Annotated in this window: 55 protein-coding genes, 3 pseudogenes, 1 riboswitch and 1 other annotated feature (2 of these 60 cut by a window edge); of the genes and pseudogenes, 10 read left to right on the top strand and 48 right to left on the bottom strand. The window is 35.7% G+C overall.

What is annotated here, in order from left to right:
* The 4 genes from tdh to JN09_RS03805 form a co-directional block, all read right to left on the bottom strand.
* Positions 1-843: the 5' portion of an L-threonine 3-dehydrogenase gene (gene tdh / locus JN09_RS03820; RefSeq protein WP_204432854.1), read on the bottom strand. 189 nt of this gene lie to the left of the window's left edge; the window shows 843 of its 1,032 coding nt (coding positions 1-843); its start codon is at positions 841-843; its stop codon lies beyond the left edge, outside the window.
* Between the two features lie 14 nt (positions 844-857).
* Positions 858-2,639: a phosphoenolpyruvate carboxykinase (GTP) gene (locus JN09_RS03815; protein ID WP_204432853.1), complete on the bottom strand. Its 1,782-nt coding sequence runs from the start codon at positions 2,637-2,639 to the stop codon at positions 858-860.
* 130 nt (positions 2,640-2,769) lie between these two features.
* Complete coding sequence (gene gap, locus JN09_RS03810; RefSeq protein ID WP_204432852.1) at positions 2,770-3,780, bottom strand: type I glyceraldehyde-3-phosphate dehydrogenase; 1,011 nt, start codon at positions 3,778-3,780, stop codon at positions 2,770-2,772.
* Positions 3,781-3,893: 113 nt separating this feature from the next.
* A complete protein-coding gene (locus JN09_RS03805) occupies positions 3,894-4,595 on the bottom strand; it encodes an NAD(+)/NADH kinase (protein ID WP_204432846.1) in 702 nt (233 codons plus the stop codon).
* A gap of 143 nt (positions 4,596-4,738) precedes the next feature.
* Here JN09_RS03805 and JN09_RS03800 point away from each other — a divergent pair, with 143 nt between their 5' ends.
* Positions 4,739-5,296, top strand: coding sequence for a CYTH domain-containing protein (locus JN09_RS03800; RefSeq protein WP_204432844.1), 558 nt, complete (start codon positions 4,739-4,741; stop codon positions 5,294-5,296).
* A 105-nt stretch (positions 5,297-5,401) separates the two neighbouring features.
* Positions 5,402-6,484 (top strand): GMP reductase, encoded by a 1,083-nt coding sequence (locus JN09_RS03795; RefSeq protein WP_204432842.1) that lies wholly within the window; start codon positions 5,402-5,404, stop codon positions 6,482-6,484.
* Between the two features lie 67 nt (positions 6,485-6,551).
* Here the strand turns inward: JN09_RS03795 and JN09_RS03790 are convergent, their stop codons facing one another.
* Entirely contained in the window at positions 6,552-6,902 is a 351-nt protein-coding gene (locus JN09_RS03790; protein WP_204432840.1) for a hypothetical protein, read from the bottom strand.
* 146 nt (positions 6,903-7,048) lie between these two features.
* Positions 7,049-7,510 carry a transcriptional regulator Spx gene (spx, locus tag JN09_RS03785; protein ID WP_204432838.1) on the bottom strand — a complete coding sequence of 154 codons (462 nt, stop codon included), beginning with the start codon at positions 7,508-7,510 and terminating at the stop codon, positions 7,049-7,051.
* Between the two features lie 219 nt (positions 7,511-7,729).
* Between spx and pepF the strand changes: the two genes are divergently transcribed.
* Positions 7,730-9,511, top strand: coding sequence for an oligoendopeptidase F (gene pepF / locus JN09_RS03780; RefSeq protein WP_204432836.1), 1,782 nt, complete (start codon positions 7,730-7,732; stop codon positions 9,509-9,511).
* Positions 9,512-9,558: 47 nt separating this feature from the next.
* On the opposite strand, the gene JN09_RS03775 is transcribed toward pepF, so the two are convergent.
* Complete coding sequence (locus JN09_RS03775) at positions 9,559-9,918, bottom strand: P-II family nitrogen regulator (RefSeq protein ID WP_204432830.1); 360 nt, start codon at positions 9,916-9,918, stop codon at positions 9,559-9,561.
* Between the two features lies 1 nt (position 9,919).
* A complete protein-coding gene (locus JN09_RS03770; protein ID WP_204432827.1) occupies positions 9,920-11,257 on the bottom strand; it encodes a cation:proton antiporter in 1,338 nt (445 codons plus the stop codon).
* 42 nt (positions 11,258-11,299) lie between these two features.
* Positions 11,300-11,421: riboswitch (cyclic di-AMP (ydaO/yuaA leader) on the bottom strand.
* A gap of 80 nt (positions 11,422-11,501) precedes the next feature.
* Positions 11,502-11,685, top strand: a binding site (T-box leader).
* 38 nt (positions 11,686-11,723) lie between these two features.
* Between JN09_RS03770 and trpS the strand changes: the two genes are divergently transcribed.
* On the top strand, positions 11,724-12,722 hold the full coding sequence (gene trpS / locus JN09_RS03765; RefSeq protein WP_204432822.1) for a tryptophan--tRNA ligase: 999 nt from the start codon (positions 11,724-11,726) through the stop codon (positions 12,720-12,722).
* 179 nt (positions 12,723-12,901) lie between these two features.
* Here trpS and JN09_RS03760 read toward each other — a convergent pair whose 3' ends face one another.
* The 10 genes from JN09_RS03760 to JN09_RS03715 all read right to left on the bottom strand — a co-directional run bounded on the left by JN09_RS03760 (position 12,902) and on the right by JN09_RS03715 (position 19,341).
* Positions 12,902-13,738, bottom strand: a complete 837-nt coding sequence (locus tag JN09_RS03760; RefSeq protein ID WP_204432820.1) for a diacylglycerol/lipid kinase family protein — start codon at positions 13,736-13,738, stop codon at positions 12,902-12,904.
* Positions 13,739-13,747: 9 nt separating this feature from the next.
* A complete protein-coding gene (gene tyrS, locus JN09_RS03755) occupies positions 13,748-14,983 on the bottom strand; it encodes a tyrosine--tRNA ligase (protein WP_204432819.1) in 1,236 nt (411 codons plus the stop codon).
* Between the two features lie 211 nt (positions 14,984-15,194).
* Entirely contained in the window at positions 15,195-16,190 is a 996-nt protein-coding gene (locus tag JN09_RS03750) for a LacI family DNA-binding transcriptional regulator (protein ID WP_204432817.1), read from the bottom strand.
* 147 nt (positions 16,191-16,337) lie between these two features.
* A complete protein-coding gene (gene rplS, locus JN09_RS03745) occupies positions 16,338-16,700 on the bottom strand; it encodes a 50S ribosomal protein L19 (protein ID WP_204432815.1) in 363 nt (120 codons plus the stop codon).
* A gap of 175 nt (positions 16,701-16,875) precedes the next feature.
* Positions 16,876-17,604, bottom strand: a complete 729-nt coding sequence (gene trmD, locus JN09_RS03740) for a tRNA (guanosine(37)-N1)-methyltransferase TrmD (protein WP_204432814.1) — start codon at positions 17,602-17,604, stop codon at positions 16,876-16,878.
* Positions 17,601-18,080 carry a ribosome maturation factor RimM gene (gene rimM, locus JN09_RS03735; protein WP_204432813.1) on the bottom strand — a complete coding sequence of 160 codons (480 nt, stop codon included), beginning with the start codon at positions 18,078-18,080 and terminating at the stop codon, positions 17,601-17,603. Before rimM ends, trmD begins: the two co-directional genes overlap by 4 nt.
* A 57-nt stretch (positions 18,081-18,137) precedes the next feature.
* The gene (locus JN09_RS03730; protein WP_204432812.1) at positions 18,138-18,386 is read right to left on the bottom strand and encodes a KH domain-containing protein; all 249 of its coding nucleotides are present in this window, start codon (positions 18,384-18,386) and stop codon (positions 18,138-18,140) included.
* Positions 18,387-18,408: 22 nt separating this feature from the next.
* On the bottom strand, positions 18,409-18,654 hold the full coding sequence (rpsP, locus tag JN09_RS03725) for a 30S ribosomal protein S16 (RefSeq protein ID WP_204432811.1): 246 nt from the start codon (positions 18,652-18,654) through the stop codon (positions 18,409-18,411).
* A gap of 68 nt (positions 18,655-18,722) precedes the next feature.
* The gene (locus tag JN09_RS03720; RefSeq protein ID WP_204432804.1) at positions 18,723-18,956 is read right to left on the bottom strand and encodes a DUF2129 domain-containing protein; all 234 of its coding nucleotides are present in this window, start codon (positions 18,954-18,956) and stop codon (positions 18,723-18,725) included.
* Positions 18,946-19,341, bottom strand: coding sequence for a YlbF/YmcA family competence regulator (locus JN09_RS03715; protein WP_204432799.1), 396 nt, complete (start codon positions 19,339-19,341; stop codon positions 18,946-18,948). Before JN09_RS03715 ends, JN09_RS03720 begins: the two co-directional genes overlap by 11 nt.
* 97 nt (positions 19,342-19,438) lie before the next feature.
* Between JN09_RS03715 and def the strand changes: the two genes are divergently transcribed.
* Positions 19,439-20,002 carry a peptide deformylase gene (gene def / locus JN09_RS03710; protein ID WP_204432793.1) on the top strand — a complete coding sequence of 188 codons (564 nt, stop codon included), beginning with the start codon at positions 19,439-19,441 and terminating at the stop codon, positions 20,000-20,002.
* A 78-nt stretch (positions 20,003-20,080) separates the two neighbouring features.
* Here def and JN09_RS03705 read toward each other — a convergent pair whose 3' ends face one another.
* The 3 genes from JN09_RS03705 to thiI are packed head-to-tail and all read right to left on the bottom strand — an operon-like array spanning position 20,081 to position 22,901.
* Entirely contained in the window at positions 20,081-20,953 is an 873-nt protein-coding gene (locus tag JN09_RS03705; protein ID WP_204432792.1) for an IolE/MocC family protein, read from the bottom strand.
* 3 nt (positions 20,954-20,956) lie between these two features.
* The gene (locus JN09_RS03700) at positions 20,957-21,661 is read right to left on the bottom strand and encodes a TrmH family RNA methyltransferase (RefSeq protein ID WP_204432791.1); all 705 of its coding nucleotides are present in this window, start codon (positions 21,659-21,661) and stop codon (positions 20,957-20,959) included.
* Positions 21,630-22,901 carry a tRNA uracil 4-sulfurtransferase ThiI gene (gene thiI, locus JN09_RS03695; protein ID WP_204432790.1) on the bottom strand — a complete coding sequence of 424 codons (1,272 nt, stop codon included), beginning with the start codon at positions 22,899-22,901 and terminating at the stop codon, positions 21,630-21,632. The genes JN09_RS03700 and thiI overlap by 32 nt, the downstream gene beginning before the upstream one ends.
* Positions 22,902-22,975: 74 nt before the next feature.
* On the opposite strand from thiI, the gene msrC reads away from it, so the two are divergent.
* A complete protein-coding gene (gene msrC / locus JN09_RS03690) occupies positions 22,976-23,419 on the top strand; it encodes a free L-methionine (R)-S-oxide reductase MsrC (RefSeq protein ID WP_204432789.1) in 444 nt (147 codons plus the stop codon).
* 188 nt (positions 23,420-23,607) lie between these two features.
* Complete coding sequence (gene rpsD, locus JN09_RS03685; RefSeq protein ID WP_204432788.1) at positions 23,608-24,207, top strand: 30S ribosomal protein S4; 600 nt, start codon at positions 23,608-23,610, stop codon at positions 24,205-24,207.
* Between the two features lie 73 nt (positions 24,208-24,280).
* On the opposite strand, the gene JN09_RS03680 is transcribed toward rpsD, so the two are convergent.
* The 9 genes from JN09_RS03680 to JN09_RS03640 form a co-directional block, all read right to left on the bottom strand.
* Complete coding sequence (locus JN09_RS03680; RefSeq protein ID WP_204432784.1) at positions 24,281-25,399, bottom strand: SLC13 family permease; 1,119 nt, start codon at positions 25,397-25,399, stop codon at positions 24,281-24,283.
* 119 nt (positions 25,400-25,518) lie between these two features.
* A complete protein-coding gene (gene tpiA / locus JN09_RS03675) occupies positions 25,519-26,283 on the bottom strand; it encodes a triose-phosphate isomerase (protein ID WP_204432783.1) in 765 nt (254 codons plus the stop codon).
* A gap of 9 nt (positions 26,284-26,292) precedes the next feature.
* On the bottom strand, positions 26,293-26,538 hold the full coding sequence (locus JN09_RS03670; protein WP_204432782.1) for an HPr family phosphocarrier protein: 246 nt from the start codon (positions 26,536-26,538) through the stop codon (positions 26,293-26,295).
* 15 nt (positions 26,539-26,553) lie between these two features.
* Positions 26,554-27,093, bottom strand: a complete 540-nt coding sequence (locus tag JN09_RS03665; protein ID WP_235985179.1) for a cupin domain-containing protein — start codon at positions 27,091-27,093, stop codon at positions 26,554-26,556.
* On the bottom strand, positions 27,093-28,286 hold the full coding sequence (locus JN09_RS03660; RefSeq protein WP_204432781.1) for a phosphoglycerate kinase: 1,194 nt from the start codon (positions 28,284-28,286) through the stop codon (positions 27,093-27,095). The genes JN09_RS03665 and JN09_RS03660 overlap by 1 nt, the downstream gene beginning before the upstream one ends.
* Positions 28,287-28,385: 99 nt before the next feature.
* Entirely contained in the window at positions 28,386-28,808 is a 423-nt protein-coding gene (locus JN09_RS07710) for a competence protein ComK (protein ID WP_204432780.1), read from the bottom strand.
* Between the two features lie 29 nt (positions 28,809-28,837).
* Complete coding sequence (locus JN09_RS03650; protein ID WP_204432779.1) at positions 28,838-29,950, bottom strand: ABC transporter ATP-binding protein; 1,113 nt, start codon at positions 29,948-29,950, stop codon at positions 28,838-28,840.
* Between the two features lie 99 nt (positions 29,951-30,049).
* Positions 30,050-30,445 carry a YcxB family protein gene (locus JN09_RS03645; protein WP_204432777.1) on the bottom strand — a complete coding sequence of 132 codons (396 nt, stop codon included), beginning with the start codon at positions 30,443-30,445 and terminating at the stop codon, positions 30,050-30,052.
* Positions 30,446-30,534: 89 nt separating this feature from the next.
* On the bottom strand, positions 30,535-31,116 hold the full coding sequence (locus tag JN09_RS03640) for a helix-turn-helix domain-containing protein (RefSeq protein WP_204432775.1): 582 nt from the start codon (positions 31,114-31,116) through the stop codon (positions 30,535-30,537).
* A 105-nt stretch (positions 31,117-31,221) separates the two neighbouring features.
* Between JN09_RS03640 and JN09_RS03635 the strand changes: the two genes are divergently transcribed.
* The gene (locus tag JN09_RS03635; protein ID WP_204432773.1) at positions 31,222-32,241 is read left to right on the top strand and encodes a S66 family peptidase; all 1,020 of its coding nucleotides are present in this window, start codon (positions 31,222-31,224) and stop codon (positions 32,239-32,241) included.
* A 228-nt stretch (positions 32,242-32,469) separates the two neighbouring features.
* On the opposite strand, the gene sufB is transcribed toward JN09_RS03635, so the two are convergent.
* Genes sufB through sufC form a run of 5 tightly spaced genes read right to left on the bottom strand, consistent with a single transcriptional unit; the run spans position 32,470 to position 37,186 of the window.
* The gene (gene sufB / locus JN09_RS03630; RefSeq protein WP_204432771.1) at positions 32,470-33,879 is read right to left on the bottom strand and encodes a Fe-S cluster assembly protein SufB; all 1,410 of its coding nucleotides are present in this window, start codon (positions 33,877-33,879) and stop codon (positions 32,470-32,472) included.
* Positions 33,879-34,319 carry a Fe-S cluster assembly sulfur transfer protein SufU gene (gene sufU / locus JN09_RS03625; protein ID WP_235985178.1) on the bottom strand — a complete coding sequence of 147 codons (441 nt, stop codon included), beginning with the start codon at positions 34,317-34,319 and terminating at the stop codon, positions 33,879-33,881. Before sufU ends, sufB begins: the two co-directional genes overlap by 1 nt.
* A gap of 11 nt (positions 34,320-34,330) precedes the next feature.
* Positions 34,331-35,536 carry an aminotransferase class V-fold PLP-dependent enzyme gene (locus JN09_RS03620; RefSeq protein ID WP_204432765.1) on the bottom strand — a complete coding sequence of 402 codons (1,206 nt, stop codon included), beginning with the start codon at positions 35,534-35,536 and terminating at the stop codon, positions 34,331-34,333.
* Position 35,537: 1 nt separating this feature from the next.
* The gene (locus JN09_RS03615) at positions 35,538-36,413 is read right to left on the bottom strand and encodes a SufD family Fe-S cluster assembly protein (protein WP_204432763.1); all 876 of its coding nucleotides are present in this window, start codon (positions 36,411-36,413) and stop codon (positions 35,538-35,540) included.
* Positions 36,413-37,186, bottom strand: coding sequence for a Fe-S cluster assembly ATPase SufC (gene sufC / locus JN09_RS03610; RefSeq protein WP_204432761.1), 774 nt, complete (start codon positions 37,184-37,186; stop codon positions 36,413-36,415). The genes JN09_RS03615 and sufC overlap by 1 nt, the downstream gene beginning before the upstream one ends.
* Positions 37,187-37,687: 501 nt before the next feature.
* Between sufC and JN09_RS03605 the strand changes: the two genes are divergently transcribed.
* Complete coding sequence (locus JN09_RS03605) at positions 37,688-39,961, top strand: S41 family peptidase (RefSeq protein WP_235985180.1); 2,274 nt, start codon at positions 37,688-37,690, stop codon at positions 39,959-39,961.
* 11 nt (positions 39,962-39,972) lie between these two features.
* On the top strand, positions 39,973-40,698 hold the full coding sequence (locus JN09_RS03600) for a hypothetical protein (RefSeq protein ID WP_204432753.1): 726 nt from the start codon (positions 39,973-39,975) through the stop codon (positions 40,696-40,698).
* A gap of 119 nt (positions 40,699-40,817) precedes the next feature.
* Here the strand turns inward: JN09_RS03600 and JN09_RS03595 are convergent, their stop codons facing one another.
* The 13 genes and pseudogenes from JN09_RS03595 to JN09_RS03545 form a co-directional block, all read right to left on the bottom strand.
* Entirely contained in the window at positions 40,818-41,201 is a 384-nt protein-coding gene (locus JN09_RS03595; RefSeq protein WP_204432751.1) for a DUF3899 domain-containing protein, read from the bottom strand.
* Positions 41,201-41,896, bottom strand: a pseudogene (locus tag JN09_RS07730) (ATP-binding cassette domain-containing protein); the annotation flags it as partial. The pseudogene JN09_RS07730 and the gene JN09_RS03595, both read right to left, overlap by 1 nt.
* Positions 41,897-42,202: 306 nt before the next feature.
* Positions 42,203-42,622: pseudogene (locus JN09_RS07725) on the bottom strand (ATP-binding cassette domain-containing protein); the annotation flags it as partial.
* Positions 42,612-43,901, bottom strand: coding sequence for an oligopeptide/dipeptide ABC transporter ATP-binding protein (locus JN09_RS03585; RefSeq protein WP_444850775.1), 1,290 nt, complete (start codon positions 43,899-43,901; stop codon positions 42,612-42,614). The pseudogene JN09_RS07725 and the gene JN09_RS03585, both read right to left, overlap by 11 nt.
* A gap of 3 nt (positions 43,902-43,904) precedes the next feature.
* Positions 43,905-44,258: pseudogene (locus tag JN09_RS07720) on the bottom strand (ATP-binding cassette domain-containing protein); the annotation flags it as partial.
* Complete coding sequence (locus JN09_RS03580) at positions 44,258-46,213, bottom strand: ABC transporter permease (protein ID WP_204432741.1); 1,956 nt, start codon at positions 46,211-46,213, stop codon at positions 44,258-44,260. The pseudogene JN09_RS07720 and the gene JN09_RS03580, both read right to left, overlap by 1 nt.
* Complete coding sequence (locus JN09_RS03575; RefSeq protein WP_204432740.1) at positions 46,206-47,336, bottom strand: ABC transporter permease; 1,131 nt, start codon at positions 47,334-47,336, stop codon at positions 46,206-46,208. Before JN09_RS03575 ends, JN09_RS03580 begins: the two co-directional genes overlap by 8 nt.
* 193 nt (positions 47,337-47,529) lie before the next feature.
* The gene (locus JN09_RS03570) at positions 47,530-50,466 is read right to left on the bottom strand and encodes an immunoglobulin-like domain-containing protein (protein WP_204432739.1); all 2,937 of its coding nucleotides are present in this window, start codon (positions 50,464-50,466) and stop codon (positions 47,530-47,532) included.
* A 121-nt stretch (positions 50,467-50,587) separates the two neighbouring features.
* Positions 50,588-50,788: a hypothetical protein gene (locus JN09_RS03565; protein ID WP_204432738.1), complete on the bottom strand. Its 201-nt coding sequence runs from the start codon at positions 50,786-50,788 to the stop codon at positions 50,588-50,590.
* Between the two features lie 313 nt (positions 50,789-51,101).
* Complete coding sequence (gene nifJ / locus JN09_RS03560; RefSeq protein WP_204432737.1) at positions 51,102-54,635, bottom strand: pyruvate:ferredoxin (flavodoxin) oxidoreductase; 3,534 nt, start codon at positions 54,633-54,635, stop codon at positions 51,102-51,104.
* A gap of 126 nt (positions 54,636-54,761) precedes the next feature.
* A complete protein-coding gene (gene bcp, locus JN09_RS03555) occupies positions 54,762-55,220 on the bottom strand; it encodes a thioredoxin-dependent thiol peroxidase (protein ID WP_204432735.1) in 459 nt (152 codons plus the stop codon).
* 7 nt (positions 55,221-55,227) lie between these two features.
* Positions 55,228-57,063 carry a heavy metal translocating P-type ATPase gene (locus tag JN09_RS03550; protein ID WP_204432733.1) on the bottom strand — a complete coding sequence of 612 codons (1,836 nt, stop codon included), beginning with the start codon at positions 57,061-57,063 and terminating at the stop codon, positions 55,228-55,230.
* A 185-nt stretch (positions 57,064-57,248) separates the two neighbouring features.
* A protein-coding gene (locus tag JN09_RS03545; RefSeq protein WP_204432731.1) for a PDDEXK-like family protein crosses the window boundary here: on the bottom strand, positions 57,249-57,671 show its 3' end. It continues 798 nt past the right edge of the window; only the last 423 of its 1,221 coding nucleotides appear in the window; its start codon lies off the right edge, out of view — the gene reads right to left on this strand; it ends in the stop codon at positions 57,249-57,251.

Here is a 57,671-nt window from a genome sequence, read left to right as displayed (position 1 = left end):
TTTAAAGACAACATCATTGGATAAATCTATTTCTATTTTATCAGGAGTAATCCCTAACAAAGCCATATTACCACCTTTTTTTATGTACTTAAAGCTTTGTTCAATCGCGCTCTTATGTCCGGAAAACTCAGTGACTACATCTGCACCTTTCTGATCGGTTTCCTCTAGTACACGTTTAATGACGTCTTCTGTTTTAGGATTAATCACGACATCAGCCCCAATTGATTTTGCTAGTCCAATTCGATAAGGATTAACTTCAATCGCAATAATCTTTCTAGCCCCAACTACTTTGGCGACATTAATCCCCATTAGCCCAATTGGACCACATCCAATCACAACCACATTTTTGCCAATAATATCAAAGTGCAACATGGTATGAACTGCATTACCAAGTGGTTCTAATACTGATAAATACTTAGGGTCTGTTCCACTTTGATCAATAATTAAATTGGCTTCAGGCATTTTGATCATTTCTGCAAAACAACCATCAATGTCTACACCAATGATTTTTGTGTTTTCACATATGTGACCACGTCCACTTCGACAAAATTCACACTGGCCACATACTACATGGGTCTCAGAGGAAACAATATCTCCAACTTTAACCCTTTCCACTTCTGATCCAACTTTCAATACTCTACCTGAAAACTCATGTCCCACGGTTAGAGGCGGATTCATACGATTGCTTGCCCATCGATCCCAATTATAAATATGAACATCGGTCCCACACAGTGAGGCTGATAAAACCTCTATTAAAACTTCATGACTCTTTAAATTCGTTTCTAGTGGTTTATCAATGATTTCTAAACCCTTGTCGCGTTTTGTTTTTGAAAGTGTCAACATGTTTGTTCTCCTGTTTATTTAAGCAATCTTTCTTTAACCTTGATTAACTCATCATATAGTTCTTGTGGTACTTCTCCCAAGGATTGATAATAACGATAAAGATCGTCTAACTCATCCATCCAAGCGTTTTTATCCACCTTAAACAATTCATCAAAAGCCTCATCTGTTAACTTTAGTCCTGATAAATCAAGATCTTCTTTTCTAGGCATAATTCCTATTGGGGTTTCAATGCCTTTTCTAGTACCTTCTTGTCTTTCAAAAATCCATTTTAATATGCGTGAGTTATCACCGAATCCTGGCCATAAAAATTCACCTTTATCATTTTTTCTAAACCAGTTAACGTAATAAATCTTCGGTAAATCTTCTTCCTTAGTCCCTTGTTTCATGTCAAACCAATGCTGGAAGTAATCTTTGATGTGATACCCAATGAATGGAAGCATCGCAAAAGGGTCCCTTCTAACCTTTCCAATATCATTAGAGATTTGAGCAGCTGTGATTTCCGATCCCATCATTGAACCCATGAAAACCCCGTGATTAAAATCATAAGCTTCTGTTACAAGCGGGATGGTAGAAGCCCTTCTACCGCCTACAAGGATTGCAGAGATTAAGACGCCTTCCTTGTCATCGTATTCTTTCGCCAAATTAGGTGCTTGTTCGATTGAAACTGTGAATCTTGAGTTAGGATGAGCAGCAGGCTCTCTATCCGTAATTGTCCATGGTTGTTTTTTCCAGTTCATTGCCTTAATTGGTGTCTCATCCATACCTTCCCAGTAAACATCGTTGTCTTCAGTAATCGCAACATTGGTAAAAATAGTGTTTTTTTCGATGGATTTCATCGCGTTATAGTTTGTTTTATAAGAAGTTCCTTTAGCAACACCAAAGAAACCTTTTTCCGGGTTAATTGCATAAAGTTTCCCGTCATCTTTCTTAAAAATCCACGCAATATCATCTCCAACTGTCTCCACACGCCATCCGGGAATGGTAGGCAATAACATTGCTAAGTTGGTCTTCCCACAAGCACTTGGAAATGCGCCTAAAATAAACTTAGACTTTCCCTCTGGATTGGTGAGTTTTAGTATCAACATATGTTCAGCCATAAAGCCTTCTTCTCGTCCGATTTTGGAGGCAACTCTTAGTGCTAGACACTTTTTGCCTAAAAGGGCATTTCCACCATAACCGGATCCATATGACCAAATGAGTCTTTCTTCAGGAAAGTGAGCAATGTATTTATCTTCAATTGGTGCGGATGGCCAAGGTACATCAGGTCTTCCATCTAGCGGATAACCGACGCTATGTAAACAAGGAACAAAGTCTTTTCCAGATTCAATAATATCTAGAATATGTTCACCCATACGCGTCATAATTCGCATGTTACACACAACATAAGGCGAATCAGTTAATTGAATGCCATACTGAGCGATTGTAGCACCTACAGGCCCCATCACAAATGGTATGACGTACATGGTTCTACCTTTCATAGCGCCAGAAAATAGTTTTTCCATCTTTGGTTTTAATATTTTGGGGTCAATCCAATTGTTGGTAGGACCAGCATTTTCTTCTAAAACGGATGAAATAAACGTCCGGTTCTCCACTCTTGCAACATCCGATGGATCAGAGAAGAATGCATAACTAGAAGGTCTTTTATCAGGGTTCAATCGAATCGCTTTATTTGCCCTTACTTGTTCTTCTAGTAAACGGTTGTATTCATCTTGTGAGCCATCACAAAAATGAATTCTGTCTGGTTTACAGAGATTCGCCATCTCAGTAATCCACTCATTTAACTTACGATAATCCATAATTATACCTCGTCTTTTCTTAATAATAAAAGCGTTTTCAATCACACTTTTATTATATCATTCTATAGGGTCTATTAAAACCAAAAAAAGGCACCTTTTAATAAAAGTGCCTTTTGGAAATGATCAGAAATTATTTAATTAATGATGCAAAATATTTAAGTGTTCTGATTAATTGTGCTGTGTAAGTCATTTCATTGTCATACCATGACATAACTTTAACAACTTGTTTGTCGCCTGCATTTAAGATTTGAGTTGTGTTAGCATCAAAGATAGATGATGGTGAACCAACGATGTCTGCAGACACGATAGGATCTTCAGTGTAAACTAAAGATTCGTTTGAAGCCTTCTTGAATGCTTGATTGATTTCTTCAACAGAAACTTGTTTTTTAAGTTCTACTGATAAGTCAACGATTGAACCAGTGATAGTTGGAACGCGTAATGCAGTACCATCTAATTTACCGTTTAAGTGTGGTAATACTTTACCTACAGCTTTAGCGGCACCAGTTGTTGAAGGAATGATTGAAGCTGCTGCTGCTCTACCACGACGAGTCATATAACCCTTCTTGTGTGGTTGGTCCATTAATGATTGGTCATTAGTGTAAGCATGAACTGTAGTCATGAATCCCCATTCAACGCCGAATTCTTTGTCAAGAACGTCGATCATTGGTGCTAAGCAGTTTGTAGTACATGAAGCACCTGAAATGATTGATTCTGAACCGTCTAATACGTTGTGGTTAACGTTGTAAACGATAGTCTTGATGTTTTTGGAGCTTGCTGGAGCAGAAAGAACAACTTTCTTAGCACCTGCAACTAAGTGTGCACTTGCTTTTTCTTCATCTAAGAATAAACCAGTACATTCAAGAACTACGTCGATTCCTAAATCTTTCCAAGGTAATTCTTTTGGATCTCTAACTGCAAGAATTTTTGCTTTCTTACCGTCAACTACTAGGTATTCACCTTCAACTGATACTTGACCAGGGAATCTACCTTGAGCAGTATCATACTTTAATAGATATGCAAGTTCATCTGCATTTGATAAGTCATTTAACGCTACGACTTCAAAAGCGTCGCTTTGGTGCATTAAACGGAATGCTAAACGGCCGATACGACCAAATCCATTGATTGCTACTTTAATAGCCATTGAAAAAACCCTCCTTATATTTGGTTTTTGTTTCCATTGTTATTTTATCATTTTATCCCTAAATTTCAAGGCATTTCAACTCGTTCACCCTGTATTTAAGTTATGTAAACGTTTTAATCATTGGTGATGAATGTTTCTTTAATTCTTTTTGCAAATTGATTTTCTACGTTTTTTAAAAAACGTGCTGTCTTATTCGAAATCCTAACATGAATTTTCGTTACATTATGTAAGTCTAAATGTAGTCTATCGGCAGACAGTTCACAATCATAGTTCTTTGGCTCAATAATGAATGCATGTTTTTCAGATAATACGATTGGATAAGCCATACGATGTTTTACAGTTTCAAATGGTGCAGATAATGTAAGTTGAACGGCTTTGATGTCATGATCGATAATTGCCCCACCAAGTGCATAATTATAAGCTGTTGACCCGGTTGGTGTAGAAATACAAATGCCATTACCTCTTGTGGTCATAATTAGATTGTCGTCGATGTATACATTCGCTTCCAACATTTTAAACTTACCACTAACAAACACCTCGTTCATCGCAAGCCCTTCATAGGCACCTGCCTTATAACTTAATAATGAGAATTCATTAATTTGATAATTTGTATTGAGCAGATTTAAGATATCATCCAACTCTTGAGGTAAGAATTCTGTGTAAAACCCAAGATTACCCGTGTGGATTGAGACAAATAAAACATGATCCAGAAGATGTGAGTACTTGGCTACTGCGTTTAAAACCGTTCCATCTCCACCAATGGTAAAGACGATATCAGGGTTAGTCTCATCATAATCCCCGTTGATTTTTTCCATCAACTGATCCTTTAAAAGAATGCTCTCTTGATTTTTTTTATGCAGGACTGTATACTTCAAACTATCAACTCCCATTTATAAATATATCATAGTTCTTGATATTTTGGAGTAAATAATAGATAATAGTAACGGGTGATGCTTAAATGAAAACAAATATTGAAATTGAGTTCAAGACGCCTTTAGATGAAAAGCAATATTTTGATTTATTGAACGAGTTTGAATTAGAGAATAATATCTTTAAACAAACGAACTTTTACTTTGATTCCGAAGAGTATTATTTTAGAAAAAACAAGATTGTATTAAGAGTCCGCAAAAAAGGTGAGCACTTCTACAAAATCACTTTAAAGTCACACAGCGACAAAGGTGCTTTTGAACAACACGTTTTACTAGATGAACAAGAAGCGACTGACATGATTAAAAATGGGTTTAACACAAAGGACTTTTTTGACATAGATCAAAATGTTACTTTACTAGGTACACTAGACAACTATAGAGTGTCGATTCCTTACAAAGATGGTGAACTATTTTTTGATAAAGTAGAATACTATGGCATTACTGATTACGAACTCGAATATGAAGTCGATAACTATGATGTAGGTAAAAAGTTTTTTGAAGAATTCTTAAAACACTACAACATTACACAAAAGCCTTCTATTAGAAAAAGCGAAAGAATTTATAAAACAAAAGGCATAAAAGCATAACAGGAGAAAACCTCTCCTGTTTTTTTGTAAGCGTTTAACGAAAAACAGTGGTTCAATATCTGACTTTTTGTATTATACTAGACATGGATTTACAAGGAGGCCCACATGCGTATTGAATTTGATGAGAAATTAGATTTTCAAGATGTATTGATTAGACCTAAACGTTCTACCCTATCGAGTAGAAAGGAAGTTCAACTAGAGAGAACCTACACATTCAAACATGCTTCAAAGACTTGGACTGGTGTTCCAATCATGGCAGCAAATATGGATGGTGTTGGCACATTAGAAATGGCATTATCCCTTCAGGAAAAACAATTGTTTACTTGTTTGGTCAAAAGCTACAGCGAGCGTGAAATCGCTAGTTCAATGGATAAACTAGATCCAAACCTATTCGCAGTATCGACAGGTACAAGCGAACACGACTTTAAAAATTTAACAAGTATCTTGAATCAAAATCCGAGTATAACCTTTATCTGTATTGATGTTGCAAATGGGTATAGTGAAGCCTTCGGGGAGTATGTCTCTAAAGTGAGAGCGCACTATCCAAATCATGTTATCATTGCTGGTAACGTTGTAACGGCAGATATGACTCAAGAATTAATCCTAAGAGGTGCCGATATCGTTAAAGTCGGAATTGGACCTGGTAGTGTTTGTACAACAAGAATCCAAACCGGCGTTGGGTATCCTCAATTATCTGCAATCATCGAATGTGCTGATGCAGCTCACGGGTTAGGTGCTCACATCATCTCTGATGGCGGTTGTACATGTCCTGGGGATGTCGCAAAAGCATTTGGGGCTGGGGCTGACTTCGTTATGTTAGGCGGGATGTTTGCTGGTCACATCCAAGGTGGCGGAAAAATCATTAGCGAGTTCCATGATACCCTTCAAAAAGATATGAGAACTTTTGAACCGATTTATAAAGAGATTAAATTTGTCCAATTCTATGGCATGAGTTCTTCTACTGCAATGCTCAAACATAAAGGTGAAGTTGCAGATTACAGAAGTTCAGAAGGTAGAACCGTGAAGATTCCATTTAAAGGACACGTTGAAGATACAATCAAGGATATATTAGGTGGCATTAGATCCACTTGTACCTATGTTGGTGCAAAAACCCTCAAAGACTTATCCAAATGTACTACATTCGTTAGAGTACATAGACAATACAACGATATTTATACAAGACATTAATTGTGAACTAGTTAGGTTCTCCTAACTAGTTCATTTTTTTAGAAAAAAAACTGCTATAATGAGCAGTTTATAACAGTGTAGTTAGATAGGCAATTATAGGATATAATAGCGTGTTTAGTAATAACAACACCTGATATCTTAATAATACGCGTTTATATAACTTGTTCTTCGTTTTTATAAAGATGAATAGATTAGGAATCACAAAAACAGTATATATAAAGCAAATTAGTAATAGAACAAGCTTAATATTGTCCAATCTGTATGATAGTATCAACGAAAGCATTTGATAGATATTATAAGAAACCAATGTTACAATGGTTGGTTTCTTATATTCTTCATAGGTCTTCCGATTACCTTCCCATATCACTGGAAGTGCGTTTATCGCAAAAACAAACAGTATTTCCAAGAGTAGTCCCATTTTGATTCCTCTTTTCTATAAATTAGGCTGTTATTGTGATTTTACCAAATCTAAATTTAGTGTATGAGCGGCCATGCATTACGCCATTAGTTGCCATCGTTAGACCTTTTCCACTCACGTAACCACCGTATACCACGATGGAGATCTTACATATGTTTTTGTTCTTGTTTAATCTCTTCGAAATATTTCTTGATTGCTTGTTGGTAATCGCAAGTCTCACCAGCAGGACAATCTTGACACATAACGAGTTGTCTTAAGCGTCTTGGAATAAAGACTCTAATCTCCTCGTCATTATAGCCTACTTGCATTCTCTTATCATCAATAATGATTGGTCGTTTTAAGACACTTGGATTATCGATGATGAAATCCTTAAGTTGACTAACTGACATAGACTCAACGTCTAAATCTTGATCTTTAAATACTTTCGAACGAGTTGAAATGATATCTTCAAACCCATTTTCAGCATTCTTAAGCATCAATGAGATGTCATTCGCAGTGATACGATTTGAGAATAAATTCTTCTCTTCGTAAGGCAAATGATGTTCTTCTAACCACTTTTTCGCTTTTCGACATGAAGAACAACTTGGTGTAGTAAAAATTGTAATCATTGTCTTTCCCCTTCCTTGGGCACAGGTATTAGCCTGTAGCACTTTCGTGATCAATCATTTTGATTGCTAGTTAATTATAAACGTTTTTAGAAAAAATATCAATATTCAAAAGCGGTTTCATATAATTTATCACATATTAGACCCTAAAAGGGATTATTTTCATCTTTCAATGAGTTTTTTATCATTTAATGACAATATATTGTATAATATATACTAATTATGAAAGGAATTGATAATATGCAAACATGGGATTTATCAATATTTTACCCAAATTATGATGAATGGCAGAAAGATCTTGACATATTTGAAGCTCAAATTGACAAATTCAAAGATTTTAAAGGCAAACTAGGTACGTATGAAGGCTTTAGAGATTATTTATTACTTGAAGAAGACATCGTCAAAACATTATACAAAGTTTATGCTTATGCCCATCTTGGAGCGGATTTAAATCTAAAAGACAACGAACTAGGGTCTAAATACCAATCTGTTCAACTTAAGCTTGCTAAACTAGGACAAGCTACTTCTTTCTTCTCACCAGAAGTGATTTCTGTTGGGAAAGAAAAAATCATGGAATTCGTGGAAAGAGATCCACGTTTAGTTCCATACAAGTTCGTGATGGAAAAATTATTCTTCCAACAAGAACATGTATTGTCTGATGATAACGAACGCATCATGGCGCTTCATCAACCAATTAGAAGCATTCCTACTTCAATGTATAATGCGCTAGCAGTTGGTGATAGAACCGATGAAACAGTTACTTTGTCAGACGGTCAAACCTTAAAGATTAACACATCAAACTATCGCTCAATTCTTCCTAATTTGAAGAATGCAAGTGATAGAAAAACTGTATTTGAAGCCGTATTCAAACGTTATAAAGATAATAAAAATGCATTTGCAAACCTTTATAATTTAGTACTTCAAAACTTAGCAGCATCCTATAAAGCTAGGGGATACAAATCGGCACTAGAATCAAAACTGGATTCTAATAACATTCCTGTTTCTGTATTCATGAACTTAAAAGACGTTGCTTATCAAAATGTAGACACCATCAAACGTTATATTAAACTTCGTAAAGACTATCTTGGATTAGATACATATCATACGTATGATCGTTTCTTACAACTCGCTAAGAGTGATAAGACTTATGATTATAATGAAGCTAAGAAATTATTCTTTGAATCCTTAGAAGGTCTTGATGAAGAATTTGTTAAAAATGAAAAAGCAGCATTAGATGAAGGTTATGTCGATGTTTCACCTAAAGAAGGTAAACGTACTGGGGCATATTCAAGTGGTTTTTATGGATGGCATCCATTCATTCTACTTAACCATGACAATACACTCGATAGCGTATTTACTTTAGCCCATGAAGCAGGACACTCCGCACATACAATCTTCTCCAACAACGCACAACCAATGGCTGTCGCAGATTACACAATATTTGTTGCTGAAATCGCCTCTACATTCAATGAACACTTACTAAGTGATCACTTATTAAAACAAGCAAAGACTAAAGAAGAGAAAATTGTGATTTTAGAAAATGCTATTGATGGAATCATGGCAACCTTCTTCCGTCAAACCTTATTCGCAACCTATGAATATGAAGCGAATAAACTAGTCGAACAAGGCGTACCAATTACTGAAGCTTCTTTATCTAAAATCATGGTAGACTTATATAAACATTATTATGATATCGATATTCGTGAAGAGGAAGGCAAACAATATGTTTGGGCATATATCCCTCACTTATTCCACACACCATTCTATGTCTATCAATACGCAACTTCTTACAGTGCTTCATTAAAAGTATACGATAACGTCAAGAAAGGTCTTCCAAACGCAATGGAAAACTATAAGAAGATGTTAAAGGCTGGTGGTTCAGACTATCCAGTAGAAATCGCGAAGCTTGCTGGTGCTGACTTAACGGACAAATCCACATTTGAAGCTGTAATTACACGTTTTAACTTCTTAATTGATGAATTAGAAAAAACTCTAAAACAATAACTACTAAAAAAGGTCTGGGATTTCCTAGACCTTTTTGTTTTGATAGATTACTTTGTAATATGTTTTGGTTTCATTGTATAAATACCACTTACTGGTATTGTAAACATAAACCCAATAACTTGTTTCTTAGAGTGTTCGACTATTTTTCTAACGGCCTGAACGATGTCTTCTGCTTTTTGTCCTTCAGGAACAACGGTAAAGATGGTTTTAGAATTCTTTTGTTCATCATCAAGTGAACGTTGGAAAGGTCCAGATAGTAAGAAGTTCAATCCTTCATTATCCATAATTGCACGTGCCATACCTTTAGAATCTAAAATGGTAGCGCCACGAACTTCGAGTTCCAAAAACTTTTTAAATATTTCATCTAAATAGGATAAATCGTTTAATACAATAAATAAAACTTCCATATTAGTGTCCTCCTTCTAATTCTAAATCATCTACACTGGATAATTGATCCAACTTGTCTAATCCGTTGATTTCTCCAGACTTACCAATTGCGTACTTAGCAAATACTGGTCCCATTGTTTCATATACCAATATTGATAACATAATGATGGTAGAAATCGCTGGATATAACATGTTCATTTGTGCAGAAACAATGACTAATAACCCGATTGATATACCACCTTGAGGTAATAAAGCAATCCCTAAATACTTTCTAACGGTATCTGGTGATTTCATGATGATTGCCCCAACCATTATACCAATAATTTTACCAAATCCTCTTGCAAAAATATAGACTACCGCGATTAAAATCAACAATGTGTCTGATTTTAAAATCGCTAAATCTAGACTTGCACCTGCTAATGTGAAGAACAATACATAGAATGGTGTAGATAAGTCATTGATTGCAGAGAATGAGTTATTTGGACGTTTAGCAAAGTTTGCTAGGGAAGTCCCAATCATGATATTCATTAATAATTGTGAGAATGCAATCCCATAATCATGTAAATAATGGTTTACAATCGAAGATAATCCAATTGAGAATAAGACAGTTAATAATGCCAGTATTTGAATATCATCTCTTACTTTGTCGAATTTATTTGCTAATTTAGAGAGTACATATCCGATCAATGCTCCAAGTATAACTGACCCAAACACTTCAATGAATGGTTTAGAGAACATTAGCCAAGATGGTTGACTTATGCCTTGTGGAACTAAAATGGTTGCGAATGAGATAAAGAATCCAAAGACAACAATCCCATATATATCATCAAGTGCAGTGACTGGTAGAATGGTCTTAGTGACAGGACCGTAAGCTCTATATTGACGAATGACCATCATTGTAGCTGCTGGCGCAGTTGCCGCAGACATTGACGCTAAGATTAAACCAAATGCGATATTCTTGTTTGAGAAGGGTAAGTATGAACTCATGATGTAATCTGGTTTAGGTAAGAACAACATCGCTAGGAATACTACAAGCACCGCACCGATAACTTCGAATGTAGTTAATACGATTACCGATTTACCCATCTTCTTAATGGACTTAATTGCAAATTCACTACCAATTGAGAAGGCAATGAATGCTAACGCAATTTCACTGATAAATCCTAGTGACTTACTATCAGCAGGTGTGATAAACCCTTCATATCCTTTAAAGATCAATCCTAGGGATGGCCCTAAAAGTAGACCTAATACTAGATACCCACTGACGTTAGGTAGTTTAAATTTTCTGGCCAATAATGCACCAACAAATCCAATAGCTAATACAATAGCTAGTTTAAAAATTAAAACATAAACATCCATATAAACACCCCTTAAAAATAATAAAAAAAACGCATAACTTACTTACACGCTTAATTACTCCTATGAGGTTAGCTGACGGGTTCAGGACATTAAGTATCCTTACAAATATGATTCACCCCTAATAATTGGTTCCCCCACTCCAAACGATTCGGAGACATAACAGCCAAATTATATCATAATGAAACGCTTTGTCAACCAAAGAAACGGTTTTCTTTGACAAAAGCGTTTTACTATATTAAAATATCAATATACGTTGAGATAGAATAGTACTAATTATGAGTATGCCAAGAGAGAGGGGATGGTGGGAACCCTTTATATGACTAGTTAGGAATGGGCCTATTGAGTAATAGCTTGTCGGCTTAAAGACACATTAAGAGGGCTATGGAAACATAGAACTAAGGTGGTACCGCGATTATGTCGTCCTTAGAATTAAGGGCGTTTTTTTATTATTATAGGAGGATTTAATATGAAAAGACTAGTATCTGGAATCCAGCCATCTGGAAGCATCACTTTAGGTAATTACCTAGGGGCTATCAAACAATTTATCGCTTTACAGGAGGAATTAACTGACACAGAATTCTTTATTTTTATCGCTGATTTACATGCGATTACAGTTACACAAGATAAAACTCAACTAAGAAAGAGTATCCGAAGTTTAGCAGCAATCTATTTAGCTTGTGGACTAGATCCAGAAAAAGTTAATCTCTTTGTTCAATCTGAAGTCATAGAACACAACCAATTAGGCTACATAATGGAATCTACCGTTTACGTACCTGAACTGGAACGTATGACTCAATACAAAGACAAGAAACTTAAACAACAAGCAGGTATTAAGTCCAATCTACTAACCTATCCAGCATTAATGGCTGCCGATATTCTTCTTTATGATGCAGATATCGTTCCTGTTGGAGAAGACCAAAAACAACATCTAGAACTCACCAGGGATTTAGCCATTAGATTTAACTCTCAACATGGGGATACTTTCAAAGTACCAGAACCATTAACACCAAAAATAGGTGGAAAGATTATGTCTTTACAAGACCCTCATAAGAAAATGAGTAAATCAGATGAAAACCCTAAAGGCGTTATCTTCTTATTAGATGACTTAAACGTTATCAAAAACAAGATAAAATCCGCTGTAACAGATAGCGATACAAGAATCGTATACGATGTTGAAAATAAACCTGGCATCTCCAACTTGTTATCGATTTATTCGATCATCACTGGTCAATCCATTTCTGAAATTGAAAAGACGTATGCAAACTCAAACTATGCAGAGTTCAAAGCCAATTTGGCAGAAAAACTCGTCGAATACATCAGACCCATCCAAGAACGTTATCAAACATTACTCGCCTCACCTGAACTAGATTTGGTTCTAGATAAGGGTAGAGATAACGCAAGACATATTGCCTATAGAAAGATTCAAAAAGTTTATAAGCGACTAGGACTTGGCAGAATTAAATAGTAAATAATCCCTTAGATAAGACATTTAACAGTCCTCTAAGGGATTTTTTTATTGTGTTGCACTTGTTATACTAAACTATCAAAAAAAACTAGCTCAGATTTGAGCCCCTCTTTGTAAACCTCTACAAACTATAATTATTTGTAGTGTCTACATTAAGGGGATCATATCAGATGAGCTAGTTATCGTTTAATTTCCATGTAGTTAATGTCTGCTACAGATTCTCCATCCATTTGTAAGAAGGTATTAGATTCATAAGAAACTTTAACCTCTTTACACGGAATAATCTTTACGTATCTCTTAAACATTACATGCCAACCTAAGTAGATGGTTGGGAATATTAAGAATAGTAAGATCCTTGGAATTCTATGAATGATCATCATCTCTAAAATATCATCTTCGCGTTTTGATTTTGGTGAGAACTTCATTCCTCCACCCATATAACAACTATTAGCTGCTAATGCAAACCATACTTTGTTATAGGTTTTTTCAACGCCATCAATCGTAATAACGGCTTTTCTTGGTTTAAATGTTAAGAAGCATTTCAAAGCAGTTTTAAAATAATTGACCGCAGTCTTCTTCTTAGTGCTCGTGTTGACATAGTGACACACCATCGCATCCACGCCCATACCAGTCCCATTTAAGAATAGTGATTCTTTTCCGCTAAAGGTGACTTTAGGTAAGTCTTTGATATATGGTGTGATTTCAATTAAGTGTTCCTTGGATTTGAGGCTTCTAATGAAGTCATTCCCTGTTCCGGCTTTTAACACATAAATTGGCTGGTTAACATCAATGTCTCTAATTGAGTTTACTAGGTGATGAAGTGTTCCATCTCCACCAACGATAATTATTCTGTCCTCTTTACTAACCGCAGTCAAAAAATCTTTGACAGATACAATTTCAAATATGTTATGAATTTGAACCTGATTCCCTAAATTTAGTAAATATTTTTGAAGATCTAAGACCGTTTCTTTACTCTTACCATTTCTTGAAAGTGGATTATAGAGAATGATATCCATGGGCACCTCCTAAAGAATTTCGACTAATGCAAACTTCTTCTTCCCTCTTCTTATAATAACATATTTGTCAAAGTATGCTTCATTTTTAGTGATAACAAAATCAAAATCTGTGACTTTAAGTTCATTAACCATGACAGCACCACTCTTAACAAATTCACGGGCTTCACGTTTTGAACTTGCGAGTTTTGTTTCAACAAGCGCATCTAGGATATTGATAGATTCTGATTCAATACTATCTAATCCTTTCTTTGCCATTTGTAATTCTTCTAAAGATAGTTTTGAAAACTCACCTGAGAAAAGAGAGTCCGTAACATTAAGTGCGTTTGCCAGTTTGGTTTCACCATGAACCAGTAACACAACTTCATAAGCCAGTCTCTTCTGAGCAATACGTTTTTCAGGTTCTTTAGTAGTCTCTTCCATAAGGGCTTCGATTTCCTCTTTAGACAACAAAGTTAACATCTTTAAGTACGTTAAGATATCATCATCGGATGTATTTAGGAAGTATTGGTATAGTTCATATGGGCTAGTTAATGCTTCATCTAACCAAAGTGCACCCGATTCGCTCTTGCCAAACTTCGTTCCATCTGATTTAAGTAATAATGGTGAACTCATGGCTACAGCATCGTGTTTTTCACCAACCGTTTTTCTAATTAGTTCTAGACCAGTTGTAATGTTACCCCATTGGTCAGATCCACCAAATTGAATCTTACAATCCATATTTTGATATAGATGTAACCAGTCGATGGCTTGAATTAACATATAAGAAAACTCAGTATAGGAAATACCAGTTTCTAATCTAGCTTGGACAGTTTCCTTAGATAACATATAGTTGATATTAAAGTTCTTACCAAAATCCCTTAAAAATGAAATCATATCAATCTTTGAAATCCATTCATGGTTGTTAACAAAGATTGCATCTTTTTGGAATTTAGATAATTGGACCTTAATCTTCTCAGCGTTCGCAAGTGACTCATCTAGTGTTAGAAGCTTGCGTTCTGATGTTTGTCTTGGATCCCCAATTAAACCTGTTGCCCCACCAATTAACACAACTGGTTTGTGTCCATGTTTAGCGAGTAACATGATTCTAATAATTTGGACTAAATGTCCGACGGTTAAAGACATCCCTGTTGGGTCAAACCCGCAATAGAAATGTACTTTATCATTATCAAGCAATGCTTTTGCTTTTTCTTCATTTGAGACGTCTTTAATAAATCCACGCCACTTTAATTGTTCGTATAAACTCATTGTTTTTCTCCTTTATTTATAAAAAAACGTCCTTAAAAAAATCTAAGGACGAATAATCGCGGTACCACCTTAGTTCTAGACAATCGTCCAGCACTCTAATTTGATGATCTCAGAAAGTGTATTTCCATAACTGTTTGCTTTGTTTTCACCAACCACAAAGTCTCTTCATTCATAACGTGTTACTTTAGTTAATCTTTCGTCATCGATCGATTTATAATGATTCTCTTCTTACAATGTAGTGTGGCAACACAACTTGTAGCGAATCTGGTGTTTCTTTATTCATTAGTTTAGTTAATAATCTCATCGCTACTGCCCCAATATCATATACTGGAATATCAATAGATGTCATTGTAGGTCTTGATAAAATACCATATTTAGTATTTTGGAAGCCTGCAACAACCACTTGACCTGGAACCGTACGACCGGATTCATTGGCAATATTCATAAATGATACAGCGATAGAATCACGCACCCCAATGGCACCGTCAATAACCTTATCACTAAAGAAATTTGCAAAATGTTGTCTGTTTACTGAGGTATTCCCAGATGTTCTGAAGATTTTTGGTTCTAAACCAGATTCTTTCATAGCATTTGAATACCCAAGTTCTTTTTGATCATTAACTGAATATTTACGAACAGTTGATAAAAGATAAATGTTCTTCTTACCTTGTTCAACCATTAATTTAGTAATTTCATACCCAGCTTTTTCATAATCGATGGATACGGAAGGAACGGTTTTATCATCGTAAATAACGTTAGCTAAAACAAATGGGATTTCATTTCTTTCCAATGTTTCTTTAGTAGCTTTCATTTGATTGCTATCAAGTTCATCATTTAAAAGTAATAATCCATCTACTTGTTCCGCAACGATGTCGTTTAGCAAATCTTCCATATTTGCATTTTCATGAGCAGAGAATAACTTAATTGAATAGCTATATTTCATCGCAATATCAGAAATACCACCAAGCATTTCTGCTACGCTGGCTCTAGTAATGTCTGAAATTAATACGCCTACAGTTGTTGTTTTTCTACTTGCAAGGCCCCTAGCAATCGCATTTGGACGATAACCTAGTTCCTTGATAACTTTTAATACTCTATCTCGTGTGTCTGGTTTAACCTTTTCTGGATTATTCAAAACACGTGAAACCGTTGCTAATGACACTCTTGCCGCTAGTGCTACTTCGTAAATTGTCACTTTTGTGCTCATTATCTCAACTCCTCATAACACATTAATTATATCACTTCGTGTAAAGGCTTTCAACTGATTTATGAAAAATTTTCATATTTGAAGTGATTGTGAACTCCTCGTAATTTAAAAGAAAAAACCGGCACGATTCGTACCGGTTTCAACTCTTTAAAATGTTCTTTTTTCTTTGATACGTGCAGCTTTAGTTGAAAGCGTGCGGATGTAGTTAAGTTTAGCTCTACGAACTTTACCACTACGAGCAACTTCTAGACGATCGATAGATGGACTATTCACTGGGAATGTTCTTTCTACTCCTACGCCATAGGAAATCTTACGAACTGTGAAAGTTTCACTGATACCGCCACCTTGACGTTTAATTACCAATCCTTCAAATAATTGGATACGTTCGCGGTTACCTTCTTTAATTTTTACATACACTTTAACTGTATCACCAGGAAAGAAAGCAGGTACTTCCTTCATGTATGCGCTCGTAAGCTCTTGGATCAATTGTTGACCTTTAGCTCTTGCCATATTTTCTTCACTCCTAATCTTCCAGTGTTCATAAAGGATTCTCTAGCGGACCACTGTGCTTTACCGATTAACGGCATTTTGTATTATATCATAGATATATATTTGCTTCAAGTGTTTTTGCGTAAAATCGCTTGCTCTATTTTGACAATATTGAAATACATATCTGAAATAAACTCTATTCTTCTTCAAGCTCTATTTTGATTTGTGCTAAAAGCTTCATATCTTCTTTCGATAATTCGTACTTTTCTAGTAAGTCTTTACGCTTGATGTAGGTTTGTTTCAATGCTTCATAATGGCGCCATTTAGCAATTTCCTGGTGATTTCCATTTCTTAAAACTTCAGGAACTTCATGGCCTTTATAAGTTGCAGGTTTTGTATAGTGAGGGTGTTCTAAAAGCCCATTTGAGAACGAATCGTTTTCATGAGATTCTTTTTTGATAACATCCTCTTGAAGTCTTACAATTGCGTCTGTCATAATCAACGCAGGAAGTTCTCCCCCAGTTAATACATAATCCCCAACGGATACTTCTTCATCCACATAATGATAAATGCGTTCATCAAATCCTTCATAATGGCCAGCCAAGATGATGATATGATCCAATTTTGAGAAGTCTTCTGCCATCTTTTGATTGAAGGTTTTGCCTCTTGGAGAGGTAATAATCACTTTGGTGTTTTCTTTTTTTAATGCCTTTAACGCTTCATATAATGGTGGAAATTGTAGTAACATTCCAGCACCACCACCATAAGGCGTGTCGTCCACTTTTTTATGTTTTGATAAACTATAATCCCTTAAATCAAATACATTAACTTCTGCTAAACCTAGTCCTAAAGCACGGCGCATAATGGATTCATTCAGTGCGCTTTTTACCATGTCAGGGAAAATGGTTATAATGTCTATTTTCACAATAATCCCTCAATTTCCTCTATGATAATTACATCACTAATATCCTTAACAAATGCACCAACAAATGGCACTAAAGTCATTTTGGTTTCTGTTTTAATTTGTAATAAATGTCCTTGTGGGACTTCAATTATATCATTGACTACCCCAACCTTTTGGTTGTGTTGGTTATAGACTAATAGACCAATCAAATCTTGATAATGATACTCATCTTCATGTAGTGTTGGCGCCTCATCTGTAAAGATGGATAACCCTTTGTATTTTTCAACTAAATTGATGTCATCAAGCCCATCAAACTTCACAATCAAATAATCGTTGGTTTCTCTTACGGACTTAATTAGCAGTTCAATTCGTTCATTCTTATAGTCAATATAAACGACTTTTCCTTTAACAAAACGATCAAAGTCGCTATCTGTTTTGATTTTTAGTTCACCACGTATCCCGTGTGTGTTTGCGATTCTACCGATTTCATAACTCATTTTTATCACCACCTACATTATACATGAATACGAAAAAAAAAGAGACTACTCTCTTCTTTAAAATGCATCAATGTCAATTTTTACGTGCTTGCCTTCTTTAGAAGCACCAGCATAAACAATTGTACGAATGGCTGAGGCAATCTTTCCGCCCTTGCCAATGACACGTCCTAGGTCTTCCTGATTAACAAGAATCTGAATAGCTAAGTCCGATCCATCATCCGCAAGTGTTTTAACAAGTACATCCTCAGGGTGAAGCACCAATGGCGTAACGATATTTTTGATAAGTAAATCATAATTAATAGCCATTTTTACGAATCCCCCTTTGGTATTATTTGTCTAAAATTGAATATTTCTTAAATAAGCTTCTAACTGTTTCAGTAGGTTTTGCGCCATTTTCAATCCATTTAGCTGCTTTTTCTTTATCGATGTTTACGACAGCAGGTGATTTAACTGGATCATATGTACCGATGATTTCTAAGAAACGTCCATCTCTTGGTGATGTAGCGTTTGTAGCAACTACGCGGTAAAATGGGTTTTTGTTTGAACCAAAACGTTGTAATCTAATTTTAACCATATTTTTTTCACTCCTTTGTATCTACTACTATTATACTCAGTAAGTTTTTCTTGTCAAGTATTTTTCCTTTACACTTCGAAAATAACTTGTTGTGCTTCCAAAAGGCTCTTCTCAAATTTGCTGACGCCTTTCATTTTTTCTAATGAAACTTTGATTTCTTTTTCCTTAGACTTATCAAAGTATATGGTTGCATACTTACCTTTTTGAGAATGGTAAGTCACATTAACATCTAACTCTTTAATTCTTTTAACGACTTCTGCGTTTTTAATATATACAATATATGATATGCGGTTAACCTGCATGACAACTGCTCTCCTTTAAGAAGCCCAACTCATTTGGGGCTTTTACATGAGATGATACAATCGAAGCTAATACCCTAGAAAGATCATCAAGATCGGCTTGAATTTTTTGTTCAAGCGATAAGTACTTCTTCACTTCTTCTTTTTCAAAGAGGGTCTTTTTAGCACTTGCAAGTTCTAAAACTGTCTTTTTGAAGTCCGGGTGATACTGTCCACCAAGAACTTGTATTTCACCAAACTTAGAATTCGCTATTTGATATGCTTTTGACTCTTCTTTAAAGTTTTCTTCTATATGTTTCTTCAATCTTAATAACTCAGTGAAGTCAGGACTTCTTTTGATCTCGTCTGCTACTTCATAAGCTTTAAGTAATATTTCCGTTCTATTCAAATAAATCACCTAATATTAATATACGTTTTTTTTAGTGTTTTGTCAAAATAAGTCTCCTCATTAGAAATTATGTTATAATTAACACGAGGTGTTTATTATGATATTAATGAAAGACATTATTAGAGAAGGTCATCCTACTTTAACAACTGTTGCCAAACCGGTAAAAATGCCTGTTTCTGAAGCAGACCGTAAAATCGCATTTTCACTACTACAATACGTTATTAATTCACAAGATGAAGAGATATCAAAAAAATATGGTTTGAGACCTGGAGTTGGTTTAGCTGCGCCACAAATCAATGTTTCAAAAAGAATGTTCGCAATGCATGTTCATGATATGGATGGCAGTTTAACGAGTATGATTGTGGTTAATCCAAGAATCATCAGTCGTTCAAATGAAATTGTATTTTTAAATGGTGGGGAAGGTTGTCTTTCTGTTGACAGAGAAACAATAGGATTAACACCCAGACATCAATCCATTCAGTTTGAGGCCTATGTCTATGATTTGCAAACCAATGATTTCATCCTTAAAAAGGGTACTTTGAGTGGATATACCGCAACCGTATTCCAACACGAATATGATCATTTAGATGGCATCATGTATACTTCAAAACTATACATTGAGATTCCAAACGCAAAACCTTTATTTGAAGAAGAGGAATAAAACATGTGCTTAGGCGATTGCCTAAGCTTTTTTTACGCAAAAAAAACATCTACTTATGTTTTGGTAGATGTCTTATAGTTATTGTAGGATTTTCTCTAAAACGGATTTGTATACTTCGATTAACGATTCATAATCAAAGTGTGATTCTTCATTTAGTTTAAGGATGGCATCATTCTTTTGATATTTAACCACTTGTTTCTTGTTTTTTGAGAATAATCCAAAGAAACGTTTCTTAGGTTTTTGGTCGTTTCTATGATTCAAGTACTCGATTAAGTTAGTGTCAATTAAGGCATAGCCTTTAAAATCATCACGTTTCATTTTTTGTAAGATATCAATAATTCCTGTATTCCCATATCCTAATAATGAAGATTCTTTATCCTTATCTACATCATAAACCAATATGGATTCGATGTTCTTCTTCATGATTCGGTAGGTGGTTGTGACACTTGCCTGTAAGTTAATCAAGTGTCCACAATCAAATTGGAACTTGATTGATTTGATACTATTGATTAAGAATGCAAGTACGCCAGGTTTATAGGTATCATTCATCTTGAATACAATTTGAAAATGTTTCTTTTTGTTATCTTCGAGGACAGATTTAACAAACGCAATCAGCAAATCGTGTTGAAGATCAAAATCATCTAGTTTAGGCAAGTCCATCAATAAAATTTTCGCTTGTAAAAGCTCTGCATTATTAACCACGGAATCCAGTTGACTCTTGTCGTACTGAATAATGTGATAATCCAATTTAGCGTCCAACATAGAGATGCCCATCTTATGTTTTTTGAGTATAGATTGATACGTTTTGATTTCATCAACCGTCAAATCCTTTAACTGTTTATCGCCAAAAAAACGCATCGAGATGTGCTTAATGCCGGTTTTAATTGCTAGATTTAATTGTGACTCGAAGTCTTTATCAAAATGGTCTAAAAACGCTGTTATGTTACTCATAATCTACACCTGCCATTCGTACATGATGATGGTTCCTGCCATTGCGACATTCAATGATTCGATATCATTAGTTTTGATTCTTACGAGTTCATCTGCCATATCGATTATGGCTTGTGATACACCACTGCCTTCATTGCCTAATACGACTACGCATTTTTCAGAAGGGCTAATGGTCTTAATATCTTTAGATTTCTTTAACGAAGTTACATAAACTTTATACCCTAAAAACTTTAGTGCTTGAATGCGTTCTTTTAGAGGGGCTTTGACTAGGTTGGCATAAAAGAGATTGCCTTGAGTGGCTCTTATTGAACGCTCATGGTAATAGTCCACGGAATCAAGACTCGAAATGATGGTATTGAATCCAAATCCTATGGCACTACGAATAAGCGTTCCCATGTTACCTGGGTCTTGGATGCCATCAAGCATCAAAATCCTTTTTGAGTAAGTTGCTTCCTCTTTCTTCTTCGCAATCCCCAAGGAATCCATTGGGGTTTCTGTTAGGGACACTAGCTTCATTAATGCTTCACTGATGAGCTCACCTTTTTTATTAGGGTTAGAGGTATATAAATCCAATGAATAGCCATTCTTATTCGCTTCTTCGATTTGATGATCTCCGAAAACTAGGAATGCATTAAATTGATCTCTATATTTCTTGGTATGTAATTTTAAAAGATACTTAATCTTGTCGTTGTCTTTGGATGTGATCATTATAAGCCTCCCAAGCTTCACTTACCGTAAATCCGTATTGGGTTAAATCAATATTTGTGTTTGGACCTACTGTGATTGTAATGGTTCTATCGATAATATCATCAATAATGCCTTCAATGTCTTCCATGAAGTGTTCATTGATTTCTGCTTTTTTGATTGAAGGCGCGGTTGTCGCATTCTTTGGTGTGTATACTGTGCAGCAATCTTCAAATGGCAAGATCGATAAATCATAAGTATCAATGTTTTTAGATACCGTAATGATTTCTTGTTTATCCATAGTGATGAGTGGTCTAAAAATCGGTATGGTTGTTACAGCTTCAATGGCAACCATCGATTCGATGGTTTGAGAGGCTACTTGCCCCATGGATTCTCCAGTTACAAGCACTAAGCAATTTTTCTTCTCTGCTAGTTTTTGTGCGACCCTAAACATCATTCTACGCATCACTGTGATGGTATAACTTGGGGATACACGTTTAATGATTTCTTCATGTAGTCTGAAAAAAGGCACCATGTGTATCTTAATTTCGTGTCTTTGAGCATATAAACTCATCTTTTTCGATAAATCGATGACTTTTTGTGCAGATTCAATGGAAGTCATTGGCGTAGATTCAAAATGGATACCTTCGATTTCCAAGCCTTGTTTCATCGCATAAAATCCAGCGACAGGTGAGTCTATTCCGCCAGATAACAGAAGTAATCCTTTCCCAGCTGCACCGACTGGAAAGCCGCCCAATCCTTTAATTGAATCTAGGTATATAAAGGCTTCTTCTTCCCTAACTTCAAAATAGACAGTGAGTTCTGGATTTCTCACATCCACTTTTAGTAAATGTGATGTCTCTTTTAAAATCATTTTCGACAGTAGTTGAGAAATCTCTTGTGAGGTTAAGTCGAGTGACTTATCCACACGTTTGGTTTCTACTTTAAACGTTTTAACTTGTTTAACTTCCTTTTTTATGAGTTCAATCGCCTTTTGGGCAAGCACATCATAGTTAGGTTCTGTAGTTACAACAAAACTAAATGATCCAATACCAGAGACTCTCATAAGTCTTTTTACTAGTTCTTTTTCATCTGTATCATTAAGCACTAAGAATAAACGGTCATGACGTCTTTCTAAAACAACATTGAGATCACTGACGTTTTTCTTTAAGAGCGCAATCGCTTTTTCTCTGAATAATCTTTGATTCTTTCCTTTTAGCATTAAATCCCCGAAACGGATTAATACTTTATCATAATTTGACATATAATCACCGTTACTATTTTAACATAATTTTTTTAAAACTTTGTTATAATATAAACTAGTAACGAGGTGATTGAATGAACTTATTATTAGAAAGCGGAAAATCTCTTTTAGAGGGATCAAAAAATAATTTATCTTTATTATCAAATGCGAGTGCTTTTATCAAAGCTTATATCGAAGAGTTAAACTGGGCAGGGTTTTATTTACTAGAGGATAACAAACTCATTTTAGGCCCATTTCAAGGACTTCCAGCTTGTGTAGAAATAGACTTAGGCAAAGGAGTCTGTGGTACGGCATACCAAAGAAAAGAAGTCTTAAATGTCCCTGATGTGCACCAGTTTGACGGACACATTGCTTGTGACTCAAATTCTAATTCAGAACTTGTGATTCCCCTATTTAAAAATGGTATTGGCATTGGCGTATTAGACATAGATTCTACACTATTTAACCGTTTTGATGAAAAAACTCAAACCTTTTTTATCGAGTTCGCGAAGATAGTCGTTGACTTATATGAAATATAATTGACATTCAATTCCTTTTTGTGTATAATCATGCTTGTCGGTAAAAGCAGGCAAAAACAATTTAAGACTAGATCACTTCCCAATGGGGTTGCAAGTAACCTTCTGCTTTAGGCGAAAACGTTAAGCTGATCACCTTAAACTTTGTGAATGCATTTTTTACCACCACATACTATAAGGAGGTAAAAATTATGAGTAGATACACAGGACCATCTTGGAAGGTTTCACGTCGTTTAAACTATTCTCTATCAGAAACTGGTAAAGAATTACAACGTCGTCCTTACGCTCCAGGTCAACACGGTCAAAGAAGAAGCAAATTAAGTGACTATGGTACACAGCTACAAGAAAAACAAAAAGTACGTTTTACGTATGGTGTTTCTGAAAAGCAATTCCATAAGACTTTCTTAGAAGCTAACAAACTTCAAGGTGTACACGGTGAAAACTTCTTGAAACTATTAGAATCAAGATTAGACAACGTGGTATATCGTTTAGGTTTCGCAGCATCACGTGCTCAAGCTAGACAACTTGTTAACCATGGACATTTCTTAGTAGACGGAAAGAAAGTAGACATTGCTTCTTATCGCTTAACTCCAGGCCAAAAAGTATCCTTACGTGAAACTTCTAAAGACTTAGTTGTTATTAAACAAGCTTTAGAAAAAATGGTTGCACGTAAAGAATTCGTATCATTCGATGTTGACACATTAGTGGGAACATTCGTAAGATACCCTGAAAGAAATGAAATCTTACCAGAAATCAAAGAACAATTAATCGTTGAATTCTACAACCGTTAATCCGCACTAACTAATTAGACTAAGAGAAATCTTAGTCTTTTTTGTTTAGAAAACAAAAAAACTAGACCGAAGTCTAGCGTAGTAAGAATATTACACTGATAATGACTGCCATATAGATAATAGAAATCAACGTATACTTGGCTAAATACTCTTTAAATCTCTCTGGATATAGTTTGATCACAAACTTAAACGTAATTAAACTCGCAAGTGACCCAACTAAAGTTCCCATTGAACCCACATTAACGCCTTGAAGTAAGTTTAGCAAATAAGCTGTTGGAGTAAATGCCGATAACAGTACCGTTGCAGGTACGTTCGAAATAACTTGAGAGACTAATAGCCCTGTGAAAAATACACTGGATTCACTGGTCAAGATTCCACTAAAGAAATCATTAACGGCTTGTATTTCACCGATATTTCCAGTGAAGATGAAAAACATCGTGAATGTCAATAACAAGTGATAATCGACATTCTTAAATTCATTTCGTCCAAAAACTAATCCTATTGCTACTACTACTGGCAAGGTAACCCATTCAGGGATGACATGTAAGACGGTTAAAATACCAATCAGGAAGATGACAAAGAATATGTAAATACGTTTGTCCTTAATCTTAAATTCTTCAACAATCGGATGTACTTCATCTTGTTTGAAAATGATAAATATAGAAATGACTAAAAGAATAAACCCCGTGATTGTGATCACTGCTGTTTTTGACATAAATGTCCAAAAAGATAAATCAAAATTAGTATATAGGAAAATGTTTTGCGGATCCCCCATTGGGGTAAGCGCTGAACCCAAGTTAGCTGCTAACGTTTGTAAGATAACAATGATTAAGGCTTCTTTATGTCTATTAATCTTTGATGTTACAAACAATGTAAATGGTACAAGTGTCAATAGTACAGCATCATTGGTTAGTAGCATTCCTAAGAAGAAACTAATAAGGACGATTACAAGCGCAATCGTACGCATGTCTTTTAAATGTTTAACCATCTTCACCGCAATTACAGTGAATAGGTTTTGATGCGTCATACCTGATACTGCAAGCATTAACGTAAACATGACAATTAAGACTTTATAGTTTATAAAACTTGGATAGTCTTTAAAGTTTGGATTTAAAAAAACCGATATAAGCGCAACAATAAATGCAATTAAGAATACCTTATCTTTAAGAAAAAAATCTTTGATTTTTGACATATTATCCCCTAGTGGTGTACCTGTGGTTTTCACACCTAATTGATATTATAATCAAGTAATTTTTAAAAGCAACCAAAAAAAATAAGCGCACTCACAATTTCTTGTAAATGCGCTTAGAATTATTTGTTTAATGCAGCTTTAACTAGTGTTAAGTAGCTTGATACATCTAGAGATGCGCCACCAACTAATGCGCCATCAATGTTTTCTTTTGCAAGTAAAGCATCGATGTTTTTAGCATTAACAGATCCACCATATAAAATACGAATCTTTGATGCAACTTCACCATATAATGAAGCTAATACATCACGGATCGCTTTAATGGTTTCTTCTGCTTGTTCAGGTGTAGCAGTTTTGCCAGTACCGATTGCCCAAATTGGTTCATAAGCAACGATTGTGCTTAATGCATCTTTATCGTTTAAGTTAGCATAAGCTTTAATAATTTGGTTTTTAACAACTTCGTTTGTTGTGCCTGCTTCTCTTATCTCTAAGGATTCGCCAACACATACGATCGGTGTTAAGTCATGTTTAATCGCTGAATGAACTTTTAAGTTCACAGTTTCGTCTGTTTCATTAAACATTGCTCTTCTTTCGCTATGTCCAATAATAACATAGGCAACACCTGTAGTTTCTAATACAAGTGGAGAGGTTTCCCCAGTGAATGCTCCGTTTTCTGCGAAGTGCATGTTTTGTGCACCAATCTTTAATGATTCACCTTGTCTTTTAACTAGGTCTCTCAATAAAACGTCATTTGCACAAATAACGGTTTCAACTTCATCTCTTGAAGGCATTTCTTGATTCACAGCGTAAATGAATTGTAATGCTTCATCACGTGTTTTATACATTTTCCAGTTACCTGCTATAACAGGTATTCTATGTTTGTTCATAAATACTCCTTATCCTAAAATTGCTGAGATATCTTTAATGGCTTCTTCAGCATTTTGACCAGAGGCTACGATTCTAACGTTTTCACCTTGTGGGATAGCTAGTGACATTAATCCTAAAATAGATTTAAGATCAACAACTTTGTCCTTGTAGTGTAATTCGATATTAACAGCATACTTTGATGCAGTTTGAACGATTTTTACTGCTAGGCTAGCATGTAATCCAGTAGTGCTCTTTACAATAACTTCTTTTTCCATATATTTCACCTTTCTTTAAAACATTGGCGGCGTACTAATCCAAAGTACTTTGGCCTTTTTATTGGTGTGGTTCGTCAAGTGATGTTCCTTATTGGCTAGATAATAGAAAGTTTCACCGGTTTTCACGATGTATTTCTTCTTATTAATAACCAAAGTAACTTCGCCTTCTAAGACATAACCAAACTCTTCACCCGCGTGAGGATCATCTTCAAATGACTTCCCGCCAGGTTGGATCTCAATAATAATTGGCTCCATTTCATATTTTAACGCATTAGGTACTATCCAACTAACATTATGCTTTAAGTCACCGTTTTCCTTTTCATAAAAGTCTGATTTCTTAAATACAACTTGTTCTTCGATTTGATTTGAGAAAAAGTCACTCACATCAGTACCTAAAACTTCTAAAATTGAAAATAAAGTGTTCATAGATGGGGACGCCAAATTATGTTCTAACTGGGAAATATAGCCCTTAGTGAGTTCTAATCTATTCGCCAGCTCTTCTTGCGTCAAACCATTTTCGAGTCTCAGTTCTCGAATTTTACTGCCGATGTCCATTATTTATTAGCGACGATTTCGATACCAGGTAATAGTTTGCCTTCTAAGTATTCTAGAGAAGCGCCACCACCTGTTGAGATGTGTGTAAACTTAGATGCATATCCAAATTGGATTGCTGCTGCAGCTGAGTCTCCACCACCAACGATTGTTGTTGCTGATTTAAGATTTGCAATTGCTTCACAAACCCCAATTGTACCATGTGCATAGTTTGACATTTCAAATACACCCATTGGTCCATTCCATACAACGGTTTTAGCAGTTGCAAGAATTTCTGCGAATAACTCAACAGATTTAGGTCCAATGTCTAGTGACATTTCATCTGCTTTTATGTCAGTGATTGGGCCAACATGGCTAGCAGGTTCATTTTCAAACTTCTTAGTGAATCTAAAGTCAACTGGTAATACGATCTTACCATCCGCTTTTTCTAATAATTCTTTAGCTAAATCTAGTTTTTCAATTTCACATAAGCTAGTACCAACTTCAAAGCCTTGAGCCTTTAAGAATGTATAAGCCATACCGCCACCAATAATTACTTTGTCTGCAACGTTTAAAAGATTAGAAATTACTTCAATCTTATCGGATACTTTCGCACCACCTAAAATCGCAACAAAAGGACGTTTTGGATTGGACACTGCACCACCGATAAATTTAATTTCTTTTTCTAGTAGGAAGCCTGCGACTGTTTCTTTGATGTTTGCTGCAATACCAGCATTTGAAGCGTGTGCTCTGTGCGCAGTACCGAATGCATCGTTAACGAATACATCCCCTAATGATGCCCAGTATTTACCTAATTCCGGGTTGTTCTTAGATTCTTTTTTACCTTCAATGTCTTCAAAACGTGTGTTTTCGAACATTAAGATTTCGCCATCTTTCAAATTTGCGATAGCTTCTTCTAATACTTGACCTCTTGTTTCAGGTACAAACTTAACTTCTTTTTGCAATAGTTCTTGTAAACGTTTTGCAACTGGAGCTAATGTTGCATCTTTTTTGTCTTCGGCGCTAGCTACACGTCCAAGGTGTGAAAATAGAATTGCACGTCCACCGTTATCTACAATATATTTGATTGTAGGTAAAGCTTCAACAATACGATTTTCATCTGTGATTTCTCCGTCTTGCATAGGGACATTAAAATCAACTCTGATTAATACTTTTTTCCCAGAAACTTCAATGTCTCTGACTGTTTTTTTGTTCATATTTTCCTCCATTAATTAATATAATGATGTATAACCGACAATATTATATCACTAAGTGATAGCATTTACTAGAAAATATCTCATGAAAATGTTATCACACTAAAAGTATAAACTATCTTCCAAATGTTTAGTGTGATTAAATATTTTCTGACAAACGGACATACTTTGTTTAAATTGTTTATAAGTGATATCTATGAGTTCTGAGACATTGTTTTTAAAGAATACCAAGACCTGATTTCCCCTTTTTTCATAAGTAAAAATACTACAATAATTCACCCATATATTCTCATAGGTTCTCGGTGATTTTGTAGGAAATAAAAGAAGTTCTTGATGGATGTATATCGGCACTCTAGCATACAATTTAAACATACTTTTAGTACTTGTAACCCTTGATTCGTAACTGCATAATGCTTTTTCACATAGCAGTTTTATGATGCTTATGGATGGTTTTGAAGCTTTTTGTCTGTAATTGTCGATAAAGAGTACTGATCCTTCGCTGTTTTGCCTAATAAAAAGTATCATTTTATAAAAAGAAAAGAGACCGAAGTCTCTTACTTGTCTTTGATAACAAGACGTAATTCAGTTTCTGGGTTGAAGAAATGGCATTTGTTCATGTCTAAAGCTAGGTCAAGCTTGTCGCCAATCTTGATGTCAGCGCGGGCATCAACACTTGCACAAATGTTAGAATTGTTTACTTGAGTATAGATGTTTGTTTCAGCACCTAGTAGTTCAGCAACGTCTACTTCAATCTTTAATATAGCATTTGGATAAGTTTCTAAAACCAATTTGTCATCATGGATATCTTCTGGTCTAATACCTAAAACAACTGGTTTACCATAAAAGTCATTTTGCTTAATGATTTCAAGTTTACCTTTTGGAACTTCAAGTTTTTGATCACCAGCTTGGAAGTAACCATCTTTAGTAACTTCACCTTTGATAAAGTTCATTGGAGGTGTTCCGATGAATCCTGCAACGAACATGTTGTTAGGATAGTCATAGATTTCTTTTGGTGCACCAACTTGTTGAATGTATCCATCTTTCATAACAACGATACGGCTAGCCATAGTCATCGCTTCGATTTGGTCATGGGTTACATAAATTGTAGTTGTATTAATTCTGTTGTGAAGCTTAATTAATTCCCCTCGCATTTGAACACGTAGTTTAGCATCTAGGTTTGATAGTGGTTCGTCCATTAAGAATACCTTAGCATTACGAACGATTGCTCTACCTAATGCAACACGTTGACGTTGTCCACCTGATAAAGCTTTAGGTTTTCTGTCAAGGTATGGAACTAATCCAAGAATTGCAGCTGCTTCTTTAACTTTTACGTCAATTTCAGCTTTTGGCATTTTACGGATCTTAAGACCGAAAGCCATGTTGTCATATACTGACATATGTGGGTATAATGCGTATGATTGGAAAACCATCGCAATATTTCTGTCTTTTGGTGCAGTATCGTTGACTAAAACGTCATCGATGTAAAGTTCACCAGCACTGATTTCTTCAAGACCAGCAATCATACGAAGTGTCGTAGATTTACCGCACCCAGAAGGCCCAACGAATACGATGAATTCTTTATCTTTAATACTTAAGTTGAAATCAAATACAGCTTGAACACCATTTGGATAAATCTTGTCTATGTGTTTAAGTTCTAGTGTTGCCATAAAATCACTCCTTTTATATAGTTTAGTTGTCAACGCTTACATTATAACGAATAACCATAAAAAAAGAAATGTACAATGTGCACACTTCTTTGGTTTAAATTAGTTCATTTCGCGTCCTAATAGTACCCTTAATTGTTCATAATTGCCTACGGTAAACCCATTGGCATCCATGATAAAGGCATGGTTCCAACTATAATAGAACATGATAACATTTTTATACCTAACCAGTTTCTTGATTTCTTTATATGGTACCTTTTGACTGACTTCTTGATCGTCTACCACACAGTAAATTAAGAAATCTGTTTCATTAAACACATAATTTAGGCGATTGACCCCATTTTTGAGTTTCTTATTTACATTCATCTTCAGAAATACTATCGCAAGCACTAAGACAAATACTAAATAGATGATAGACCCAATACCTAAATAAAGCATCCCTTGAGATGTCTTCTCTCTAAACATAGATCCGATACCAAACAACGCTAAAGCACTCACAATAATCCACATCAATTCTCTTCGAATAAAATGAGATATATAAAAAGTAGATATCAATCTCTTATTATAACCAGTAGCATTTGTATACACTATTTCACATCCTTAACAAGTAGGTAAATTATTAATGCGTCTTCAAACTTTCTTAGGTCATAACCTGTTATTCTATAAAACTTATCCAGTCGATTGATTAATGTGTTTCGGTGCATATATAAGAACTTTGCTGCCTCACTAGTATTTTGGTTTTTCTCAATAAATATCTTTAAGGAATATAAGAACTCTTCGTTATCATAAAACTCTTTCAAAACCTGTTTTTTATATTTATCCTCAATATAGTCAATCATACGAGTGTAAAAGGCCGTTTTCTCACTTGAGTAAATTAAATCGAACTTAAGTTCCATCTTCTTATGAGAAACATCTATCTTTAATTCATCCACTGTGCTAAAAACACCAGACTCATATAGGTAAAGATTGCTTAACAATTCTGCATTCGTAGTGGTAATGAAATCTTTGAAGTCATACTCATGTATACTGTCTAGAATAATAAGTAAAAAATCCTCATCCTGCTTTATAGAAGCACTAGGCATCATATCTTGTAAAAGGTTTGTGATTGTTAGGACATCATCGTTTGAAACTTTGTCTATTCCTTTGATTAATAAATAGGATAATCTCATCTTTATCACTCCATTTCTATTATAACTCAACTGGGTTCAAAATGTAGAAATAAGATAATATTTAAGTATGTTATGCCCCTATGTTATAATAGTATTGGTGATACTATGAGAATTCCTAATTTCTTAAAAAAGGGCGATACAATCGGATTAATCGCACCCAGCTTTGGTGCAAATATTGAACCCTATAAAACAAGACTAGAACATGCAATCAAAAAAATAACGGATATGGGATACAAATTTAAATTTGATTCATCGGTATTTGAGTATCAATTTGGAGCTAGTTCACCTAAAGAAGCTAGAGCAAAACAATTTATGGACCTATACACAGACGATGAAGTCTCATTTTTATGGAGTGTTGGGGGTGGAGAGTGGATGATGGAGATGATTCCACTAATCGACTTTGAATACTTAAAAACATTTAAACCTAAATTTGTGATGGGCTATTCTGACAATACTCATCTAACTTTCCTAATGAATACCTTGTTAGATACGGTATCCATTTATGGACAAAACATCACAGAGTTTGGCATGAGAGAATGGGATCAATCATTAATTGAAGCCTTTGAAATCATTACTGGCAATAGATTAACCCAAGAAACCTATCCACTTTATGAAGATAAGAATACCGTTTCAGAAGATCCACTTTCAAGTTACACGCTTGTCAATAAGACTTCTTGGAATACCAATCAATTAGATGAACAGTTCTTCATTGAAGGTAGACTAATCGGTGGTTGTTTAGATATCCTCACTTTATACCCCGGTTTAAAATACGATAAGGTCTCTTTATTTAATGAAACCTATCAAAAAGATGGCATCATATGGTTTTTAGAAGCTTGTGACTTAACTGTATTTGGGATCAAGCGTGCTTTATGGCAACTCAAAGAAGCTGGTTGGTTCAACCATTTGAAAGGTATCATTTTTGGAAGACCACTAAACGGCGATCCAATTATTGATATTACACAATACAATCTAGTGAATGACTTGTTTAAGGACTATGACATACCAATTATCTTTGATATGGATTTTGGACATATAGCGCCAACATTCACAATCCTTAGTGGGGCAAAAGCAAGAATAACTTATCATAATCATCAAGGCAAAATCGAATACATCGTAAAAGAGTGATAGGCAAATGGCCTACCACTCTTTTTCTTTATCAGTCAAACACATCTTTTATTACAGTACTAATTGAATCGATTAAGGGTTCCCCTTTTTAATCTCCACCCGTATCATTATCCCCACCTATAGTTATATTATCCGCCTAGACACTCTATAATGCAAAAAACCAACATTTAATGAACAATGTTGGCATTTTTAAAGTTTTTCATAGAAAACAGCGTAAATATTAAGAAATTATCCGATTGAACCTTCCATTTCAAGCTTAATCAATTGGTTAAGTTCAACGGCGTATTCCATTGGTAATTCTTTCGCGAATGGTTCAATGAAGCCCATAACAATCATTTCGGTTGCTTCTTCTTCAGTTAAACCACGTGACATTAAGTAGAATAATTGATCTTCAGAAATCTTAGAAACTGTAGCTTCATGTTCTAACGATACATCACTATTTCTAACAATGTTAGTAGGGATGGTGTCTGAGAATGAGTAGTCATCTAGAATAATGGTGTCACACTCAACGTGTGCTTTAGCACCTTTTGCTTTTTTGCCAAAGTCAACTTTACCACGGTAGTTTACAGTGCCTCCGCCTCTAGAAATAGATTTAGAGATGATCGATGAAGTGGTGTTCGGTGCAACGTGAATCATCTTAGCCCCAGTATCTTGGTTTTGACCTTTACCAGCAAATGCAATTGAGATGGTAGTTCCTTTTGCACGTTCGCCTAAAAGTACACAAGATGGGTATTTCATATTAACGTTAGATCCGATGTTACCATCAATCCATTCCATGTGAGCATCTTCATATACAAACGCACGTTTTGTAACAAGATTAATAACGTTATTTGCCCAGTTTTGAACGGTTGTATAACGGCAATAGCCACCCTTCATAACGACGATTTCAACAATCGCAGCATGTAAAGAGTCTTTGGTATATACAGGTGCTGTACAGCCTTCAACGTAGTTAACGGATGCACCTTCATCTACTAAAATAAGTGTTCTTTCGAATTGACCCATTTGTTCAGAGTTAATTCTGAAATAAGATTGTAGCGGTTTTTTTACCTTAACACCTTTTGGAACGTAGATGAATGATCCACCACTCCAAACAGCACTATTTAAGGCTGCGTATTTATTATCAGCATATGGGATAACTGATCCAAAGAACTTTTTAACCAATTCAGGATGTTCTCTTAAAGCTGTATCGGTATCTACGAAGATAACCCCTTCAGCTTCAAGTTCAGCCATTGTAGAATGGTATACTACTTCACTTTCAAATTGTGTAGATACCCCAGCTAAGAACTTACGTTCCGCTTCAGGAATACCTAATTTTTCGAACGTATCTTTAATCTCACTTGGTACATCATCCCAGTTGTTTTCAGCTCTTTCAGATGCACGAATGAAATAAGTGAACTCATCAAAATCAATTCCAGATAAATCAGGTCCCCATTTAGGATTTTTCATTTCTAAGAACTTCTTATAGCTCTTTAATCTAAAATCAAGCATCCATTCTGGTTCTTTTTTGTATTCACTGATTGCGCGAACAACATCTTCATTGAGCCCTTTACCAGTTCTGATGACTGGAGTGTTTTCAGTCTTAAAACCGAACTTATAGTCGCCAATAATTGCGTCTATCTTCTTTTTGTTGTCATCCATTATTGATCCTCCTTATTGGATAGTAATGCTTGTTCAATTGCTTTCCAAGCGAGTGTTGCGCACTTGATTCTTGCAGGAAATTGTGCGACACCATGGTAAGCAATTGCATCTCCAAATAATACGTTTGTATCATAAGGTTCATTGGTAAGCATGTTATAGTAAGCTTGAATGGTATTCAATGCTTCTGTTTTGGTTTTGTTCATTAGGGTTAGACTCATTACGCTAGCACTTGAACAACATATACTACACCCAGTTCCCTGGTGCTTAATGTCTTTGATGTGCCCATTCTCTTCTTTGAGTTGAACTGTCATGTCATCGCCACAGCTTGGGTTGTGCATATGAACCGTGAAGTAGGTAGGATCTGTAACTAGCCCTTTATTGGCTGGGTTCTTGTAGTGATCCATAATGACTTGACGGTATAAATGTTCTAAATTATTCATGAGTATCTCCTTTAAAAGGCTCCAAAGAAACGAACAGCTTCTTTGACGCTATCGACAAATACATCGACATCTTCTTTCGTATTATATATATAAAATGTTGCTCTCAGCGTGGCGATTTGTTTTAACCATTTTGTAATAGGTTGCGCACAATGATGCCCGGCTCGAATACACACTTTATTTTTGTCAAATATGCTTGCCGCGTCGTGTGGATGAACGTCAACTACGTTAAACGTAACAATTCCAGTTTCTGCGGTTTTATTGTAAATCTCTATGCCTTTAACTTCTTCTAGTTTATGAATTGCATAATCATGTAATGTTTTAACATGTTCATGAATGGCATCAAACCCAATACTGGTTATGTAATCAAGCGCTCTAGCTAATCCAATCGCACCACTAATGATTGGTGTCCCTGCTTCAAATCTATAGGGAGCATCTTTCCATGTTGCTTCAAACTTATCCACTGTCTGGCTCATATCTCCACCAAATTCAATCGGGTCCATTTGATTTAACAGGTGTCTTTTTCCATAGAGCACACCGATCCCTGTTGGTCCACAAAGCTTGTGTCCAGAGAAGGCAAGGAAATCGGCATTTAAAGCCGTTACATCTATTTTCATATGTGGGGCTGCTTGTGCAGCATCAACGACCACAATGGCACCTTTTTGATGTGCTAAGTCAATGATTTCTTTGATTGGGGTAATATAACCCATCACATTAGAAACATAGGTTAATGCAACCACTTTTGTTTTATCAGATAATACTTTTTTGAAAGCCTCAACTGTGATTCTTCCTTCAGTGTCTAACTCAACATACTTTAGTTTAGCTTTGGTTTTCTTAGATACATGAAGCCATGGAAGCATACTAGAATGGTGTTCTAATTCACTTGTAATGATCTCATCTTCTTCGGTCATTTTGTCCAAATAGCTAGACGCGACTAGGTTTAAAGAAGCCGTTGTGCCACGTGTGAATACAATTTCTTCAAATTTAGCATTGAGGAATTTAGCAACCGTGTGACGTGCTGATTCATATAGGTCTGTGGCTTCATAAGAAAGGCCATAAACCCCTCTATGAACATTGACACCCAGTTTTGAGTAATAGTGATCCACAACATCAATGACTTGTTTAGGTTTTAAGCTTGATGCGGCTGTATCCAAGTAGACTAGGTCTTGATTAGTTTCGTATATGGGGAAATCTTGACGTATTTTCTTTACATCTAACATATTACAAACGTTGGTTTACTAACTCAACGAAACGTTCTCTCAATGGTTCATCATCAATTTCACTGATGATTGGATTTAGGAATCCATTAATCATTAGACGCTCAGCATCTTTTCTGTTTAGCCCTCTAGACATTAAGTAATAAAGGCTATTTTCATCCAGTTTACCAATCGTTGCCCCATGTCCTGCTTTTACGTCATATTCATCGATTAATAAAATAGGGTTAACTTCAATAATTGCATCGTCTGATGCAATAATGCCTTTTAAGCTTTGATAAGCATCTGCTTTCTTCATGCCTTTTAGAATCTTTTCAACACCATTTAAAACAACCTTACCATTCTTATTGGCAATGGCGATGTTATGCATAGTACCTCTTGAGTTCGGTGCAGCATGAATGATCTCAATATCAATAACTTGTTTATGATCTGTGGAGCTAATGGCAACCGCTCTTAATTCTACGTTCGCACCTTCTCCAACGAGTTTTGCGTTCATTTTTGCATTAAGAATATTACTTACAAATCCACCAATAAGGTCCATTTGTGCATCTCTTTCAGCAACAAAATAATGGTGAATCTTCGCATCTTTACTTGCCAAATCACAAACCAATAAATAGTTCACTTTTGAGTTTTGCTTTGCGGTGAGTTTAATTTCATATGAATTTAAATCTAAATCTTCACTTGCGATTTCAAGGATGATTTTTACTTCGCTTGATTCTTCAACAACGATTTCTAAAGACTCGTTGTTATCATCTCTAAGGGTAATTTTAATAGGGTCTTCAAAATAGGTTTTTTTTGCTATTGTTAGCGTTTGTTCGCTAAATGAGATGCCTTTAGGTAGGTCTCCTAAAATGGCATGGTCTTTAATAACAATTTGATTCATTAGGCTTCAACCGTTTCTACAAAATCAATGCCTAATTCTTCTTTTACCCATTCATACCCATTTTGGTCAATCTTTTCGATTAATTCTTGTCCACCACTTAAAACGATTTTACCATCGATCATGATGTGAACATTAGTTGGTTTAATATGGTCTAAAATTCTTTGGTAGTGTGTAATTAAAATACAACCGAAGTTTTCATTTACCATAGAATTAACGTTTTCACCAACAATCTTTAAAGCGTCAATATCTAAACCTGAGTCGATTTCATCTAATACTGCAAATTTAGGTTTTAACATCTTAAGTTGAAGAATTTCATTACGTTTCTTTTCGCCACCAGAGAAACCTTCGTTTAAATATCTGTGTGGTAAGTCTTCGCGCATCTTTAGTTCTTTAGCTGCTCTTTCATATTTTCCAATGAATTCGAATAAAGGTGTTTGAACACCATCATTAACCGCTTTAAGTGCTGAACGCATAAAGTCACTGTTAGTGACACCAGGCACTTCAGCTGGGTATTGCATTGCTAAGAAAATACCTGCTCTAGCACGTTCATCGACTTCTAATTCTAATAGGTTCTCGCCATCTAGTGTGACTTCCCCTTCGGTTACTTCGTATTTTGGATGCCCCATAAGTGCACTTGCAAGTGTGGATTTACCAGTTCCGTTTGGTCCCATGATGGCATGAACTTCTCCACTTTTAACGACAAGATTGACACCTTTCAGGATCTCTTTATCTTCGATAGATACTTTCAAATTATTAATTGATAATGTTGACATAAATTAGTCCTCCTTATTTCCATATGTATTATAACGTATTAAGACTATTATATCTAATAATATGACCTATTTATAATAATATTTATAAAAACACTTTGAATAGAATTATGTGTAAAAATGTGGTAATCGTTTACACTAAAGTATAAAAGCATTTTCATTTTATTCTCAAGTAGATATTAGTTATAATATGATTGTCAATGTGAATTACCTTTTTATTATTTATTCATTGACCATTTACGTATTTTTTCTCCCAAAAAAATACCTAAGCGTTACACCACGCATCATGATGTTTTATTTTTGAAACGCCATCCTCAAAAGTAAAACATCTGAGAACGGTGACTCCTTTTTTTTATTCCTTTCCACTCGTTAAGAGTGGTTTTTTTCTATATGAACGCTTACATTGGTTATATAATTGAAATTTTGAATAAAAGTCTATACAGAAAAGATTTTCATGATATAATAGTAATAATTTATATAAAAGAGGTGTTTAAATTGAAAAAAATGTTGTTAATTGTTTTGCTCGTGATTTCCCTATTTACCGTTGCAGCGTGCAAAGAAAACAAGGTCTTCACTGTAAGTTTCAACACAAATGGTGGCTCAGTTGTTGAAACTGTTAAAGTCAAAGATGGTGAGGTTCTAACCCTAGATACTGAACCTGAAAAAGCTAATAATACATTCCGTTATTGGTACCTAACCGATAAGACTGTACCTTATGATTTCTCAACACCAGTAACCATGAATATGGTATTAAGTGCTTACTGGTCTCAAATGGATGTCGAACTTGCCACAAGTAAGACTTTCAATTTCACTAACCTAACTGAGGAATACTCTGTTTCAAACGGTTCGTTAGAACTGTTCTACACAAATAACGGAAACGTTCCTTATGTAAAAGTGATGGATTACCTAAACCTATTGGATGGATTCATTGATCCTGAAGTAGAGTTTACTGTTACAGAGTCTGAAGAAAACCTAAACCTATCTTATCAATACTATTCTGAGGAAGAAGATAAGACTTACGATTTAGGCGTAATCTTTGATTTAAAGTCAAATATTATTCACACCAGTGATCCTGCTTTCTATTGGGCATACATCTATTCTACTGAAACCAATTATGGTAGAAACATTGAATACCTTTATGACCATGAAAAAGCTGAATCAACTGAAGGAGAAACCGTCATCTACAATCTAAACGAATTCCAATTGGACTTAGTTTATCATGATGGTGCTGTACTGGCTCCTTACTATTTAGTCAATCAATTATTTGCTGGTTCAAGTTACTACAATGTCTATTTTAATGGCGATGCTTTATATGGTGTTTATGGATCATTATCTTCATCTGATTCAACCTATTCAACCATTAGAAGATCTTCACTAAATAACACCGATGTTCCAGCTGACTTATTATCTCATAATTATCACATGCTTGCCTTTAACCTAGAACATTTCTATGGTTTGAAGGAATACAAAGGGATTAAGAATTTCTATACTGAACTTGCTAAATACTACTCACAGTTCCATAGTACTAACCCTAATGATGTGTCTCAAGCACTTGCAGACTACTTAATGTTAGAACTTGATGAACCACATACTTCATTTGGTTTCTCAGGGTATCACTCAAAACTGTCTTATAATCCACCTACAAACTCATTGAGTAATTATGGTGAACACTATAACGACTGGTACATGAATGGTCTTTCAGCTGTAAACGATGTGATTGCAGCAAAATGGAAAATTTATTCTTCCAGTTCATGGGCTGCTAATAGTAGCTTAAGACCTAAATACTGGTTACTCGATGAAAAGAATGCAGTGATTTCATTTGATGAATTCGTTACTGCGGACATTGAAGAAACTAACGTATGGTCTACAGAAACATACACAGATGTATTTGGTGTTAGTCCGCTTCCAGCGGATGATAGTGCAAGTAGATATTTAGTGTACAATCAAACTGAAAAACTTAACTTAAAGACAGAAACACTACTTTATGATGCGAAAGCATCGTTTGTAGCTGATTATGCCGCTAAATTGGTTAGAGATGGGTTTACACATGTATATACTCCTGATATTTATACTGATTATCGTAAAGATGGTTATTACACAAAAAATATCGATGGTAAAGATTATATGGTATTATTAGGGTATGATACTACTCACAAATTAGGCTACATCGGTTTAACTACTAAGATGCCTACTGAATACCAATCTGTTTGGCCACTTACTGCATCTTTCAATAGCTTAATTGAATCAGATTCTGCTGTATACTTAGAAAGCATGATCAAGAAAGTTAAAGAATTATACCCACAAGTCGAAAGAATTGGTCTAGATATCACATTCAACACTGGTGGTAACGTGGGTGCATTATATAGAGTAGTTGGTTTAATCACAGATAATCCATTCGAAGTTAGCAGTTATTCTAGAGATACTAACGTATATCAAACATCAATCGTTGATATTACTACAGAAGCCTACGATGAATATGAGTGGTTCTTATTAACTAGTTATGTAACCTTCTCAGCAGCTAACGAAATGGCAACCATCTTCAAACAAAATGAACTTGGAAAGATTATCGGTCAAACATCCGGTGGTGGTGCAAGTTCCATTACACCAATACTACTTCCTGATGGTTCATTCTTCACAACAAGTAGCAACAACGTTAACACATTAAAAGACAAAGAAGGCAATTATGTGATTAACGAATCCGGCATTAAACCAGATTTTGAGATTCCACAAAACAAACTCTATGATGCCGCAACTTTACTAGAAATACTCAATAGATAGGAAAGATCATTTTGAACTCAAAAACAGTCTTAAAGAAACGCAAGTTTTACTTGATTGCATTTGTAATCACACTTTTAGTTTTCATAGGTATTTTTTACCTAACAACTTCAAAAATTAAAGATTATAACGATCTAACGCTTGTTAATCTTTTGGTTGCGATTGTCCTAGTCATTGTCATGGCTAGATTTAGAACAACACTTTATGCCTATAACAACATGGCAAGGACTGCGAAACTCATCGAACTCCAAAATAGCCCAGTTTCTTTTAAGTACAATGTGGTTGAATACAGAACTAGATTATTAACACTTGGTTATGAGTTGTTTACGAAGACACCAAAGTTTGAATTTTATACAAAGTATGTATTAGATGAATCAAGGAAGCGTTCAAAGGTTTGGCGATTATCCTATACGGTTGTTGTATTCGATAATAATATGGATTTCTATTCAAACGAGATTAACGAAATGATCCATAAATTCGAAGATCAACTGGATAAAAAGAAAATGCCTAAATACTATGAGATACTGGTTTATAAAGCCTATCCTAATGGTATCCCAGAGTCTGAAACCTCCAAGATTGGTGAGATTGTTAACTATAACGTCAAAAATGTTCATTTCTGTCAAATTAATATCGGCCTAGATCTAGGTTCAGACAAAGCTTATTATCTCTATAGTAAGCAATACTCGCCTTCTTATAACTATAAGATAGCAGTAAGAACGATTGAGAAGCAAATCCTATAATAAGTAAAAACATCCGTTTGGATGTTTTTTTTAATCAAAAAAATCCCCTTACTTCACGGAGAAGTAAGGGGACTTATTATTTGGAGTTATTATTGTAACGAATTGAAATAGATAGGATGTTACTGTAGTGTATAATTGTCCAAATGAACTTTTGCCAATACCAAGGCAGCAGCTATGAATACCAAATTGATGATGAGTAAATATTTCAGATTGCGAGCCTGGTTAGGTGCCTTCTCTTCATAATACTCTTTAAAACCATCGTATTTATCTCTCATTTCAGCGCGCTTAAAAATTGTCTTAGTTGTATAGGAAACCCCAAGAGTAAGTCTTAGAGCACCAGTATGAATCATGAAACTGACCACAAATGATATGATGTTTACAACAAATAAGGAATTACTCACATTTGCTAAGGTAAACTTAAAATCATATACGATTCCTAAAAACAAAACAGATAGTGCTAACAGTGAAACTACTGCAATCAATGATTTTAGTTTAGTATTCATTATTCAGCCTTTTTATTAGCGATAATTGCTTGATATTTTTTAAATTCAGCATCGTTTGCATAAACGAAATGATCTGGTTCAATTTCACGCATAGTTGGTTGATCCACGCTATAATCGTGAACTCTTGGATCATACTTAACGTTTTCACCACGGAGTCTTTCGAACTCAGGGTCTGGCATTGGAATCGCTGAAATTAAGGATAGTGTATATGGGTGAACTGGGTTGTTAAACACGCGTTCTTTGCTACCCATTTCTACGATTTTACCGAAGTACATAATCGCAATTCTATCACTTAAGAACTTAACTACGGATAAGTCATGAGCAATAAATAGGATTGTTAATCCGAGTTTATGTCTTAACTCATTTAGTAAGTTAATGACTTGGGCTTGAATGGATACGTCTAGCGCACTAATTGGTTCATCCGCAATGATTAATTGTGGTTCAGCAATAATCGCACGTGCGATGCCAATACGTTGGCGTTGTCCACCTGAGAATTCATGTGGGTAGTGGTCTGCGTGATCTGGTTGAAGTCCAACAAGTTTAAGTACTTCATAAACCTTGTCTAGAACCACTTTATCGTTACGAATACCGTTGATGTATAAACTCTCAGCAATAATGTCTTTTACGCTCATTCTTGGATCAAGTGAATCGATTGGATCTTGGAAAATCATTTGCATACGGTTCAATAATGGTCTCTTATAGAACTTATGTGCAAGTGATAATCTGACGATTTCATCTTCCATAGCTTTGACTTTCTTATTCTTATCAGAACGTACTTTACGATATACCTCAAGTTCTTCTGCGTGAATCTCATGTCTTTCCTTATCAGAAGTGCTCTTTGGAAGGGCATCTGTTTGTTGGAAAGCAGTTGCTTTAAACTTTAGGAAATCATCTTGTGCCTTTTGAATTTCTTTGCGCAATACTTCAATTTTTTCTTTAGATTCTACCTTAACTTGTTCGATGGATTCTTTACTTGGTCTGTATTTAGATTTGTGATCACGTTTACGAGCTTTGATTTCCGCAACGATTTCTCTTCTACGTTGTTTCTTTTCTTCTTTGAGCTCAGCAATACGTGCAGCTTTTTGTTCATTAGATAGTGAATTGTCCACTTGAACTAATTTGATATTTTCTTGATACGTAAAACCAAGTCTGTTTTTTTCTTTGAGTAACCCTCTTGTACCAGCGACGATTCTCTTACCAAGTAAGTGAACTTCACCATCAGTAGGTTTATAGATTTTGATAATGGTTCTACCAGTTGTTGTTTTACCACAACCAGATTCTCCAACTAAACTGAATACTTCGCCTCTTCTGACTTCGAATGAAACGCCATCAACAGCCTTGTTATAGATTTTGTATTTACCAGTACCGGTTTTAAAGTGTTGTTTGAGGTTATCAACTTTTAAGATTACATCATTTTCCATGTTTTTCACCTCTCAGTTTAATTGCTTCACTCTTCATGAACGTAATACGTTCTTTAATGATTTCTGGAAGTTCAACTTTTGGTGCATCTGGGTGTAATAACCAAGTTGCTGCATAGTGTTCTTCTGAAACCTTGAATAGTGGTGGTTGTTCTTCAAAATCAATTGCCATCGCATAAGGATTTCTTTGTGCGAATGCATCACCCTTAGGTGGGAATAACATGTTTGGTGGTGTTCCCGAGATGGTTTGAAGTTTTTCTTTACTGTTAATATCAGGCATTGAGCTCATTAAAGCCCAAGTATATGGATGTTTTGGATTATAGAATACATCATCTAGTGTGCCATATTCTACGACTTTACCAGCATACATAACTGCAACTCTATCGGCAACGTTCGCAACAACCCCAAGGTTATGTGTAATGAAAATTACGCTTAGGTTTCTGTCTTTCTTAATTCGTTTGATCAAATCTAGAATTTGAGCTTGGATTGTAACGTCTAGAGCAGTTGTAGGCTCATCACAAATCAATACTTCTGGTTGTGCCATCAATGCAATCGCAATAACGATGCGTTGTTTCATACCACCAGAGAATTGGAATGGATACATCTTAAATCTCTTTTCAGGTTCTGCAATACCTACTTCAGACATAATCTTGTAAGCTTCTAAACGTGCTTCAGTCTTAGTCACTTTGAAGTTTCTTCGGTATAAGTCCTTCATTTCACGTCTCTTAGAGAAATAATATTTCAATGAACTGAACATTGAACGAACTTCTGCATCTGATCCAACTTTAAACATGTCTTTACGTAATGATTCGACTCTGCCTTTGAAATCACTCTTCATTTGTTTGATTTCAAGCTTGAATTTTAAGGTTTTCGCTGAACTGTTTTTCTTGAATTTGCTTAAATCTTTTTTGAAATCAAGCTTCATTTGCTCAACTTTAGATTTGAATTCAGGCTTAATCTTTGCATATTTCTCTTTATTATCTTTGCTATAAGCTTTGAAGGCTTCTTTATATTCATCGACTTCCTTCTTATACTTTTCAGTAATTAGCTTGTACTCAGCATTTACCTCTTGAATGGCTTTACGTTTTTGTGCTTTGAAAGCTTCTTTAGCAACAACAAGTTCTTGTTTGATTACTTCTAGTTTTGCCTTCTTTTCTTCCTTAGAAAGGGTATCGTCCGCAATAATGTCATTCTTACGAATGTTAATGTTGATGATTTCAACCTCTTCGTTATGATATAGTGCTTTAATCTTATCTTGACGACGATTACCGTTAAGAATCATCGCTTCAGTGATTTGCTTACCAACACGCATGATTGGGTTAAGTGCTGAGGTTGGGTCTTGGAAGATCATTCCAATCTTGTTACCTCTGATCTTGTGGAAATCATCTTCACTAATCTTGATTAAGTCTTGATTTTGATAAATGATTTGTCCGGCATTAACCACGGCATTACCTGCAAGGATACCCATGATTGAACGAGATGTAACAGATTTACCACTACCTGATTCCCCAACGATTGCAAGGGTTTCGCCTCTATATAAGTCGAAGGATACCCCACGTACGGCTCTTACGAAACCTTGGTTAGTACGGAAGGATACTTCTAAGTCTTTAACTTGTACTACTACTTCTTTTTTAGACATTATTCTTGCCCCCTTAACGAAGGATTCATTGCATCTCTTAATGCGTTACCGAATAAGTTAAATGCAATCATAATAATGATGATTACAATCGCAGGAATCAATACAAGATAGAATCTACCTGGAGCGGTCATGTTTTGTTCACCGGCGTATAGAATAACCCCTAGTGATAACCCACTTAGCTTAAATAGACCGAAATCTAGTACTGCCCCTTCACCAAGACCGAAGCCTAAGAATGATAGGGATGCTTCTGTAATAATCATGGCAGGAATTGACAGAATTACGGATGTAATAATATATCCAATACCATTAGGTAAGATATGCTTGAAGATTAATCGACCATGTCCAGCACCAAGTGTCCTAGATGCAAGAACATATTCTCTACCTCTATATCGGTAAAATTGGATACGTGTTAGCCCGGCTACGCCTATCCAACCCGAGTAGGTGAGATAGATTAACAGTAGACCGAAACCGGCTCCAAACTTAAGATATAGGATGGTTAATACGGTTAACCCTGGGAAGGAACTTAATACTTCGACAAATCTTTCCATACCAAAGTCGATTCCGCCACCGAAGTAACCGGAAATTGATCCCCAAACTACACCAATAATGATGTTAATCACTGCAACAATAACCCCTAGTAACAAGGAGGTTCTTAATGATAACCAAACGGATGCAAATAAGTCTCTACCTTTACTGTCAGTACCGAAAATGAAGTAAGGAAGTGTTTCATAACCTGCATCTAATAGCCCGTTGTTAAGTACACGATAAGTAAAGTACTCTTTACCATCTGCACCAACTTGCTTATTTGAAATTGAAATAACTTCAATTAGAGGAAACTCACCCTCTTCACCAAATTTCCAACCTTTACTGTGGTCATTTGGATCGTTATAAATAATAGATTCAGCCATACCAGGTGTTGAAGCTAGTAAAGCATCATAAGATTCATTATCTAAGTTAGAAGGTCTGTTAGCGAAGATATCGTTATATTTGTAGTATGTGAATGAAGCAACTGTATAAAGCGCGTTAGCTCTCAACCATGTACCACCAAACCCATTCATTGAAGTTGATAACCATTGGGATAGTCCATAACCAGAATAGTATAAATCCTCTGAAGCAGCTAAATCTACTGATACTGAGTTAATTGACACTCTTGGTTTACCTTCTTCTTCGCTTCTAAACACCAGCGCAAGGCTTCCACCACCAACTGTAGCAGTTGTAAAAGTGTGACTGCCGGCTTCTGTGATTGATCCGACAGGTATATAGTAATCTAAGCTTTCAGGATCTTTATCTGTCATACCTTCAGGCAATAGACTTTTTAATCCCGCTGGCTTAACTAAAATTTCTAATGTAGCATTTTCCGTAATGCTTTCAATATCAATCGTGATACTCGCATTAGAATATCCTGATTGAACCTTTTCCACTACGATATGTGCATCTCTCTTAGATAGCACTATATCATTAGTCCCACCAACATAGTTAGGTTTACTGTCCCCACCAACAATGATGCTATTAACCAGTGTGCCTTTTTTGATGAACTCAGGTGAGAAAGTATTATAGACATCATACTTTGGATAGTATAGTCTATTACCATCAACATCACCTAATGCTGGATTAATTAGCTCATATTTAGTTAAATCTGCTTCATACTCATTGACCTCAATGGTTCCATCGAAAATACCAAGTTTTTCTAAAAATGGAATACGCGGAGGTAAAAATTTAGTGTTGACACTATTTTCTGAAGTGTAGTCTTTAACTGTCAAAATTGGAACGAACACAGATAACAACACAACCATCAATACGATTGTAGTCGCGACAATATTGACTTTGTTTTTAGTGAAACGGATTAAGGCGTCAGCTAAAAACGAACGTGGTTTACCTTCGAACTTAGTGTCAAATATTTTTTCATCGACTTTGACGAACTTAAATAGTTTCTTGTCTATTTGTTTATTATCCATTTTTTGCCCCCATTTTGATTCTAGGATCAATTAAACCATAAGACATATCAATTAAGATACTTGTAAATAGTCCAATAAATCCGAAGAAAGCAGTATCATACATAATGATGTTATAGTCAGGTGACCCTTTGATGCTTGCCTCGATAAATAAACGACCAGCACCTGGAATACCATAAACTTGCTCAGTAATACCTGCACCACCTAATAATCCAACAAAACTAAAAATTAACCCTGGAAGAATTGGTGTTAGAGAGATTCTAAGCGCATGTCTGTAAATAGCTTGGCGTTTGGATAACCCTTTTGTTCTCGCTAATAAAACGAAGTCTTGAGTCAACCCTTCACTAAGTTCAGCACGTACACGTCTTGATAGTCCAGCGATACCACCAAGTGATAAGCTGGCAACAGGAATAACATACCCCAGTATCCTCGTCTGCAGAGGCATCTGCTCGGATGGCCATTGATATGGCAACCAGGATAAGTCAGATCCAAACCATTTCATCAGTAGCATAATAACTACGAATGAAGGTAAGGAAATAAATACCATGATGATTATGGATGTTAAGTTATCGAATAACTTATCCTTCTTAATTGCTGCAGTTGCACCAATTAGAAGCCCAAAAGGAATTTGTAATAATAAAACTGCGAGGTTAACACCGATGGTATATTTAAATGTTCTATTTAATACTTCAGTGGCAGGCGCATTTACTTGAACCCTAGTAGATGTCCCCCAATCAAATTTTGTGATAACATTTTCAAGCCATGTTCCGTATTGGGTAATAATAGGTACACGCTCAAAAACCCAAAGAACTCGGATGGGTTTGTTAATCTCTTGGTCAGTGTAGATTGTAAAATAATTTTTTGTATCTTTAACATACTTTTCCTGTAATTCCTTCAATGTAACTTGAGTTAATTTAGGCGAAGTTGGTGTAGGTTGATAATCAATGTCAATAATGGTTCTAGTCATAAAACCATCATTCCATTGTTTAACTAACCAAGAACGCTTCTCATCATACTTTGTAGGCGGATATTCAGGTTGTAGTTTTAGGAATACGAAAGTAATTGTTAGGATGGTAAATAAGATGATAAACACCCATAACAAACGCATTAAGAAATACCTTAACATATATATAACTCCTATCTATTTCAATTTTATTGATATCAAGTATTATATCAAAAAGCTTATCATTTTCAAAACCTTTTTTTACACAATTAGGATGAAAACGTTAAGCTATCGAACAATAAATCATCCTTTTTCACAAAAGGATGATTTACGTTCTTAATTATCTTTACTTTTAATTATGACTTAAAATTTTATCTTAGTAAAGTAAGATAGCTGGTAAGATTGTATCTCCGTCTTTTGGAATTGTAATTCCATAAGCGTCTGTAACAGTATCTCTACCAATTTCTGTGTCTAAGTCTTCACTATAAATTACGAATGCGCCTGAAGGTGATTCAAATTCTGCACTCCAGCTACCAGCCTTTTCTGCATTATACTTCCAGCCTGCTTCTGTAAAAATAGCTACAACTTGTGCTTTAGTCATGCCTTCTGGTAAAACGATCCAAATCCCGTTAACGCCAGCTTCTTCAATGATTTCGAAGCCAGTGCCTTCAAATTCTGGATATGAATATCTGTCGAAGAAATCTTCAACTTCATCCATAACTTTTGTCCAGCTTTCATATTCGCCTTCCTCTAATACTGGTGGAACGTCATCGCCATCGACGATTGTTGCTTTACCGTTTAGAGCTGTTGAAATAGCATCGTATGAGAATACTTTTGTGATTTCTGGTGTATCAACGTCATCGTCATGATCCCAAGTAACTGAGATTTCAGGTAATGATGTGTCAAAGCCCCAGTTAATTGTGAATCCACCACGGTTATCTGATGAGAACACGTCTAGGAATGAAGATGCGTTTAACTGAGAACCTGAGATACCACCGATTGCGATATCGAATTCCCCCTTCATCATATAGTCATAATAGATGTTAGGGAATGGTGTATCAACGATATTAACTTTGATCTTAACATAGTTAACGTTATCAACTAAAGCTTCGAAACTTTGTTTAACAAAGTCGCCTCTAACTTTAGTAGCATCTGATTGTGTAATGTTCATGAAACGTACGTCTAAAGTAATTTCTTCATACTTTTGAGCAGTACCCTTCTTGTAGTGACCATCTGCAATACCTTGTGAAACTGCACTTCTTAAATAAGATAATGCAAGGCCTTTATTATAACCCCATGTTTCGCCAGCGTAATCTTCGAAAATTTTCTTACCTTGTTCAGAGTCTCTGTATGGAACACCTGATTCAGGGTCTACATAATATAGATTTGAGAAGAATGTTGTACCAATACCAGATGTTGGAACCCAGTTTTGTTGTAAGTCTTGTCTATCCATAATATAGTATAAAGCTTTTCTAAAATCTGTGTAGCCTAGGATTGGTTCTGGTACGAACTTAGATCCTGGGAATTGTGCTTGTTGTCTATCAACAGTTTGTAGACCGTTAATGTTCAATCTCATAGTTGTTGCATCTGGAGTTTGTCTAACTCTTGGGTCAGAAATAAACTCAGAGATACGTGCATTTGGAACTGAGCTTGATTCTAGTTTACCATCTAGGAATGCTGTGAATGCAACTTCTGCAGATTCATAAATGATGATGTCATATCCAGTCCACATTGTTTCTTCTGCGTGTGGATATTTAGCGTTCTTAACGTATGTAGTAAGTTTAGAAGGTTCAAATGTGTCCATGATGTATTCACCACTTGACGCGATGTGTAGGTGGTCTTTACCATAGTCAGCTTTGTTTGATAAACTTTCATATAAATCTTGTTGCATTGCTGGCCAACCTAATAGGTAGTAAGCATCGAATTCGCCCTTAGCGTTCTTAGTAGTGAACTCTAAAGTTAAATCATCGACCTTCTTAAGACCAACGCTTGCCCATAATGTGTCAAGTTCTGCAAGTTGTGCTGCGGTTGGAGTTGCTTCTCCACCATAGATTTCTTGTGCTTTCTTAGCATATGCTTCTGCACCTTGAATTTCAGATACGAAGTCACCACCACCAGAGATTGCACGGAATAAGTTTCTATTTAATGCTTCACGGAATGTCCAGATATAGTCATTAGCATCTAGTACCATGTCATAACCTGTTGTAACCATATCCTTGTTGAATGCCCATTCAAGATCGTCTCTTAAAACTACTCTCCAAGTTTTAGAAGAAGTCTTGCCATTAACTATTTCAACTGTTGGTCCAACAGCTTGTGGTTTTTGAGCAGCTAGGTCTGGAGCCCATTCCCAACCATTCTTAGCATCATTTAATACTTGACGGTAGAATGAACCAGTAATGTAGTTAATGTAGTCTAATGATACTGAGTCATCATATGTCCAGAAGTTTAATGTTGAGAATGTTTGTGTATCCCAAGCGCGGTATGTATATTCGCCTGCTTTACCGAATTCACCTTCTACACCTTTGACTTCTGAGTCATCAGCTGTAAGGTCAGCATATCTAGTACCCCAACCATAAGAAGGAATAAATGATGCTACTGGTAATGTTACACGTTGTGCAAACATACTGAATGAGCTTGCCACATAGAATGGAATACCACCAATCATGTTGTCAAGTAAGTATCTTTCAGCTGCTGCGAAGAATTCATTCTTAACGTTACTTGAAGCGAACTTAAGGTTTAACACGCCATCATATAAAGCATTCTTGTCTGCAACGACTAAAATGTTTGATAAGGCATAACCTTCAGCGCCTGCGCTGTCTTTTACGCTATAAACGATTTGGTATCTACCAACTTTAGATGTATCAACTGAACCCTTTGTAGTGATTGCAGATGTTAAAACACCATCTTCATTGTCTTTAGCAGTTACACCAGCTTTTGGATCAAATGATTCACCTAATCCTAATACATGGCTTGTAACACCGCTAATTGTTGGTGCACCATTTGGTGTATATACTGTTACTTTAATTGTTACTACTGTTTCTAACCCTTTAGAGTCTTTGACAGAATATGTAACATCATAAGTACCGTTAACGTTAACGTCAACTTTGTTATCAACAACAATCGCTGAAGTTAGGGGACCATCTTCTTTGTCCGTAGCTTGAACTGTAGCTAGTGGATCAAATGGAGTGCCCTTAATATGGTCCATATTTTGTACTCCAGAGATTACTGGAGCTTCGTTCTTAACTTCTTTTTTACATGCAACTAATGCTAGTGCAAGTAGAACGAATGCAAATACCGTTACTATTTTTTTCATTTCTCTCTCTCCTTTTTTTACTATTATATCAAAAAAATCAAAGATACATAGAACTCGCATTATGAAAGCGTATTCAATTAGTTACTTGTGATTTTTAATGACAACAACTTGATAAATCCCTTTACTTCCTTGTTAATCCAAGAATCTGTTTTCTTATTGGCAACACAAATATGACAATAAGAATCGTAGTAATTAACAACCCTAAATCTACAAACTCTCTACCTTGATAAAACAAAGTGAAGATTGTTGGTAAAAGGCAGATTACTAGATACAAAACAATAAAGTAGATATGTTTTTGCTTATCTCTTGATACTTTTCCCACGATAAAAACCCCTTTCCATTTTGTATTATTACTAATTTATCACAATTCATATGCGATTTCAAGCATTAGTGCACATTTTCTTTACATTTATTTGCTCTTTTTTTGTTTTTTTGATGATTTCGTCTTTAGGATTGATAAAATCGCATTATTATCGTGTTAAATCACTACATTGTATTGTAACCGAATATGACGTACTGAAGATTTTAGTATTTCACGATTTCACGCGCGCGCACGTACGTACACGTACGCGTATATAATATAAAAAAGACTTAACAACCGATTGGTCATTAAGTCTTTAGTTATTTTCTAATTGTTATTCAGCTTTTGAATAATCCATTGCTTTGTAACGTTGATACATTGCCCAACGGTTCTTGGCATCATTTAAGTTTTGATTTAACAATTCTTCTGCATGATCTGGATTGATTTGTGATAACTGTGCATAACGTGATTCAGATAATAAGTAGTCTTGATACTTGTCCCAGACTGGTGGCTTAGAATCGATTTGGAATGGATTCTTACCTTGCTCAATTAGTCTTGGGTCATATCTGAATGTTGGCCAGTATCCGCATTCTGTAGCAAGTTTAGCTTGAGATGCAGATTGAGTTAAGCCACCCTTGATACCATGTTCAATACATGGTGAGTAAGCAATAACCAGAGATGGACCATTGTATGATTCAGCTTCTTTTAAAGTCTTGATAACTTGAGCTGGTGATGCACCGTGAGAGATTTGGGCAACATAAACGTGACCATAACTCATAGCGATTGCAGCTAAGTCTTTCTTCTTAGTCTTCTTACCGGATGCAGCGAATTTTGCAATTGCAGCACTTGGTGCAGATTTAGATGATTGACCACCAGTGTTAGAGTAAACTTCAGTGTCTAGAATTAGGATGTTAACATCTTCGTTATTAGCGATAACGTGGTCGATACCACCATAACCGATATCATAAGCCCAACCGTCTCCACCCATGATCCATTGGCTCACACGAACAAAGTAATCTTTAAGTTCTAGTAATTCCTTAGCATAAGGTGCATTAACTTTTTCTAGTTCAGCTTCAAGTTTTGGAGCAAGCGCTTGAGTGATTTCACCAGATGCTCTATTTTCTAACCAGCTTGATGCTAATTCCTTTAAGGATTCAGGCATTTCGCTTAAATGGTTAGCAAATAGGTTGTGGATTCTATCTCTCATCGTTTCGTATGCAATTCTCATACCGAAACCGAATTCAGCGTTATCTTCGAATAGTGAGTTAGCCCAAGCTGGACCTCTACCATTTGGAAGTGTTGTGTATGGTGTAGCAGGGAATGATGCACCATAAATCGATGTACAACCTGTAGCATTCGCTAAGATCATACGTTCCCCAAATAATTGGGTAATCGCTTTAATATAAGGTGTTTCACCGCAACCAGCACATGCGCCAGAGAATTCGAATAATGGTTTATTGAAGTTAACGTTCTTGACGTTATCATTACCAATATTCTTATATGTTACTTCATTGAAGAAGTAGTCAGCGATTTGTTGTGAACCAGCACTTAGTTCTGGTCCGATTGGTGTCATGAATAAAGCTTTACCAGGTGCTGGACAAACCTCAACGCACACACCACATTCTGTACAATCAAGTGTTGAAACTTGGATGGTGTATTTGTATTGGTCAAGACCTTTACCTTTAGCTTGTAAGAACTTAGAACCTTCAGGAGCGTTTGCTACTTCTTCTTCAGTTGCTAAGAATGCGCGGATAACAGCATGTGGACATGCGAATACGCATTGGTTACATTGGATACAGTTTTCTTCTCTCCAACCTGGAATGAAGTTTGCAATACCACGTTTTTCATAAGCGGCAGAACCGTTATCCATATGACCATCTTCATAACCTAAGAATGCTGAAACTGGAAGTGAATCCCCTTCAATAGCGTTAACGATATCAGCGATATTCTTAACGAATGATGGACGGTCTTGAGCCTCAACCACTTCGTCTTCTAAGAATGCCCATTCAGGCTTAACTTCTACTTCAACTAAGTGTTTGTATCCAGCTTCAATCGCAGCGTAGTTCATTTGAAGAATTGCTTCACCCTTACGTCCGTAAGATTTTTCTGCATATTTCTTCATAAGTTCTTCTGCTTTTGCAAATGGCATGATGTGATCTAGTAAACGTAATTGCGCACTTTGCATGATTGTATTAGTTCTTCTTCCTAATCCAATTTCATAAGCTAAGTCTACAGCATTGATGATGTAGAATTTAGCATTCTTTTGTGCTAATTGACGTTTTACTTTATTTGGCAAGAAGGCTTCGATCTCATCTTTGCCTACTTGTGTATTTAATAAGAATTTACCGCCTTGACGTAATCCTTTAACCATATCGTATTTTTGTAAGTATGTATCAGCTGAACAAGATACGAAATGTGGATTATTAACTAGGTAAGTAGATTTGATTACATGTGGACTGAAACGTAAGTGCATACGTGTAACCCCACCCGCTTTTTTAGAGTCATAAGCTGCATAGGCTTGTGAGTTTAAGCTTGTGTTGTCCCCGATGATCTTAACGATATTCTTAGAAGCCCCAACGGTACCGTCAGAACCTAATCCGAAGAATAATAACTCAGTAGTTTCTTTGTCTGTTACGTCGACATTTTCAGAGAAGTCAATGGATGTGTGAGTAACGTCATCATTGATACCAACTGTGAAGTGGTCTTTTTGTTCGCCAGCAAGGTTTTTGAACACTGCATTAACCATGTTAGGGGTTGTATCTTTAGAAGATAATCCATAGATACCACCGATGATGGTAGGTTGATGATCTCTGCCATAGAACATAGATTTAACATCTAGGTATAATGGTTCTCCTGTGCTGCCTGGTTCGATTGTTCTATCAAGAACTGCGATTCTCTTAACACTCTTTGGCATTGCTGCAAAGAAGTATTTTTCTGAAAATGGTCTAAATAGATGAACAGATACCATACCAACTTTTTTACCTTGACGAGTTAAGAAGTCGATGGTTTCTTTAGCAGTTTCAACTACTGAACCCATCGCTACGATTACATCTGTTGCTTCTGGATCCCCATAGTAATTGAATGGTGCATAAGGACGACCTGTTACTTTAGATATTTCTTGCATGTATTCATTGACAATGTCAGGAATAGCAGCATATTTTGATGCTTGTAATGTACGTGTTTGGAAATATACGTCATCATTTTGTGCCGTACCACGTGTCTTAGGGTGTGCAGGGTTTAATGCACCATCTCTAAATTTCTTTAATGCTTCTCTGTCTAAAAGACGATCGAATACACTATAGTCCATTACTTCAACTGTATTAACTTCGTGTGAAGTTCTAAACCCGTCAAAGAAATGTAAGAATGGTACTGTACCTTTAATTGCAGCTAAGTGTGCAATTCCACCTAAATCCATTACTTCTTGTACAGAGTTTGAAGCTAGTAAAGCCCACCCTGTTTGTCTTGCAGCCATCACGTCTTGGTGGTCACCAAAGATAGATAGTGCTTGTGCTGCGATTGAACGTGCAGCGACATGGATAACCCCTGGCAATAATTGACCAGCGATCTTATACATGTTTGGCAGTTTAAGCAAGAGACCTTGTGATGCCGTAAAAGATGTGGTTAGTAACCCAGTTTGTAATGATCCGTGAACAGTTCCGGCAGCTCCGGCTTCACTTTGCATTTCAACGACTTTAACTGGCATACCAAAGATATTCTTCTTACCTTGAGAAGCCCATAAGTCAACGTTTTGACCGATTGGTGTAGATGGTGTAATTGGATAGATACCCGCTACTTCGGTCAACGCATACGCTACATACGATGCAGCTTCAGCGCCGTCCATTGACTTGATAACTTTTTTATCAGCCATTTTTATCCTCCTTTTGCTTATTCTTTTAGAATAACCCGCAATGAGATTATAACTTAAAACAAATATTTATGCAACCTCATAAAAGCGCGAAATGTGAATATTATCGTATATTAAAAACTTTCTAATCTACCCCTTAATAAAGGTCAAAACCGCACTAGCATTTGTTTTTGCACTTGCCTTCTTGAAAACTTTTTCGATGACGCCTTCTTCGTTCAAAATAAATGTGCTACGCTTCATTCCAATCGTAATTTTGCCGTACAGGTTTTTTTCGCCATATGAACCAAAATAAGATGAGACTTCATGATCCGGGTCACTTAATAGAACAAATGGAAGATTATAAGATTCTATAAAATTCTTATGACTCATCGCATCATCCGTGCTAATTCCTAACAAGACTACATTCTCATTGGTAAGTTCTTGATAGATGTCTCTAAAACTACAAGCCTGGGTTGTACACCCAGGCGTATTGTCTTTTGGATAAAAGTATAAAACAACTTTCTTTCCTAAATAATCACTTAATTTATGTGTTTTACCAAAAGCATCCTTCAACTGGAAATCCTTTGGTTTCATCCCTACTTCTAGCATAATATCCCTACTTTCTTAATAATCTTAAACTGTTTAAAATAACGAGAATAGTTGATCCCTCATGGGCAACAACCCCTAGAGGTAACTTGATTAATCCGAACACGTTCGAGATCAATAATAGTGCAATTACAGTAATCGAGAAGAACATATTTTGTCTTGCGATAACCTTCATTCGTCTAGCTAGCTTAATCGAGATTCCGATGTTTTCTATCTTATTATTCATGAATACAACATCCGCAGTTTCTAGTGAAACGTCTGTGCCAGAACCCATTGCAACCCCAACATCTGCACTTGCGAGTGCAGGCGCATCGTTGATGCCATCACCAACCATCATTACCGTTTTATTGCTCTTTTTCATTGATTCAACATGTTTCAATTTGTCTTCTGGAAGAAGCTCACTTAAGACATACTTAATGCCAGCTTCTTTGGCGATATTTGCTGCTGTATAGCGATTATCCCCTGTTAGCAAAATCGGTCTAACCCCTAATTCAATAAGTTCACCAATGGATTCTTTAACATTAGGTCTGATCTTATCAATTAAAGAAATAAATCCAATAAGTGTTTGGTCTTTAGATACGAAAACAGTTGTATATCCATCCTTATGGGCGGCATCAATTCTCACCCTTAAGTCTTCTGATATTGCAACATCAAATCTACCTACTTGCCATAAGTGATTATCATAGTTGGCTTCAATTCCCTTACCAGGAATTTCAGTGGTCTTAATGGCTAAATCTTTCGAGCCGTTTAAATAAGTTACAACCGCACCTGCTAATGGGTGTGTAGATTGTTTTTCTAAGGTATATACAACATCACATAAAGTAGATTTGTCTGACTCTGTGCAATAGATTTCAGCTACTTGTGGTCTACCTTCGGTGATGGTTCCGGTCTTATCCAGTAAGACGGAATCGATTTCTGCTAGTTTTTCTAAGTGTTTTCCACCTTTAATCAAAATTCCTTTTCTTGAGGCATTTGATAAAGATGATAATACAGCTGGTGATACCGAGGCAACCAGTGCACATGGGGATCCAACGACTAAGACAACAATCCCTCTATAGATTGCGACATCACTGCTCCAAATATCGAACACACTTGGAATAATCATCGTTAATGCTGATAAAGCGATAACTACATATACATAATAACGTTCAAACTTATCAATAAATGTTTCTGTTTCTGTTTTATTATCATGAGCGCTTTGAACGAAATCAATAATCTTTTGTACGGTTGATTCGCTCATGTCTTTCGTAACTTTCATTTGGAAAGTTGAAGATACGTTTAAAGTCCCTGAGTATACGGCATCGCCTTTAACCTTATCAACTGGAACGGATTCTCCGGTAATCATCGATTCATTTATAGAACTACTACCGTCGATGATAATGCCATCTGCTGGAACAGATGAACCCACTTTCACAAGTACAATATCGTTGATTGTAAGTTTGCTTGCCGCAATCACTTCTTCTTTACCATCTTTGATTAAGATGGCTTGTTCAGGAGCAAGTTTTAAGAGACTTGTAAATGCCTTTTCACTCTTCGCATTGGCATAGTCTTCGAGTAAGCCAGATAGTGCAAAAATGAAAATTAGAATGGCGCCTTCAGCGTAGTTTTTAACAACAAACGCACCAAGAGCGGCCATAATCATCAATATTTCTACGTTTAATGCCTTGTTTTTGATGGTTTCTAAGACCCCTTCTTTAGCCTTATAAAACCCACCAATTAAAAACGATAAACCATATAATACCATTAAGGTTGTCTCATTCAATAACGATTTAAATATGGTTGCCGTCAAAATCAATATTACAGATATAACAGTAAATGCTGTTTCAAGTTTTAAGTTGTTTTTCATAAAAAATCCTCCATAAGTAGTATAACATAGAGTAATCTAATTATTATAAATAATGCTCATATTTATTATAAATAACTTATCTATTTGGAATAATTATGCATAATTTAATAAAAACAGCATGTTAGCTCTACGTACTATACATAATATGCCTCCATCTCGTTATGATATGGAGGCACACATTAATTTCATTTATCATGTTTTTGAATTTGCTTGATTAAGTAGTTCATTAATATCTCACTATAATCGATTGGAATGTCTTTAGTATGTTTATACAAGGCATTACAAAAATCATTATAGTAAGCATCTTTAACAGTCTTTGTGGTTAGAAAGGCATGAATCTCTTTGTATCGAATCACTTTATAGTGTTTGCTGCCACTATAAGAGGATAAATCTAATTTATTATAATTTGGGACAAATATATACAAATATACCTTCTTGTTATGTTTTTCTCCTTCTTTTATAGCGAATTCATAATACTTTGATAACTGCGATTGAACAAGACCATCTTCACTAAAGTCGTGTCTGTTAGACACGCCGTTAATCCCAGATTTAATCTTATTTTCGATGACAAGAATAGATTCTTCGTCTTCTACCCATAAATCGATATT

Source organism: Paracholeplasma morum (genome assembly GCF_016907055.1).
Taxonomy (GTDB): Bacteria; Bacillota_I; Bacilli_A; order Acholeplasmatales; family UBA5453; genus Paracholeplasma; species Paracholeplasma morum.
The sequence above is the reverse complement of the archived record's forward strand: the minus strand, read 5'-3'. Positions and strand labels throughout refer to the sequence as shown.

What these genes read in the sequence shown, in the direction of transcription:
- JN09_RS03580 (WP_204432741.1), bottom strand. Translation starts at nt 46,213, where the DNA reads ATGGATAATAAACAAATAGACAAGAAACTATTTAAGTTCGTCAAAGTC.
- JN09_RS03570 (WP_204432739.1), bottom strand. Translation starts at nt 50,466, where the DNA reads ATGAAAAAAATAGTAACGGTATTTGCATTCGTTCTACTTGCACTAGCA.
- JN09_RS03750 (WP_204432817.1), bottom strand. Translation starts at nt 16,190, where the DNA reads ATGAGCACAAAAGTGACAATTTACGAAGTAGCACTAGCGGCAAGAGTG.
- JN09_RS03575 (WP_204432740.1), bottom strand. Translation starts at nt 47,336, where the DNA reads ATGTTAAGGTATTTCTTAATGCGTTTGTTATGGGTGTTTATCATCTTA.
- rpsD (WP_204432788.1), top strand. Translation starts at nt 23,608, where the DNA reads ATGAGTAGATACACAGGACCATCTTGGAAGGTTTCACGTCGTTTAAAC.
- JN09_RS03605 (WP_235985180.1), top strand. Translation starts at nt 37,688, where the DNA reads ATGTTGTTAATTGTTTTGCTCGTGATTTCCCTATTTACCGTTGCAGCG.
- gap (WP_204432852.1), bottom strand. Translation starts at nt 3,780, where the DNA reads ATGGCTATTAAAGTAGCAATCAATGGATTTGGTCGTATCGGCCGTTTA.
- JN09_RS03650 (WP_204432779.1), bottom strand. Translation starts at nt 29,950, where the DNA reads ATGGCAACACTAGAACTTAAACACATAGACAAGATTTATCCAAATGGT.
- JN09_RS03640 (WP_204432775.1), bottom strand. Translation starts at nt 31,116, where the DNA reads ATGAGATTATCCTATTTATTAATCAAAGGAATAGACAAAGTTTCAAAC.
- JN09_RS03670 (WP_204432782.1), bottom strand. Translation starts at nt 26,538, where the DNA reads ATGGAAAAAGAAGTTATTGTAAAGAGCACTACTGGATTACATGCTAGC.
- JN09_RS03665 (WP_235985179.1), bottom strand. Translation starts at nt 27,093, where the DNA reads ATGGACATCGGCAGTAAAATTCGAGAACTGAGACTCGAAAATGGTTTG.
- spx (WP_204432838.1), bottom strand. Translation starts at nt 7,510, where the DNA reads ATGATTACAATTTTTACTACACCAAGTTGTTCTTCATGTCGAAAAGCG.
- rplS (WP_204432815.1), bottom strand. Translation starts at nt 16,700, where the DNA reads ATGGCAAGAGCTAAAGGTCAACAATTGATCCAAGAGCTTACGAGCGCA.
- JN09_RS03790 (WP_204432840.1), bottom strand. Translation starts at nt 6,902, where the DNA reads ATGGGACTACTCTTGGAAATACTGTTTGTTTTTGCGATAAACGCACTT.
- JN09_RS03680 (WP_204432784.1), bottom strand. Translation starts at nt 25,399, where the DNA reads ATGTCAAAAATCAAAGATTTTTTTCTTAAAGATAAGGTATTCTTAATT.
- msrC (WP_204432789.1), top strand. Translation starts at nt 22,976, where the DNA reads ATGAACTTATTATTAGAAAGCGGAAAATCTCTTTTAGAGGGATCAAAA.
- JN09_RS03805 (WP_204432846.1), bottom strand. Translation starts at nt 4,595, where the DNA reads ATGGAAAAAATCAACGGGGATTATGATGAGACTAACCCTGATATCGTC.
- JN09_RS03815 (WP_204432853.1), bottom strand. Translation starts at nt 2,639, where the DNA reads ATGGATTATCGTAAGTTAAATGAGTGGATTACTGAGATGGCGAATCTC.
- sufU (WP_235985178.1), bottom strand. Translation starts at nt 34,319, where the DNA reads ATGAATAATTTAGAACATTTATACCGTCAAGTCATTATGGATCACTAC.
- JN09_RS03620 (WP_204432765.1), bottom strand. Translation starts at nt 35,536, where the DNA reads ATGTTAGATGTAAAGAAAATACGTCAAGATTTCCCCATATACGAAACT.
- JN09_RS03700 (WP_204432791.1), bottom strand. Translation starts at nt 21,661, where the DNA reads ATGATCACATCCAAAGACAACGACAAGATTAAGTATCTTTTAAAATTA.
- JN09_RS03770 (WP_204432827.1), bottom strand. Translation starts at nt 11,257, where the DNA reads ATGGATGTTTATGTTTTAATTTTTAAACTAGCTATTGTATTAGCTATT.
- JN09_RS03730 (WP_204432812.1), bottom strand. Translation starts at nt 18,386, where the DNA reads ATGGCTATTAATTATGATTTACTTATCAAAAATATCGTTACGCCATTG.
- bcp (WP_204432735.1), bottom strand. Translation starts at nt 55,220, where the DNA reads ATGCTAGAAGTAGGGATGAAACCAAAGGATTTCCAGTTGAAGGATGCT.
- tyrS (WP_204432819.1), bottom strand. Translation starts at nt 14,983, where the DNA reads ATGAGTTTATACGAACAATTAAAGTGGCGTGGATTTATTAAAGACGTC.
- JN09_RS03585 (WP_444850775.1), bottom strand. Translation starts at nt 43,901, where the DNA reads ATGATTCTTAACGGTAATCGTCGTCAAGATAAGATTAAAGCACTATAT.
- nifJ (WP_204432737.1), bottom strand. Translation starts at nt 54,635, where the DNA reads ATGGCTGATAAAAAAGTTATCAAGTCAATGGACGGCGCTGAAGCTGCA.
- trpS (WP_204432822.1), top strand. Translation starts at nt 11,724, where the DNA reads ATGAAAAGACTAGTATCTGGAATCCAGCCATCTGGAAGCATCACTTTA.
- JN09_RS03800 (WP_204432844.1), top strand. Translation starts at nt 4,739, where the DNA reads ATGAAAACAAATATTGAAATTGAGTTCAAGACGCCTTTAGATGAAAAG.
- JN09_RS03660 (WP_204432781.1), bottom strand. Translation starts at nt 28,286, where the DNA reads ATGAACAAAAAAACAGTCAGAGACATTGAAGTTTCTGGGAAAAAAGTA.
- JN09_RS03760 (WP_204432820.1), bottom strand. Translation starts at nt 13,738, where the DNA reads ATGGATATCATTCTCTATAATCCACTTTCAAGAAATGGTAAGAGTAAA.
- thiI (WP_204432790.1), bottom strand. Translation starts at nt 22,901, where the DNA reads ATGTCAAATTATGATAAAGTATTAATCCGTTTCGGGGATTTAATGCTA.
- JN09_RS07710 (WP_204432780.1), bottom strand. Translation starts at nt 28,808, where the DNA reads ATGATACTTTTTATTAGGCAAAACAGCGAAGGATCAGTACTCTTTATC.
- sufC (WP_204432761.1), bottom strand. Translation starts at nt 37,186, where the DNA reads ATGTCAACATTATCAATTAATAATTTGAAAGTATCTATCGAAGATAAA.
- JN09_RS03550 (WP_204432733.1), bottom strand. Translation starts at nt 57,063, where the DNA reads ATGAAAAACAACTTAAAACTTGAAACAGCATTTACTGTTATATCTGTA.
- JN09_RS03635 (WP_204432773.1), top strand. Translation starts at nt 31,222, where the DNA reads ATGAGAATTCCTAATTTCTTAAAAAAGGGCGATACAATCGGATTAATC.
- tpiA (WP_204432783.1), bottom strand. Translation starts at nt 26,283, where the DNA reads ATGAACAAACATAGAATACCTGTTATAGCAGGTAACTGGAAAATGTAT.
- pepF (WP_204432836.1), top strand. Translation starts at nt 7,730, where the DNA reads ATGAAAGGAATTGATAATATGCAAACATGGGATTTATCAATATTTTAC.
- rimM (WP_204432813.1), bottom strand. Translation starts at nt 18,080, where the DNA reads ATGAGTTATGAAATCGGTAGAATCGCAAACACACACGGGATACGTGGT.
- rpsP (WP_204432811.1), bottom strand. Translation starts at nt 18,654, where the DNA reads ATGGTTAAAATTAGATTACAACGTTTTGGTTCAAACAAAAACCCATTT.
- sufB (WP_204432771.1), bottom strand. Translation starts at nt 33,879, where the DNA reads ATGGATGACAACAAAAAGAAGATAGACGCAATTATTGGCGACTATAAG.
- JN09_RS03775 (WP_204432830.1), bottom strand. Translation starts at nt 9,918, where the DNA reads ATGGAAGTTTTATTTATTGTATTAAACGATTTATCCTATTTAGATGAA.
- JN09_RS03795 (WP_204432842.1), top strand. Translation starts at nt 5,402, where the DNA reads ATGCGTATTGAATTTGATGAGAAATTAGATTTTCAAGATGTATTGATT.
- JN09_RS03705 (WP_204432792.1), bottom strand. Translation starts at nt 20,953, where the DNA reads ATGAGTAACATAACAGCGTTTTTAGACCATTTTGATAAAGACTTCGAG.
- JN09_RS03615 (WP_204432763.1), bottom strand. Translation starts at nt 36,413, where the DNA reads ATGAATCAAATTGTTATTAAAGACCATGCCATTTTAGGAGACCTACCT.
- JN09_RS03595 (WP_204432751.1), bottom strand. Translation starts at nt 41,201, where the DNA reads ATGAATACTAAACTAAAATCATTGATTGCAGTAGTTTCACTGTTAGCA.
- def (WP_204432793.1), top strand. Translation starts at nt 19,439, where the DNA reads ATGATATTAATGAAAGACATTATTAGAGAAGGTCATCCTACTTTAACA.
- JN09_RS03720 (WP_204432804.1), bottom strand. Translation starts at nt 18,956, where the DNA reads ATGCAGGTTAACCGCATATCATATATTGTATATATTAAAAACGCAGAA.